Origin of the sequence: Achromobacter xylosoxidans A8 (assembly GCF_000165835.1) — a bacterium.
Classification (GTDB): Bacteria; Pseudomonadota; Gammaproteobacteria; order Burkholderiales; family Burkholderiaceae_B; genus Achromobacter; species Achromobacter xylosoxidans_B.
In genome coordinates, this window is record NC_014640.1 from 6,311,250 (window position 1) to 6,368,129 (window position 56,880).

Genomic DNA, 56,880 nt, shown 5'->3' on the forward strand with positions numbered 1-56,880 from the left:
CTCAAGCCGCCCTTCCTGATCCAGTCCGTGTTCGGCATACGCGGCGGCATCGGCACGCATCCCGAAGACGTGATGATGATGAAGCGCACCGCTGACCGGCTGTTCGGTAACGACTACATCTGGTCGGTACTTGCCGCCGGACGCAAGCAGACGCCGCTGGCGACGATGGCGGCGACCATGGGCGGCAATGTGCGCGTGGGGCTGGAGGATTCGCTGTGGGACGGGCCGGGCGAGCTGGCGCGCTCGAACGCCGATCAGGTGCGACGGATCCGCCGCATCCTGGAAGACCTGTCACTGCAAATCGCCACGCCCGACGAGGCGCGCGAGACGCTGCAACTGAAGGGCCGCGACAACGTCGCGTTCTGACCAAAATCCTATCCAGTGGGGAGAGAGACATGAAAAGAACATTGTGCGCGACGGCGGTGGCTGCGCTGTTGGGAATGGCCGGCGCGGCGCAAGCCGATGACGACGTGATCCGCATCGGCTTCATTACCGATATGTCCGGCCTGTCGGCGGACGCCGACGGCCCCGGCGGCGCCGAGGCGATCAAGATGGCCGTGGCGGACCTGGGCGGCGTGGTGGCAGGCAAGAAGGTCGAGGTCCTGGTGGCGGACCATCAGAACCGCGCTGACATTGCCTCCTCCAGGGCGCGTGAATGGCTGGACCAGAAAGGCGTGAACATGCTGATCGCAGGCGCGAACTCGGCGGCGGCGCTGGCGATGGCGAAGGTGGCCGAAGAAAAGAAGACGCCGTTCTTCGTGGTGAGCGCGGGCGCTTCCGAACTGACGAATTCCCAATGCACGCCCTACACCGTGCACTACGTGTACGACACGGTCTCGCTGGCGCGCGGCACGGCGCGCGCGATGATGAAGGAAGGCGACAAGAACTGGTACTTCCTGACCGTGGACCACGCCTTCGGACATGCGCTGGAGCGCGATGCGTCGGCCGTGGTGCAGGCCGACGGCGGCGCCGTCAAGGGGCGGGTCAGGCATCCGCTGAACGCGGCGGATTTTTCGTCCTTCATCCTGCAGGCGCAGGCATCCGGCGCATCGGTGCTGGGACTGGCGAATTCGGCCAGCGACACCAGCAATGCGGTCAAGGCGGCCAATGAATTCGGCCTGACGCCGAAGATGAAGATCGCCGGCCTGCTGGTGCTGATCACCGACGTCCACGCGCTGGGCCTGCAGGCCGCGCAGAACATGTACCTGACCACGGCCTGGTACTGGGACCAGGACGACGCCTCGCGCAAGTGGGCCTCGCGCTTCGAAGCCACCATGAAGAAGAAACCCTCGATGCTGCAGGCCGGCGACTATTCCGCCGCCACGACATACCTGAAGGCCGTGGCAGCCACCAACAGCACCGATGGCGATACTGTCATGAAATGGCTGAAGGCGAATCCGGTGAATGACTTCTTCGTGAAGGACGGCAAGATCCGCGCCGATGGCCTGATGGTGCACGACATGTTCCTGATGCAGGTAAAGACGCCGGCGGAGTCGAAGGCCCCTTGGGATTACTACAAGCTGGTGGCCAGGGTGCCGGGCGACCAGGTCTATACCACGCCGGCGGAATCGACCTGCCGCTTGATGAAGCCCTGAACCGCAACCACAAGGATCTGGCATGACTGTGAAGAACGCTGTCCCGGCGGACATTTCCGCGCTTCCGGTGGATCTTTCCGGCAAACGCGTCATCGTGACCGCGGGCGCGGCCGGCATCGGCGCGGCGATCGCCGCCGCATTCGCCGAACGCGGCGCCAGGGTGCACGTCTGCGACGTGGACGAACAGGCGCTGGCGGCCTGCCCTTACCCCAGCTCGCGCGCCGACGTGGGCCGGCGCGACGAGATCGACCGCTACATGCAGGAAGCGCTGGCGCAGCTGGGCGGCCTGGACGTGCTGGTCAACAATGCCGGCATAGCCGGCCCGACCGCGGGTATCGCGGACATCAAACCGCAAGAACTGGACGCGACGCTGGACATCAATCTGGCATCGCAGTTCCACACGGTGCGACATGCGTTGCCGGCGCTACGCGCTGCGGGCGGCGGCAGCATCATCAACATCAGCTCGGTGGCAGGCCGCATGGGCATACCCATGCGCACACCCTACGCGGCAACCAAATGGGGCGTGGTGGGGCTGACCCGTTCGCTGGCGGTCGAGCTGGGCGGCCATGGCATCCGCGTCAACGCGCTGCTGCCCGGGCTGGTGGCTGGGCCGCGCATCGACCGCGTGATCGAGGCGCGCGCGAAAAACATGGGTCTGACGGTGGCGGAAGAGACCCGGTTGGAACTGTCCGGCGTCAGCCTGCGGCAGTTCGTGCGGGCAGCGGACATCGCCAATATGGCGCTGTTCCTGGCCAGCCCGTTCGGGGCAATGATCAGCGGGCAGGCGATCAGCATAGACGGCGACCTGCAATCGCTGCCCTGGCAGCCGCCGGCGGACTGAGGCCGCGCCCTACGCCAGCAGTTGGACTGTTTGCGCGTAGACGCCCTGGCGGCGCGCCTGTGCCGTGGCGCGCAAGGCGTCAAGCAATCGCTCGGCCAGGTCCTGGTTGCGCGGCTCCTTGCGGGTAATGAGATAGAAATCGAACCACTGCCGCGAAGCCAGCGGCCGGGCGACCAGATCGGGATAGGCCGCCACGATATCCCACGCGGATAAAGCGTTGACCAAACTGATGCCCTGGACCGCCCGAACCGTGCCGGGCAGCAGCGACATGTGCGCCCGCATGCCGGAACTCAGCAGCAGCGAATCCGCGATGTCGCCCTGTGCGACCACATAGTCGGACCACAAGGGCTTTACGTAGGTGTCTGGCGGGATATCGGCCGCTGCAATGGTGTCGCGCGCCGCCAGGGGATGGTCGCGATGCGCGATGGCCATGACGTCGGCGCGCAAGAACGGCGTGAATGCCAGCCGGGCGCTGTCGCGCTCAACCGCGCCCAGGCCGAAGTCCGCGCGCATGGTCTCGACCGCGCTGATGGCCTGCACGGACGATTCGATATCAATGGAGAAAGGCCGGGTGCCGTTGACGTCCAGATAGCGTCGCACGGCATCGGGCGCGTAGCCCAGCGCCAGCGCGGGCGACGACGCAATGCGCAGGCCGCGCCCGCCGAACTGTTCGATGCTGTGCAGGGCCTCGTCGATGCGGACCAGCTCGTCCAGCACGAACTTCGCTTCGCTGTAGAGGTACTGGCCCGCCTCGGTGGGGCGCAAGGTTTTGTGCGACCGGTCGAACAGTTGCACGCCGGTCGCGCCTTCCAGGCGGGAAATCGCGTGGCTGACCGCCGGCTGCGTCAAATGCATGGACTGCGCGGCCTGGCGGGTCGATCCGGTCATGACTACCGCGTAGAAAATGCGCAGGTCGTGAATATTGAAATTGCGCTTCATGCGGCGCGAGGCTCCCTGTGTGGGCGTCTACCCGACTGCGCCTGCCCGGATGGCGATGACTGGCCTGCGCGAGGCCTTCTTGTAGCCCAGACGGCCTCTAGTGTCGAACCTGGGGCGGGAAAGGCGCCGGGCGCGCCTGGGGCGCCTGCCTGGCGCGTTCGATCTGCGGCGAAGTCCACTTGCCTTCCAGCAGCGCCGGCTTGGGCCAGTAGTACCGCAGCGTGACCATGAAGGGCCCGGCCGGCGCGGGCAGCCAGTTGGCTTCCTTGCCCTTGCCCGGCGACTCCGACTGGAGGTAGATCGTAATGCCGCCGTCGCGGTCGCGCTTGAGCGACGACAGCATCGAGGAATTGATCAGGTAGCGCTTGAGCGGATTGGGCGCCAGCAACTGGTCCGGCAGGCGATACATGGTCATGGACCAGAACGCATTGACGGGCGGCAGGCTGCGCGGGGCGAAGCGCAGGGTGTACTTGTTGCGGCCGTCCAGCGGCTGGCCGGTGCTGTCGTTCTCCAGCACGGGATAGAGCGCTTCCTCGCGGCTGTTGCCGCCGATGCCGACCTGCGTGCCGGTGGCGCGCGCGAGGTAATCATTCTTCAGTGTGTTGCGGTCGCCGAACAGCCCGTCGGTCTTGCCGTTCAGGGCCTCGCGGTTCTTGTCGATGTCGTTCTGGCCGTCGTGCATGCCTTCCTGCAGGGCGCGACGCAATGCGGGGTTCATGCCGTTGAAATCGAATTGCCGGCCGGGTTCCAGGCCGATGCTGGCAAAGCGTTCGCGCAATGACTGCTCGGAAGAATGGGCCGGCGCAAACTGCAGCAGGAAGGCAAGCTGGTTGTAGAACTCCAGCGAGCTGCGCATCTGCGCGGGCGGTTCCGGTGGGATCCAGTCCACGGCCGGCGCCACTGCGGGCGCGCGCTGCTTGCGGAAGGCCGACAAGGTCTGGATCTTGTAGCGCGACTGGATGCGCTTGACGTTGGGCAGGTCGCCGGCGCTGAAGAGCTGGGTGCGCCCGACCAGGTTGACCAGGTCGGTCTCCGACCTGATCACCTTGGTGATGCCGGCAGGCGTCTTGCCCTTCCAGCGCGGGCCCGCGACCAGGAACCGGCCGCCGCCATTGCCGGTGCTGCGGCTGCCGATATAGGCGAAGTTGTAGGTGTACAGGTCCATCAGCTGCAGCACGAAATAGCGGCGCGGCTCCATGGCAGGCACGGAGATGACCACGGGTTCGGCGCGCAGGTCCAGCACCGCGAACGTGTATGGCGTGTCGGCGTTGGGCGTGACGAAGGCGCTGTCTTCGGGCGTGAAGACGCGCGCAACGTTGTTGACGGTGTTGAACGGCCCCTTGTACTGGGGGTTGCTCTTGTCGATGCTGAAGGCATGCATGGTCTGGTAGCTGGCGACCATGGGCGTGCCGTAGAGATAGGCTTCGCGGGCGATGCCGCGCGCCTGTTGCGCCGTGACGCCGTCGATGCCTACCGATTGCGAGCCGCTGGAATCTTGCGAATGGATGGCGCATCCTGCGGCACTGCCGATCAGCAGTGCCGCAAGAAGCAGGCGGGTCGCGCGCAAGAACTCGATGCCAGTCTGACGGTCGCGCATTCATTGCTCCAACACTGCGTGATGTTGGCGGCGCCCGCTGAAGGCAGCGTCGCGTGCGAGGCGGGAATTTCCGGGGAATTCTGGCACATTTCCCCGGATGCGCTCAAGCCGGCTGGGTCTGGCCTTCGAGCCGCTGCAGGGGAATCGCCACGATCGCGCTTTCGCTGGCGGCGGCGTCCGTGGTCAGATGCTGAATCAGGTCCACGGTGGTGGACCGGCGGGTCAGCATCAGGCAGGTGACTTCCTCCTCCGTCACGCGCGTGGCGTGCCAGCAGCCCGGGCGCATGCAGACGCCCTGCCCCTGCGGCACGCGGAATGCCATCAGGCTGGCCAGATCGGGGCTGCCGTCGGCCGCGCTGCGCGCCACCACCTGGATGATCTCGCCGGTCAGCGGCACGATGGCCTGCTGCGTCAGCAGGTGCTTTTCGAGGCTGGAGATCTCGAAGGACTGGCTGCGGTAGTTGACCCACAACAGCTCTGCGTCCCCGCCCGCGCCCGTGTTGAACAGATGCTCTTGCCAGAAGTCGGTGGCCGGGTTGGAAAACAACGGCACGCCGTTGCCGTCCGGCATGGGCTTGCCCAGCATCCAGCCGTAGGCCCGGAAGGCGTCCGGCGTCAGATCGTTGATGTCCAGCTGCTTGTCGCTCGTCATGCGGAACCCTGTTATGGCTTGGTCGCGCCGCCGCGCTTGGGAAACTCGGCGTCGTAGTCGAATTCGCCGCGCGCAATGGCCTCGAGGATGGCGGCCCGGCGGTCGGCGGCGCGCTTGAGGTTGGCGGCGGTGGGCTTGGCCCGGATGCGTTCGACGCAATGCCGGCCTTCATGGAAGAAGCCGATCTCGATGGAAGACTCGGACGCGGGCCTGACCCCATCGAATCCCTGGCGCATCGCCCTCTCCTGTTATAGCCGATGAAGATGCACATGATATCGCTTTACACTGGCCCGACATCCTTCACGCCAGGAAGCGCAACATGACTACCAATCTGTCGTCGCACTATCTCCTGCTGGACGCCTCGGGCGCCTGTACGGCCGTCGAAGGCGGCAACGCCTTCTGGTCGCAGCCGGAAGAGGAACTTGAACGCTACGGCCGCGGTTGGCTCGTATCCGAATACGCCTTCGAAACGGACTGGCCGCAATGGGAAATGCACCCGCAGGCCGACGAGGTCCTGCGCCTGATCGAGGGCGCGGCGGAACTGCGGCTGGAATGGCCGACAGGCGAACAGGCCGTGCGGATGCAGGCAGGCGATGCCTATGTGGTCCCCAAGGGCATCTGGCACACGCTCAAGGTGGCCGGCTCCTGCCGCATGCTGCACATCACCATGGGCGCGGGCACGCAGCACCGGCCGCTGTAAGCCGCCATCAGCTGGGCGCGGCCGCGGCAGGGACCCGCCGGATCTCGCGGTCGTCTATCGGCCAGTGCAGCGCCGCCGACAGCACGCCCAGCGCCATGGCGCCCAGCCAGATCAGGTCATAGGAGCCGGTGGCCTCGAACACCACGCCGCCCAGCCACACCCCCAGGAAGGACCCCAGCTGGTGGCCGAAGAACACGAAACCGAACAGGGTTGTGATGTAGCGCACGCCGAACACCTGGGATATCAAGCCGTTGGTGAGCGGCACCGTGCCCAGCCAGACGAAGCCCATGACCGCCGCGAACACGTACACGGTCCATGACGACAGCGGCAGCAGCACGAACAGCGCGATGGCGGCCGTGCGCAGTAGATAGATGCCGGCCAGCAGGTACTTGCGGCGGTGACGTCCGCCCAGGACGCCGCAGACGTAGGTGCCCATGACGTTGGTCAGCGCGATGATAGCCAGCGCCGCCACCGCGTCGGAGGCGCGCAGGCCCTTGTCCATCAGGTACGCGGGCAGGTGCGTGCCGATGAAGGCAAGCTGGAAGCCGCAGGCCAGGAAGCCCAGGTTCAACAGCCAGAAGCCGGGCTGGGCGAAGGCCTCGCGTATGGCTGCGGACATGGACAGCCCTGCTTCGCCGGACGCCACACCCTGCTCCCGGCCGGGAGACTCGCGCAGCGGCAACGCCAGGGGCAGCAGCACGAGCAACACCAGCGCGAACGACAACAGGGCCGCGACCCAGCCCCAGCCGCTGATCAGCCATTGCGCGGCCGGCACCATGGTGAACTGGCCCAGGCCGCCCACCGCGCCCGCCACGCCCAGCGCCCAGCTGCGGCGTTCAGGCGCCACCAGCCGGCTGAGCGCGCCGTAGATCACGGCGAATGCGGTGCCGGACAGCGCGATGCCTATGCACACGCCCGCTGTCCACAGGAACCCGGCGGGCGTGGCGGCATGCGCCATGCCCGCCAGCCCCAGCGCATAGAACAGCAGTCCGCCCGCAATCACCTTGGCCGAGCCGTAGCGGTCGGCAACCATGCCGGTAAACGGCTGCGCCACGCCCCAGGTCAGGTTCTGCACCGCCAGCGCCATGGCGAAGGTCTCGCGGCTCCAGCCGCGGTCCATCGTGACAGGCAGGAGGAACAGGCCCTGCACATGGCGCACGCCCAGCGCCAGGCCCATAATGACGCCGCCGGCCAGGACCAGCAGCAATAGTTGGGAGGCATCCAGGGAAGACTTGCGCAGGACGGGCATGGCGGACCTCGGCTATGAATAGTCGCCTCCGTGCGGGCAGGCACCGGCGTCCATTACAGGGCCGGCGCGTGTGCGCATCAACCGATTATTTTTTGTCCGCTGCATGCTTTGCAGGAATGTCAGGACTGCGCCCGGAATCGGCGCCATGCAACCTCGGATAGCCGTGTTTTTAACGGTTTGTTTTCGACAGTTACATTTATCGCCTAATTGCCTGCTGCCGCTGGTTACAGTGCTGCCTTCCCATCTTTCTTGGCAGGCATACGACCATGTGGCACGCCCAGCCCGGCCTTTACGCTTGCGCGGTTGCAACCCGCGCTGCTGCACGATGAAGACCCCGCTCGCCCTCAAACCGCTGGCGCTGGCCGTGGCGCTGGCTGCCCTGCCCGCCATCCCCGGCGCGGCCCAGGCCGGCTGGCTGGACCGCTGCGCCCCCGGCCTCAACGAATACAACGGCGCCGACCTGGAATGCCAACTGGCCTTCCACGAGGGCTTGGCGGCCGTACTGACGGGATCGGCCGACGACGACTCGGGACGCTGGGGCTATCTCAACCAGCAAGGCCGCATGGCCATCGCGCCAGCCTTCCAGGAAGTCAAATCCTTCCAGAACGGTCTGGCGGCCGCCAGCCAGGACGGGCTCTGGGGCTATATCGACAAGCAGGGGCAGTGGGCCATCAAGCCGCGCTTTAGTGAAGCGACGGGTTTCAATGCCGAAGGCACCGCGCTGGCCGAAGAGCAAGGACACGACGTGCTGATCGACCGCAGCGGCAAGGTGGTCAAGACCTTCGAGCTGGGCACGCGCTCCTGGGGCTTCCAACGGGGGCAGAAACTGGCATCGATGGAAATGCCCATGCCGCCGCGCCTGTTCAACACCGAGACCGGCAAGGCGGCGACGCTGCCCGCCGGCGTCATGGCGCTGGCCGCGCCCAGCGGCGGCTACCTGCCGGCCCAGTTGCGCGATTCGCGCTACGGCGGCTGGTGGGGACTGCTGGACGAGCAGGCCCGCTGGGCGATCGCGCCGGACGTGCTGCGCGCCCGCCAACCCGCGTTGCGCGATGGGGATGTGCTGGCGGTGAACCGCGAAAAAGGCTGGGAGTTCGTGAATGCCAGCGGCAAGTCCATCCATGGGCAGCGCTACGAGGACGTGCAGTTGGCAGGGCCCGGGCTGTGGTTGGTCAAGCAAAAAGGCGCGGGCAAGGCGCTGCTGCTGAACGCCAAGCTAGGCGTGCAGCATGCCTTCAAGGGCAATTACATCGGCCTGGATGAACGCGATGGCTGGCGCGTCATGATCGATGACGAGGCCGTGCTGCTGATCGATCCCGCCGGCAAGTTCCGCAAGATAGACGCGCGCCATGGCCGGGTGCAGATCAGCAACGGACAGGCTTGGGTGACCGCCGCGCTGGCGCCACGCGCGGAGGACATGGCGGCTGAAGCGGAAGCGGAAGCGGCAGCGGAAGCGGCAGCGGAAGCGGCAGCCGATGCCGCGGCAATGACGGGTGATGCCGCAGCCGCCGGTACTGCCGCAGTCTCCGACGAAGATGGACCAGGAGAGGCAGTCGAGGCCTCGGCCGATGCCGCGATCGCCTCGCAGGACGCGAGCGCGGCAGAAGCAGTCGCGGCGGCAACCGAAGCCTCGGCAGCCGCGACCGTGGCGGTCGACATCGCCACGCCTGCCGCGATGGACGCAGCCACGGCGGCGGTGGACATCACCAGGGCCGCCGCAGCAGAAGCGACGAGCGCCGATGCGTCGCCCGATGCCGGCGGCGGTCTGCTGCAGATCTATACGCGCGAAGGCAAGCCGCTGCTGGACGCCGACACCGTCGCGCGCCTGCAGGACTACGACATCAGAGCCTTTTCCGCCAGCGAGTCGACCCGCGGCCGCGTCACCGCGGACAGCTTGCCGCTGGCCTTGCTGCGGCCTCTGGACTACACGCAGCCTCTCGGCATCCTGACGTCCAAGGGCAAGATCGTGACCAATCCAGATTGGGAGGACATGTCCAGCTACGACGCGTCGATGCCCTTGCCGGTGCGCGCCACCAACGGCAAGTATGGCGCCATCGACGCCGACGGCGGCTGGGCCGTGCCGCCCCGCTACAGCGTCATCCGCCCGTTCCGCGGCGCTTACGCGCTGGCGGGCGGAGCGCGCAGCCGCAACGACGACAGCCTGGTGATCGACGCCCGCGGCAAGGCCGCGCAAGTTCCGGCCGAGGTGCTGGACGGCGCCATGAATTTCGACGGCGAACTTATCCAGTACCGCGCGCCGGACGAAAACCGCGAGAACCGCTGGGGCATCTGGAACGTCGCCCGGGGCGCGCCGGCGGTCAAGCCGGTATACGAAAGCATGGAGAAGTTCGAGGACGACTGGACCAAGGTCCAGCACCAGGACCGCTGGGGCGTGATGAACCGCGAGGGCAAGTGGGTAGTGCCCGCCACACAGGAAAGCTCGTACAAGCTGGAGTACCTGGGCAATGGCCTCATGCTGATCGAGGACAACGCCTCCGGACAGCGCTCCCGCAGCTCTTTCGACACCACCTACCGCCTGGTGAACCTGCGTAGCGGCAAAGCCAGCGAGCTTGTGACCGGCAAGCCAGAGCGATTGAAGGACGGGCGCTACCTGGGCACGCTGGCAGGCGGCGGAACCGTGGTGTTCGACGCCAAGGGCGGCGCCACGCGCGTATCCGACAGCCGGGCCGAGCGCAAGGAGCTGTACCAGCACTGGCTCTACATCGAACACGAAGACGGCGAAGGCGCCATCGATGCCCGCGGCAACCTGAAGGTTCCCGCCATCTACGGCGAGTTCAATCCCTTCTTCGCGCAGCCCGAGGGGCTGGCGCGCGCCTACACCGGGTCCGGCTACCGCTTGATCGACCTGGACGGCAAGACCGTGCTGCCCAAGCGGGGCGACGGCTCGCCGCTGGCCTCCATGCAGCGCATCGTGTTCCATGATTCGGAAAACTCGGTCAGCGTCATGACGGACCTGCAGGGCCGCGAGATCACCCGCATCGATGGCACCTATAGCGTGGAAGACCGCCATGCCAACGAAGGCGTGACGACCTACCGCAACGCCTCGGGCAACGGCAGGAACGGCTTCATCGACGCCAGCGGCAAACGCATCGTGGGACCGCACTTCGACACGCTGGGCCCGCTGAATAACGGCCTGGCCGTGGCGCGCCGCCTGCAGTATTCCGGCAAGCTATTCGGCTACATCGACCTGACGGGACGCTATGCCATCCCGCCCGTCTTTACCTGGGCCGGAAACTTCAGCGAGGAACGCGCGCTGGTCCGCAGCAACCACCAGAGCCGGAACACGCAGTACATCGATACCAAGGGCGTGCCTATTGCCACGTTTACCGTGGTGTGCGACACCGTGACGATCCTGGACGACCAAGGCAGGATCACCTGGCCGCAACAGAAAATGGACTGCCCCGTGGCCGACAAGTTCGAACTCGCCCCCGACAACGCCAAAGCGAAACAACCATGAAGTCACGCGCGATACGCACCACCCGCCTTGCCTGCGCCCTGGCCGCGCTGGGCGCGTCCCTGTCGGCGCATGCGCAGTTCGGCAACTCATACTGCATCGAGGAAAAGCCCTACAGCCTCACGGTCGACGATGATGTCAGCCCCTACGCCAACGGCTGCATCCGCGCGCTGGCGGACCAGCGCGCCGCGGTGCTGCTGCCGTCCGCGCTGGTGAACATCGACCGCGTGCCGCGCGATCAGTCGCTGCGCCGCCATGCCTGGGGCTTCCTGGACCAGAACGGCCGGCTGGCGATTTCGCCCATCTTCGAAGCGGTGGGCGACTTCAGCCACGGCCTGGCCGCGGTGAAATGGAAAGGCAAGTGGGGTTTCATCGATACCAAAGGCCGGATGGCAGTGCCGCCGCGCTACGACGCCGTGCAGGACTATGCCGAGATCGGCCTGACCGTCGCCATACTGGACGGCCGCTACCTACTGATCGACCGCAAGGGCCAGCCGGTGGGCGAACCAATGGACGAAGGCGTGCAATCGCTGCATCTGGGCGCGGGCGTGCCGGCGCTGGCGACGGTGGAGTACAAGCCGGAGTACCGCTCCAGTACCCGCGAGCGCCGCTACAACGACGTCGGCGTCAGCCTCGTCAAGTCCTATGGCAACGGCCTGTACATCGCCATTAATGCGGAAGGCCGGTACGGCCTGGTGGACCGGGACTGGAAGTGGGTGCTGGAACCCGACTACCAGGATATTTCGGTGCCGGGCGAAGACGGTTCGATGGCCGTCGCCTATCGCGAAAGCGAGGCGCTGCTGCTGGACGCGGATGGCAAGACCGTGGGCGCGGACCAGGGCTACCGCAGCATGATGCCCGTGACCCCGGCATTCTGGAGCGCCGAACTCGGCCGCGGCTCCTATGCCGTGCTGGACAGCGACGGCAAGCCCGTCATTACGCTCAAGTCCGCCGAAGCGCAGGGATCGCAGCGCTACGGCGACGCCATCGTCTACCCCTCCGGCGACAAACAGATGGCGCTGGTGCCGGGACGCGCCGAGCCGCTGACGCTGGGCGCGGGCCTGATCGTGGCTGAAGACCAGAAAGGCTATGTGCTGTTCTCGAACGAGGAACGCGTACCCGTGGGCCTCTTGACGCCGATGGGCAACTGGCTGCACGGTGAAACGGCTCCCGCCTGGCTCAAGGACACCGGCAGGATGGTAGTCAGCCAGGGCAAGCTGTGGGTCTTCAAGCAGGAAGGCGAACTGCTCAACGTGCTGGACGACGAGGGCCGCGCGCTGCTCAAGCCCGAAACGGTGGAGGCCGCCAAGAGCCGCTCGCTCCGGGAGCTGCCGCTGGACATACCGGGCAGCGCCCTGGGCCTGCTGGCCCAGGACCACTGCCAATGCGACGAGGGCGGCGCCGGCCTGCTGCTGGCCGACGGCGGCATTGCCTCCGATCCGGCCTGGAGCAACATCGTCCCGCTGGACGGATCCGAGGATGACTATGGCGCGCAAGCCGAGGCAGAAGCCGCGGGACTCAAGGCGGAGCAACTACGCTACGCCGCGCAGACCGACGCAGGCCTGCTGCTGCTGGATGCCATGGGCAAGCCCATGGACCTGCCCGCGCAGCAGCACATCGGACCCTTCCGCCACGGCTATGCGCCGGCGTACGCCGATGGCGTGAGCCGCATGCTGGACCGCGAGGGCAAGACCTATGACCTGCCGCGCGACTTCTTCGAAGCGCAGATCGTCGCCCCCGGCGTGGTCCGCTTCCTCAAGACCGCGGCGGAGGGCTCGCCCTGGGGCTTGTACGACTTCGTCGCCGGCAAGGAGCTCGCCGCGCCCGCGTTCCTGGACATCGGCCTGTTCCAGGACGGCCAGGCGATCGCCTCGCTGGGCCAGGACCGAGTCGGCGTCATCGACCTGCAGGGCAAGTGGATCGTGCCGCCCAGCCACCACAGCGCCGAACGCATCACCGCGCGGATCTGGAAGCTGCGCCAGGCGGGACCCCAGGAAAATGAATATGAACGCCCCGCCGCCGTCTTCAACGCCGAGGGCCGCGCGCTGACCGCCTTCCGGCCCAAGCTCTCGGTCGGCGTGGATAGCGACGGCGCGATCGCGGCCAGCGACGACAAGCACCGCTGGACCATCACCCCGGACGGTTCGGAAGCGGTGGACATGGAGGACGCGAACTACCTGCGCATGGGCGACTGGACGGTGCTGCGGCGCGGACCGCGCATCGGCTATCTGGACAGCCAGGGGCAATGGCAGATCGCGCCTTTGGCCGCCACCGCCGGCTCCTTCCGCGGCGAACCGGCCCGCGCCCTGCTGACGGGCGAAGACGGTCCGCGCCTGATCGACGACCAGGGCAAGACCGTGACCACGCTGCCGGCCGGCGAATGGCGCTGGCCGCTGGGCTCCGACATGCTGCTGCGGCACTATTACGCCGGCAACCGGGAGATGACCGACTACACCGGCCTGGACGGCAAGAAGCGGCTCTCCGTCGAGGGCGTTGCGTCGGCCTACTCCGAAGGACGCGCCGTAGCGCGCGTGTCCAACCGGGGCATGCGCGCGGTGGACGGCAAGGGCGCACTGGCCGGCCCCGCGTTCGACGCGCTGGGCCTGCTGCGCGAAGGCTTGGCGCCGGTCGGCATCGACAGCGGCTACGGTTATGTGGACGCCCAGGGCAAGCTGGTGATCGCCGCCGACTACCGGGCGGTCGCGCCGTTCCACAATGGCCGCGCGGTGGTGTCCACGCTGGAGAAGTCGATGATCATCGATCCCGCCGGCAAGCAGGTGGCGCGCGTGGAAATCGAATGCGGCGTGCGTATGCTGTACGGCTCGCACGACCAGCGGCTGTGGCCGCTGAGCCTGCCCAGCCGCTGCGCCCGCTAGCGCCGCGCGCCTACTGCGCGTCCAGCGCCAGATAACGGCGCGTCTGCACGATCTCTTCCCGCTCCTTGAAGCTGGTGAGCTGATCGGCCAGCGCGCTGCTGTCGCCGGTCTGCTTGATCGCCGCGAGCGTGGCCTGCATGGCGTGGATGGCGGCGCGTTGCAGGTCCGACGGAATGATCGCCAGGCGGTAGCCCATGGCCGCCAGGTCGGCCAGCGGCGTGAGCGGCGTCTTGCCGCCGTAAAACATATTGATGAGCTTCAGGCCGGGCAGGCGCTCGGCGATGGCGCGGATCTGCTCCAGCGTCTCGGGCGCTTCCACGAAGATCATGTCCGCCCCCGCCTTCAGGTAGCGCTCGGCACGCGATAGCGCGGCCTCGAAACCCTCGACCGCGATGGCGTCGGTACGCGCGATCACCAGCGCGTCGGGGTCGCTCAGGGTCTGGCGCGCGATGTGCACTTTGCGGCACATTTCCTCGGCATCCACCAGGCTCTTGTCGTCCAGATGGCCGCAGCGCTTGGGAAAGGACTGGTCTTCGATGTGGAAGGCCGCCACGCCCGCGCGTTCCATGATGCGCACCGTGCGCTCCACATTGGCCGAACCGCCGAAGCCGGTGTCGGCGTCGGCCACCACCGGCAGGCCGCTGGCGTCCACGATCTTCTCCACGCGGTCCATGACCTCGGTAAAGCTGAGCAGGCCGATGTCCGGATAGCCGGCCGCGCGCGCGATGGCGCCGCCGCTGGCGTAGACGGCGGAAAAGCCCGCGGCCGCCACCAGCCGCGCCGACATGCCGTCATAGGCGCCGGGCGCCACGACGATGTCGTGGGCCAGGTGCTGGCGCAACAGGGTGCTGGGTTTGATGAGGGCAGTCATGTGGATTCCTTTGCGGATGTCGTCGATGTACGCATGATCGGCGCGTCGCAATAGAATGTCCAATATATGGAAAATTGATAATCAATACTTTTAGAGTACAGATATGGAACTGCGCCATCTGCGTTACTTCGTCGCCACCGCCGAGGCCCAGCACTTCACGCGCGCGGCGGAACAGCTGGGCATGGCGCAGCCGCCGCTGTCGCAGCAGATCCGCCAGCTGGAGCAGGAAGTCGGCACGCCGCTATTCGACCGTATGGGGCGCGGCGTCGCGCTGAACGACGCCGGCCGCGCCTTCCTGGTTTGCGCGCAGGACATCCTGCAACGCGCCCAGGCCGCCGTGCTGACCGCGCAGCGCGCCGCGCGCGGCGAAGTCGGCGAGCTCACCTTGGGGTTCACGGAATCCGCGTCCTTCAGCGGCGTGGTGACGGAACTGATACGACAGTACCGGCAGCAGTATCCGGACGTGGAGATGACGCTGTCGCAAGGCGACAGCGAAACGCTGGTGGCGCAGCTGCGCAGCGGCGCCATCGACGCGGCCTTTGTGCGTCCACCCTTTGCGCTGGATGGCGGCCTGGCATTCACGCAACTGGCGGAAGAACCGCTGGTGGTGGCCTTGCCGCTAGGCCACCCGCTGGCGCGGCGCAAGCGGCTCGCGCCCGCCGATCTGGAGCAGGAGCGCTTCATCCTGTATTCGCGCAAGTCCGGCTATGGGCTCAGCGCCGACATCATGGCGGCCTGCCGCCAACATGGGCTGAATCCGCAGATCGGCCAGCGCGCGCCGCAACTGTCGTCAGCGGTGAACCTGGTCGCCGCCGGCATGGGCGTGGCCATCGTGCCGGAATCGCTGCGCCATCTGCGGCCCGACGGCGTGGTGTACCGCCCCTTCGCGCTGGACTGGCCGCGCGCGGTGCTGGGCCTGGCCGTGCGCGAGCAGGGCGCGGGTGGACGCGTGCGCAATCTGCTGGCCTTGGCCGGCGACTGAGGACCTTGCCCCCGCGCCCGCCGACGAATCGAGACCGGACTCAGCCTTCGTGCGACTCGTGCACGGCGACCGCTCCGCGCTTCCAGTAGCTGGCGGCGCGGATGCGGCTCTTGTCGATGCCGTGCTGCGCCACCATGATTTCCCGCAAGGCCTTGGCGGCGGCGGATTCCGCGGCGACCCAGGCATAGCCTTCGCCCGGCGGCAGTTTCAGTTCGCGCGCCGCTTCCAGCAGCAGAGTGCTGTAGCCCGGCGCGGTGCCGTTGCGATGCAGCCAGCGCACGGAAGCCTGGGCCTGGGTAGGCAGCGAAATCTCGTTGGAGGCCTGCGGCACTTCGATCAGCACCAGCGCCTGCGCGGTGGCCGGCAATTCTTCCAGGCGGCGGGCAATGGCGGGCAAGGCGGTTTCGTCGCCGATCAGCACGTGCCAGTCAAAGCCCTTGGGCACGACGAAAGAACCGCGCGGGCCGCCTATGCCCAGTTGCTGGCCGGGTTCGGCCTGTTCCGCCCAGGTGGACGCGGGACCGTCGCCATGCAGCACGAAATCGATGTCCAGCTCCCTGCGCGCCGTGTCGAAACGGCGCGGCGTGTAATCGCGCGCGGCGGGCTTGGGCGCGTCCTCGGGGAACTTGATGCCGTCCGAGGTTACGACCGGCAGCGCCGGCGGCAAGGACGGATCGGCGGGAAAGAACAGCTTCACGTGGTCGTCGAACGAGGCGGACACGAAGTCCTGCAGGTCGTCGCCGGTGAAAGTGACGCGGGCCAGCAGGCCGGCAATGCGCTCGACGCTGGCCACGGTCAGCGTGCGCATCTTCAGGTCGTGGCGGACGCGTTCGACATTCAGGTCGTTGCGGGTCATGGATACTCCAGGAAAAGAATCGGAATCAGGAACAGCTCGGGTCCGTGATTTCCGCGGTGGCGCGGGCCAGGATGGCCGCGATGCGCCGTTGTTCTTGGGGCGAGGCGTCGGTGCGGTCCAGCAGCGCGCGCTTGAGCGCCTGGCGCGCGGCCACGAATTCCGGCAGCCAACCCGTAGCGGTGTCTTCGCCTTCCGGGCCGACGGTGCGCGGCTGGCCGCTCCAGGCCTGGCGCATCCAGTCCATCTTGCGCGCCACGTGCTTGAGCTTGTTGAACATCAGCGCAAGGCGCTCGCGGTTGCCGTCCAGGTGCGCGCGGCCCGGCTCGGCCAAGTGATAGCGCTTCTTCGCGCCCTCTTGCTCGACGGTGGCGTAGCCCAACTCTTCCAGATAGGTCAGCGCGGGATAGACCATGCCGGGGCTGGGCGTGTAGAAGCCGTTGCTGAGCGCGCCCAGCGCCTTGATCAGTTCGTAGCCATGGCTGGGATTTTTTTCCAGCAGGCCCAGCAGCATCAGCTGCAGGTCGTCGGCGCTGACTTTGCGGCTGCGGGTCCAGCCGCGCCCGTCGTCGCCGAAACCGCCGCCGAAGCCGCCACCCTCGCCGCGCTCGTCGGCCGGACCGGAGAACCAGTCGCCGCCCGCGCCAGCGTGGCGCTGATGGTGGCCATGGCCCTCACCGTGGTGGCGATGGTGCGCATGGGAATGATGGGGATGGGAATGATCGTGGCGGCCCTCCGGCTTCTGGCGGGCACGGCGCACGAATGCGGTAAGGAATTGGGCATCACGCATGGTTTACCTCCGGTGTCTATCGCAAGATCTATATCTTACGACATATATCTTACGATATACCTGCGATAGTCCGGCCGTCAAGCGCGACGTTCGATCACCCCTGCAGCGATGCCTCCCACGATGAGGGCCATGCCCGCCAGCAGCGAGGCGCTGACCGGCTCATGCAGGAGCACGGCCGAGCACAGCAGGCCGAACACGGGCACTCCCAACAGTCCGATCGAAGTCACGCCCGCCGGCAATGCACGATTTACATTTACGGCAGCCCAGTGCGCCACCGCGATGCCGAACACGCCGGCATAACCCAGCAGCCACGCCAGGTCCGCGCTCCACGCCGCTTGCGGCGGACCTTCGGCGCCATAGGCCACGGCCGACAGCAGGACCGAAGCCAACAGGGCCTGCCACAGCGCGAGTTCGAACGGCGGCGTGACCCAGCGGTGGGCGCGCACGTAGACGATGTTGGCCGCCCAGCACAGCGCCGCCAGCAGGATCAGGCCGTTGCCCAACAAGGCATCGCGATTCGTCCAGTCGAAGGCCAGCGGATTGAAGATCACGACCAAACCCAGCAGGCCCAGGGCCAGTCCCGCGCGCCGCGCGCGGCCCACGGACTCTCCCAGGAACAGCCAGGCTCCCGGGATCACCCACAACGGCGTGGTGTAGGCCAGCACGGCCGAGCGGCCCGCCGGCACGTACTGCATGCCCAGGCTGACCAGCGCGGCGAAGGCGCCCATATGCAGCAGCCCCACGCTGAGGATCACGGGAAGGTCGGCCTTGACCGGGCAGGCCACGCGGCGCAGCGCCAGGCCCAGCACTAGCAACGCGACCGTGCCCACCATCGTGCGCGCGGCAGCCGCCCAGATGGGCGTCATGTAGTGCAGCAGCTGCTTGTTGACGATCCAGGTGAGGCCCCAGGCCAGCACCACCACGCCCAAAAGCAGCAAGGCGTGGCGGCGGGAAAGCGTGGCGGTGGACATGAGCGGCGGAGACGTCCGCGAGGACGTGGCAATAGGAAGCAGATCCGACTATAGGAGCCGCCCGCCGCGGCGCCGTAGACCCACGCCGCGCCTATTCCCTGGTGCCACGGGCGGGCCTGGATCTGGCGCTTGCGCGGCCCCCAAGCCAGCGCTCGAAATCCGCCGCCTTCGGTTCGTCCGGCGCCGGCGCATAGACCACCAGCCGCAGATGCCGGCTCTCGTCCACCGACAAGGTGGAATGCTCGAACGCCAACTCGCCCAGGGACGGCAAACAAAGGCTGCGCAGGCCCGTGCAGGCTCCATGCACATCGTGTTCGCGCCACCAGGCTTTGAAGTCCGGCGACACGCATTCCAGCTCGTCGACCAGTTCGGCTACATCCGGCGCCTGGCCCGCGCTGGCGAAATCGCGGCGGAAGGTAGACAGCATGGCGGGCGCTTGCGCCGGCCAGTCCACGAACAGTTCGCGCATCGCCGGGTCGGCGAACAGCATCCACAGCAGGTTCCTGCGGCCCTCCGCCTGCGCCGAAAAATTGAACACGCGGTCCGCGGCCGCGTTCCACACCACCACGTCCCAGCGCAGGTTGAGGATATAGGCGGGACGCGCCGGCAGATCGTCCATCAGGCGGCGGACCTGCGCAGGTACTGTGCACCAGGTGCGGCCCGGTTCCGATGGCGGACGCTGGTGCGCCAGCAGGTACAAGTGGCGACGCTCGGCGGCGTCCAGCTGCAACACGCGCGCCAGGTTTTCCAGGAACCCGGCCGACACGCTGATGTTGCGGCCTTGTTCGAACCAGGTGTACCAGGCCAAGCCCACGCCGGCCAGCGCGGCGACTTCCTCGCGACGCAATCCCGGTGTGCGCCGGCGGCCTCCCGCAGGCAGCCCGACTGCGGCGGGACTGAGCCGTTCGCGGCGCAGCCGCAGGAACTCGGACAGATCCGCGCGGGTGCGCGCCAGGCGCTTCGGGGCTTCGGTAGCGGTCATGAGTCTATTGCACCCAGTAATAGCATAAGTAGCTAAATTGTATAAGGCTAAAAGCCTCTCCAGAATAGCGCCCAATCTTGTTTCGATGGCGCTTTCCATGACTTCCTCCACACTCCCCTGCCCCGGCCTGCAAGCTGCTCCGCAACCCGCCATGGGCCGCCTGGGCCTGGCCGTGCTGCTGTCGGGCGGCTTCATCACGATCTTCGATCTGTTCGTGGTGAACGTCGCCATCCCCAGCATGCAGTCCACCCTGTCCGCCAGCTTCGCGCAGATCAGCTTCATCATCGCCGCCTACGAACTGGCCTACGGCGTGCTGCTGATCGCCGGCAGCCGGCTGGGCGACCGCCACGGCCGGCGGCGCCTGTTCATGCTGGGCATGGCGGGGTTCGCGCTGGCCTCGGCGCTGTGCGGCGTTGCCCCCACGGCCGACACACTGATCGCCGCGCGCGTCCTGCAAGGCATGGCGGCGGCCATGCTGTTTCCGCAGGTCTACGCGCTGATCCGCGTCAGCTATCAGGGCCACGAGCGGCGGCGCGCCTTCGGCCTGCTGGGCATGACGCTGGGACTGGCGGCCATCGCGGGACAAGTGCTGGGCGGCTGGATCGTGCACGCCGACCTGTTCGGCCTGGCCTGGCGCAGCATCTTCCTGCTCAACGTGCCGCTGGGCCTGCTGGCATGGCGGCTGGCCCGCCACATTCCGGAATCGCGCGAGCCTTCGGGCGCGCACATGGACTGGCCTGGCGCGGCGCTGGTGGGCACGGGACTGGCCCTGCTGTTGCTGGCGCTGATCGAAGGTCCGACGCGGCACTGGCCCGCGTGGACGCTGGCTTGCGGCGTGGCGGCGGTCGCCGCGCTGGCGCTGTTCGTGCGCATGCAGCGCCGCATCGCGGCCCGCGGCGGCGCGCCGCTGGTCGACATGGCCTTGCTGGCGCAGCCGCGCTTCGCGGCGGGCTGCCTGCTGGTGATGTTGGTGTATTCCACCACCAGCGCGATGTTTCTTTGCTACGCGTTGCTGGTGCAGACAGGCTTCGGGCTGGACGCGCTGACGGCGGGCCTGATCTTCGCGCCCGCCAGCTTGGGCTTCGTGGCGGGATCGATGTGGGCGCCGCGGCTGGTCGCACGTTTCGGCACGCGCGCCATCGCCTTGGCCGCTTTGCTGTATGGCGGCGCCACGGCGACCTTGATGCTGCAGGTCGGCGCGGCCGGCGCCAGCCTCGCGCCGTGGTCGCTATTGCCGGCGCTGGTGTGGTTGGGCGCGGCGCAAGGCGCCGTCAACACGCCGTTGGTGAACCTGGCATTGGGCCTGGTGGAAGACCGCCATGCCGGCATGGCGGCGGGCGTCGTATCGACCTTGCAGCAGGTGGGCGCGGCGCTGGGCGTGTCGGCGGCGGGGATGCTGTTTGTCGGCACGCTGGACGCCTATGCCGATGCCGGCGAGGCCGAAAGCCATGCGCGGGCCTTCGCCAGCGCCCTGCAGTTCAACGTCGCGGCGATACTGATCGCGGTGGCCCTGCTGTGGTGGCTAGGGCGCCCCGCACGCGACGCTGGATCAGGCCAGTATCCCCGCTGAACTCAGACCGCCGAAGCCAGCGGCACGCCCGGCTGGCTGGCCGAGCGCGTGCCCGGCAGCGGATGACAGGACTGCGGATGATAGGTGTGCACCAGCGACAGCTTCACACGGTCGCTGCTGTTGCCCTGGGCCGCGTGCAGGGTGCGGCAATGGAAGAACACCACATCGCCTGCCTGCAATTCCGGACAGACCGCGCGCGCGATCCATTCGGCGTTCTGGGGCGCGTCGTCCCGGAAGAACTTCTGCGGGTCGAACTGTTCAGGCGCGAAGGCGGCAGCGTGCGAACCTGGGATGAACGACAGGCCGCCGTTGGCACGGGTTTCCGGGCCCAGCGCCAGCCAGGTGGAAACCAGATCCGTATCGGAAAACGACCAGTAGCGGATGTCCTGATGCCACCCCGTCAGGCTGCCGTAGGCCGGGCGCTTGGTCATCACGCAGTTGTGGTGCACGGTGGACAGCACCGGCGTTTCACCGAAGTAGCGTCCCAGCCACTGGCCGATGCGGGCATCGGTGGCCCATTGCGCGAACAAGGGATCGCGGGCGTAGGCGCTCAGCAGGCGGCGCACGGTCTGCCCGCCTTCGGCGGCGCGCGACTCGGGCGCGCCGGGATAGCGCAGGTCGGCTTCGTATTCGATGGGCGCGATGTGTTCGCGCAAATGGCGTTCGGCGACGGCGCGCAGCGCCGCCACCTGTTCCGGGCTGGCGAACTGGCGCGCCACCACGAAGCCCTGCTCGCGCAGGACGGCTATCTGATCATCAGGCAACAACATGGCATTCAGGTTGCAGGGGGTTGGGCGGGAGGATTGATGCGGGCGGCATCGCGTTCCTGTACCTCATGGTGCACCCATTCGCGCCACACCGCCACCAGCAGGGCCATCAGCACGGGACCTACGAACAGCCCGACGATGCCCATGGTTTTCACGCCACCCACCAAGCCGAAGAAGGTCGGCAGGAAAGGCAGCTTGACCGGCCCGCCCACCAGCCGCGGGCGCAAGGTCTTGTCGACGATGAAGAGTTCCACGCTGCCCCAGACCATCAGGGCGATGCCCGCCACCAAGTGGCCCGAGCCCACCAGATACAGCGACACCAAGGTGAACGACAGCGGCGCGCCGCCGGGTATCAGCGCCATGAAGCCCGTGACCACGCCCAGCAGCACCGGCGACGGCACGCCCGCCACCCAGTAGGCGATGCCCAGCACCAGGCCTTCGCCCAAGGCAATCAGGCCCATGCCGGTGACGGTGGAGTTGATGGTGGCCGGCACCACGCGCGAAAAACGCTGCCAGCGCGCAGGCAGGATACGTTCGCCCAGCACGTCCAGCTGGGCCACCATGCGGATGCCGTCCTTGTAGACGAAGAACAGCGTGATCAGCATGAACAGCACGGTCAGCAGCAGCTGGAACACATTGCCCGTGGCCGCCAGCACCATGCGGTAGATATTGCCCAGATGCTCGCCGCTGACGGCCTCGACCAGGGCGCCCAGCGCATGCGGCTGGCCGATGTAGGCTTCCCAGTACTGGCCCAGGCGCTCGCCCACTACCGGCATGGAGGTGATCCAGTTGGGCACGTCCACGCCATGACGGTTGGCCGCGATGGCCCAGGCGAAGAAGGTGCTGGCTTCCTTGATGGCGTAGGACAGCGCCAGCGACATCGGCACGATCAGCACCACGATCACCACCAGCAGCGCCAGCGAGGCGGCCAGCGCGGTGCGGCCGCCACAGCGGGCGACCAGGCGTTGATACAGGGGCCAGCTGGCCAGGCCGATGATGAGTGCGGCGAGCGCGGGGACCAGGAAACCGCTAAGGAAGTACACCCCCGCCAGCAGCACGAGCAACAAAAGCCAACGGGCGATCAGGTAAGCGGGTAGTACAGGCTGCATGGAGCGGATCGACAGTAAGGGCGTTGTAGGCTTTGACTGTCGGACTATACAGACGTTTCATGCAAATCGAGGGACACAAGGCCTGTATTTACTACGGGGTTTCCCGTGTCGCCCTGGGCGGAGGGCGGATCCGCCCTCCGTGCCAGACGCTTACAGGGCGTATTCGGCAGCCTCTTCGCGCGCGCTGCGGCGGCGCGGCGGCAGGTATTCCTCCAGCGCCGGCCTGGGCGCGGTGGACGCCAGGGTGTTCGCCTGGCTGACCTGGCGCGCGTAGACGCCGCAGCTGGCGGCAGCCGGATCGGTCTCGTCGCGGCCGCTCAAGAGCGGGCAGCTGGCGAACAATTCGGCGGTCCAGTCGGCAAAGGCGCGCACCTTGGGCGACAACTGGCGGCTTTGCGGGTACAGCACCGAGATCGCCGTGGGGCTGGGCTTCCACTGCGGCAGCACTTCGATGAGCTCGCCCGTTTGCAGGTGCGGCAGGGCCATATAGCGGGCGGTCTGGATCAGGCCAAAGCCCTTCAGCCCGCAATCCAGGTAGGCGCCGGCCTCGTTCACCGACACCACGCCCTTCATTTCCACTTCCTGGTGCTTGCCGTCGACCCTGAAGTCCCAGGCGCAATTGCGGCCGGTACGGCTGGAAAAATAGTGCACGGCGTGATGGTCGCGCAGCTCGTCGATGGTCTGCGGCAGGCCGTGGCGCGCCACATAGGTGGGGGATGCGCAGGTCACGGTCTGCAGCGTGCCGATACGGCGCGCGACCAGGCTGGAATCTTCCAGGTCGCCGGCGCGGATCACGCAATCCACGGCCTCCTGCACCATGTCGACCGGACGGTCGCCCAAGCCCAGCACCAGCTCCACGTCAGGGTATTTGTCGTGGAAATCACACAATGAGGGAATCAGGATCAGCCGTCCGATGCAGGTCGGCACGTCGATGCGCAGCCTGCCCTTCAGACGCAGGGCCGCTTCCTGGAAGCAGGCCTCGGTTTCCTCGACGTCCGCCAGGATGCGCACGCAGTGCTGGTAATAGCCGGCGCCGTCGGGCGTCAGGCCGATACGGCGCGTGGTTCGGTTGAGCAGACGCACGCCCAAAAGGCGTTCGAGGTTCTGGATGATGGTGGTGACGGTGGTGCGCGGCAGCGAGAGGCTGTCGGCCGCCCGCGTGAAGCTGTTGGCGTCGACGACGCGCACAAACACCTGCATAGCCTGAAAACGGTCCATGGCGACGGTGTCCTTTTGGGAAATAGTCGGTGTGGACGGAGCATAACCCGTTTTCGGCGTTGATTAGTCGACCTTGACGACTAGTGTTGCCGAAACATACGGGTTTATCCGCCCCCCTAAACCGCTCAGAATGCAAACCATCTTGAAGTGCCCTTGCCGCCAGGCGCCGTCAAAGGGCATGCCTACCCTCAGATTCCGGTAACCGCAAAGACCCGCCCAACCAGGCGCCTTTGCCTGAAATGCGCAGCCGCATTACATGTTGCATCGCAGCATTTTCACCGGATCCTGAGGACAGGCCTGTCCAGACCGCCACAGCCGCCCCCCGCCCCAGGCTCACCCAGGCAAGCGCGCTTTCGCCCCATCATCTCTCAAGGAAACACCATGGTTTCGCGCAATCGTATTGCTGTGCTCGCCGTCTTTGCAGCCGTCATCGCCGCCGGCGGCGGTTACGCCCTGTTCCGTGCTCCCGCCGGCGCCAACGCCGCCCAGGCGCAGACCGCCCCCGCCGCGCCCCCGGTCGAGGTAGCCGAGGTGCTGAACAAGACCATCGTGGATTGGCAGCGCTACTCCGGCCGCCTGGAAGCCATCGACCGCGTCGACATCCGTCCCCTGGTGTCGGGCACCCTCACCGCCGTGCATTTCCAGGACGGCAGCATCGTCAAGAAGGGCGACGTACTCTTCACCATCGATCCGCGCCCCTATGCCGCCGAAGTGGACCGCGCCGCCGCCGCGCTGACCGCCGCGAAGGCCCGCGCCTCGTACACCGCCACCGAACTGGCCCGCGGCCAGCGCCTGCTGACCGATAACGCCATCGCCCGCCGCGATTTCGAGGAAAAGCAGAACGCCGCGCGCGAAGCCGCCGCCAATCTCCAGGGCGCGCAAGCCGCGCTGGACTATGCCAAGCTGAACCTCGGCTACACCCGCATCGAAGCCCCCGTGGCCGGCCGCGTGTCGCGCGCCGAGGTCACCGTGGGCAACGTGGTGGCAGCCGGCGCCGCGTCGGTGCCGCTGACCCGGCTGGTGTCGGTCTCCAAGATGTACGCCTCGTTCGACGTGGACGAGCAGACCTTCCTGCGCTACGTGAACCCCGCGCGCGGCGGCCGCAGCGGCGCCGTGCCGGTGGAACTCGGCCTGGCCAACGAGGAAGGCTATTCGCGCACCGGCGTCGTGCAGTCCGTGGACAACCGCCTGGACACCACCTCCGGCACGATCCGCGTACGGGCCGAATTCGACAACGCCGACGGCATGCTGCTGCCCGGCCTGTATGCCCGCGTCCGCCTGGGCGGCAGCGACCCGCGCCAGGCCGTGCTGATCGACGAAAAAGCCATCGGCACCGACCAGGACAAGCGCTACGTGCTGGTGCTGGACGACAAGAACCACGCCGTCTACCGCCAGATCAAGCTGGGCGCCAACCAGGAAGGCCTGCGCGTGGTCGATTCGGGCCTTGCCGCCGGCGAACGCATCGTCGTCAACGGTCTGCAGCGCATCCGTCCCGGCGATGCCGTGACCCCCACCGTCGTCCCCATGGTTGCGGCCCAACGCAACCCGGTCAAGACCGCCTCGGCCACGCTGAACTGAGCCGGCGCGTCTAACGAGAACGTTCATGAATATCTCGAAATTCTTCATCGACCGGCCGATCTTCGCCGGCGTGCTGTCGGTCCTGGTGCTGCTGGCAGGCCTTCTGGCCATGTTCCAGCTGCCCATCTCCGAATACCCGGAAGTGGTGCCGCCGTCCGTGGTCGTGCGCGCGCAGTACCCGGGCGCCAACCCCAAGGTCATCGCCGAAACCGTGGCCTCGCCGCTGGAGGAATCCATCAACGGCGTCGAGGACATGCTGTACATGCAGTCGCAAGCCAATAGCGACGGCAACCTGACGCTGACGGTGAACTTCAAGCTGGGCGTGGATCCGGACAAGGCCCAGCAGCTGGTGCAGAACCGCGTGTCGCAGGCGCTGCCGCGCCTGCCGCCGGACGTGCAGCGCCTGGGCGTGACCACGGCCAAGAGCTCGCCCACGCTGACGCTGGTGGTGCACCTGATCTCGCCCAATGACCGCTACGACATCACCTATCTGCGCAACTACGCCATCCTGAACGTCAAGGACCGGCTGGCCCGCATCACGGGCGTGGGCGAAGTGACGGTGTGGGGCTCGGGCAACTATTCCATGCGCGTCTGGCTGGACCCGCAAAAGGTCGCCCAGCGCGGCCTGACCGCCACCGAGGTCGTCAACGCCATCCGCGAGCAGAACGTGCAGGTCGCCGCCGGCGTCATCGGCGCGTCCCCGACGCTGGGCGACGTGCCGCTGCAGCTGAACGTCAATGCGCGCGGCCGCCTGCAAAGCGAAGAGGAATTCCGCGACATCATCCTGAAGACCTCGCCCGACGGCGCCGTGACCTATCTGTCGGACGTGGCCCGCGTGGAACTGGACGCGCAGGAATACGGCTTGCGCTCGCTGCTGGACAACAAGCAGGCCGTCGGCATGGGCATCATGCAGTCGCCCGGCGCCAACGCGCTGGACGTGTCCAGCCAGGTGCGCGCCGCCATGGCCGAACTGGAGCAGGACTTCCCGCCCGGCGTGGAATACCGCATCGAATACGACCCCACGCAATTCGTGCGCGCCAGCATCGAAGCCGTGGTGACCACGCTGCTGGAAGCAATCGCTCTGGTGGTGTTGGTGGTGATCCTGTTCCTGCAGACCTGGCGCGCGTCGATCATCCCGCTGCTGGCGGTGCCGGTGTCCATCGTGGGTACCTTCGCGCTGCTGCTGATGTTCGGCTATTCCATCAACGCGCTCTCGCTGTTCGGCATGGTGCTGGCCATCGGCATCGTGGTGGACGACGCCATCGTGGTGGTGGAAAACGTGGAGCGCAACATCGCGGCGGGCTTGAGTCCGCGCGACGCGACCTACCGCGCCATGCGCGAAGTCAGCGGCCCCATCATCGCCATCGCGCTGACCCTGTGCGCGGTGTTCGTGCCGCTGGCCTTCATGACGGGCCTGACCGGCCAGTTCTACAAGCAGTTCGCCATGACCATCGCCATCTCGACGGTGATCTCGGCCTTCAACTCGCTGACCCTGTCGCCCGCGCTGTCGGCCATCCTGCTCAAGAGCCATCACGACAAGCCTGACTGGCTGACCCGTGGCATGAACCGCGTCTTCGGCCGCTTCTTCAACTGGTTCAACAATATGTTCGGCCGCGCGTCCGAGTCCTACGGCACGGGCGTGGCCAGCGTGATCCGCCGCAAGGCCGGCGCCATGGGCGTGTACGCCGTGCTGGTGGCCGCCACCATCGGCGTCTCCTACCTGGTGCCTGGCGGCTTCGTGCCCGCGCAGGACAAGCAGTACCTGATCGCCTTCACGCAGCTGCCCAACGGCGCCTCGCTGGACCGCACCGAAGCGGTGATCCGCCGCATGAGCGACATCGCCCTGAAGGAACCCGGCGTGCAGAGCACCATCGCCTTCCCCGGCCTGTCGATCAACGGCTTCACCAACAGCTCCAGCGCCGGCATCGTGTTCGTCACGCTCAAGCCTTTCAAGGAACGCAAAGGCGCGGCGCTGTCGGGCGACGCCATCGCGGGCTCGCTCAACCAGAAGTTCGCGGCCATCCAGGACTCGTTCATCGCCGTGTTCCCGCCCCCGCCCGTGATGGGCCTGGGCACGCTGGGCGGTTTCAAGTTCCAGATCGAGGACCGTGGCGCCGCCGGCTACGCCGAACTGGACAAGGCCAAGCAAGCCTTCCTGGAAAAGGCGCGCCAGACGCCGGAGCTGGGCCCCGCCTTCTCCAGCTACGAGATCAACGTGCCGCAGCTGGACGTGGACCTGGACCGCGTCAAGGCCAAGCAGCTGGGCGTGCCGGTGACGGAAGTGTTCGACACCATGCAGATCTACCTGGGCTCGATGTACGTCAACGACTTCAACCGTTTCGGCCGCGTCTTCCAGGTGCGGGCGCAAGCCGACGCGCAATTCCGCGCGCACGCCGACGACATCCTGCAACTGAAAACCCGCAACGCCGCCGGCGAAATGGTGCCGCTGTCCTCGCTGGTCACGGTCAACCAGACCTTCGGTCCGGAAATGGTGGTGCGCTACAACGGCTACACCGCCGCCGACATCAACGGCGGTCCGGCGCCCGGCTATTCGTCCGACCAGGCCCAGGCCGCGGCCGAGCGCGTGGCCGCCGAGACCCTGCCGCGCGGCATGAAGATGGAATGGACCGACCTGACCTACCAGCAGATCCTGGCGGGCAACGCCGGCCTGTGGGTGTTCCCGATCAGCGTGCTGCTGGTGTTCCTGGTGCTGGCCGCCCTGTACGAAAGCCTGACCCTGCCGCTGGCCGTGATCCTGATCGTGCCGATGAGCATCCTGGCCGCGTTGACGGGCGTCTACCTGACCGGCAACGACAACAACATCTTCACGCAGATCGGCTTGATGGTGCTGGTGGGGCTGTCGGCGAAGAACGCGATCCTGATCGTGGAATTCGCCCGCGAACTGGAAATGAACGGCCGCAGCCCGCTGGAAGCCGCCATCGAGGCCAGCCGCCTGCGCCTGCGCCCCATCCTGATGACGTCCATCGCGTTCATCATGGGCGTGGTACCGCTGGTGCTGTCCTCGGGCGCAGGCTCTGAAATGCGCCAGGCCATGGGTATCGCCGTGTTCTTCGGCATGCTGGGCGTGACCCTGTTCGGCCTGTTCCTGACCCCGGTGTTCTACGTGCTGCTGCGCACGCTGGGCGGCAAGAAGCTGCACTCCGCCGCGCAGCACGAAGCCCCGGTCTGCGTGCCGCACCTGGACCCGAACGCACCGCCCTCCACGCAGCACCAGACCTGAGCCGGCAGACCAGAAGAAGCATAGTCAGCGCCTCCCGCCCCCGCGGCGGGAGGCGCCCACAAGAGAATAGTCATCATGATCAAAAGACTGACCCGCGGTTCCGCCCTGCTTGCCGTCCTGCTCGTGCTAGCCGGCTGCGCGGTGGGCCCGACCTACGAACGGCCCTCGGCCGCGGTGCCCGCGGCCTTCAAGGAAGCCGCCCTGCCCGCCTCCGAAGCCGGCACCTGGAAGACCGCCGAGCCGTCGGAAGACGCGCTGCGCGGCGCCTGGTGGAAGGTATTCGGCGACGAAGGCCTGAACCAGTTGCAGGAAGAAGCCCAGCAGGCCAACCAGAACCTGCAGGCCGCCGCCGCCCGCCTGACCCAGTCGCGCGCGCTGCAACGCGAAGCCCGCGCCGGCTTCTTCCCCAACCTGGACGCCGCCTTCGGCCCCAACCGCCAGCGCCCCTCGGCCGTGTCGCAAGGCTTGCCGGACGGCACCTCGACCAGCCCGGTCACCACCTGGCGGGCACAAGGCGCCGTGTCCTACGAAGCCGACCTGTTCGGCCGCGTCGCCTCCACCTACGACGCCGCCAGCGCCGACGCCCAGCAAAGCGAAGCGCTCTACCGCTCCGTGCTGCTGGCCCTGCAGGCCGACGTCGCCACCACCTACTTCCTGGTGCGCGAACAGGACGCCGAATCGCAGCTCTACCGCCAGACGGTCAAGCTGCGCACCGACACCCTGCAACTGATCCAGCGCCGCTACGACGCCGGCGACATCAGCGAACTCGACCTGGCCCGCGCCAAGGCCGAACTCGCCAGCGCACAATCTGAAGCCCTGGGCATCGACCGCCGCCGCGCCGCCTCCGAACACGCCCTGGCCGTGCTGCTGGGCCGCGCCCCCGCGGACTTCGCCATGCCCCCGCAGCCGATCCAGAAGGTCGCGCTATCGATCCCGGCCGGCCTGCCGTCCACCCTGCTGGAACGCCGCCCCGACATCGCCGCCGCCGAACGCGCCATGGCCGCCGCCAACGCCCGCGTGGGCGCGGCCAAGTCCGCCTTCTTCCCGCGCCTGGACATCACCGGCGCCTTCGGCTACGAGTCCTCGGACCTGGGCAACCTGTTCCAGTGGTCCAGCCGCACCTTCCTGCTAGGCCCGCTGGTCGGCGCCGCGCTCTCCATGCCCATCTTCGACGGCGGCCGCCGCCAGGCCGGCCTGGACCGCGCCCGCGCCGTCTACGAAGAGGACGTCGCCGTCTACCGCCAGACCGTGCTGAACGCGTTCCGCGAAGTGGAAGACAACCTGGCCAACCTGCGCATCCTGGCCGACCAGACCAAAGCGCAAGACGCCGCCGTCGACGCCGCCGCCCGCGCCGCAAAACTCTCGCACACGCAATACCGCGAAGGCTCCATCAGCTTCCTCGACGTGATCGAAGCCGACCGCAGCGTGCTGCTGCAACAGCGCGTCTCGGTACAACTGAACGGCGAGCAAGCCCGCTCCGCCGTAGGCCTGATCCGCGCCATCGGCGGCGGCTGGGAGAACCCGGTGCCGCCGGAGACGGTGGCGGCCAAGTAAAGAGCAAGGCCCGCAAGGGCAAGGGCAAAACAAAAGCGACGGCAACGGCAACCGCAGACAACCACAACCGCGAAAGCAAGCCAAAGCGTATGCCCCAAAAGGCCGCCCGCGCGGCCTTTTGGGGCGGGCCCCGCAAGACACGCCAACACCCACTATCCTTGGCCAGAACGCCAAGCACACTGACCGGCCCAGCACCCGTGAAGATTCAACCAGCAGAGCCTGTCGCGTCGGTGGCCTGCGGGGCGCGGGGCGTCGATAAGCCCAACGGAATCCGAAGGAGCCGCCGCAGGCGGTGACGAGGATGAGGCAGGGGCAGTCCGGAGCGAACGCTCCGGACCGCAATCGTTGCCCCGCGCCCCGCAGGCCGCCGACGCGACAGGCGTCATAAGAACTCGACAGGCGTCATAAGAACTCGACAGGCGTCACAAGAACTCGACAGGCGCCATAGAAACGCAACAGGCGCCACAAGAACGCAACGAACGCTTCAAGAGCCCACACGCCCCCACAACCCCCTCACCCCCCACGCTCCATATACCGACGAGCCATCTGATACCCAGCAAACACATAAAACCCATTGCTATTAAGCACCAGCCAAGCCCCCAACCCCGCCAGCAAAGCCACCACAGGCCCGACAGCCCGCACATCCCCCTGCGTCCAGGCAATCACCCCCAGAAACCCAACAGCGATCAACCCCAAGGCCAGCCGCTTCAGCACCACCAGCCCGAACGCGTGCCCGCCCATGAACGCCACCACGCCGATAGCCAACGCCAAAGCCGTCGCCGCGCAAACCAGCACCAGCGCAAACGCCGCCAGCGCCGGCCCAGCCACGCGCAGCAACAGACTCAGCACGCCTATCCCCACGCCCAACCCGCCCGTCATCACCAGCACCGCCAACACCAGCGGCGACCACATCCCCGGCGGCGCGCGACGCGCATCCATATCCGCCACGAAGCGATGCATCGCCGCCGATATGGCTGGCCCGTCCTGCTGCGGCAACGCCGCCTCCAGCTTGCGGCACTGCGCGATCAACGCATTCAGCCCCGCTCGCGGCGCGTCCATCAAGACCTCGCCGCGCCAGGCGCATGTTCCGCCACCGTGTTCCGCAACGCCGCCATCGCCTCCTCCACCGCAATCGGCCTGAACGCGTCCTCGCGCCAGTACATCGCCACCGACCCGAAACCCGACAGCCGCACCGGAATGATCCGCATCGCCCGCATCTGCGAAAACCGCAGCGCCGCCCGATGCGAAGCCACGCCGATCATGTCGCTGTTGTTGATCAGCGTGAGATTGATGGTCACCGAATTGGATTCGACATGGTCTGGCGGCGGCGCCTGCCCCGCCGCAGCCAGCGCCGCGTCCACCGCGTTGCGGATAGGCGTGCCCTTGGGCCACAGGATCCAGCGGTAGGACAGGAGATCCGGCCAGGACGGCTGCTCGATCGCGAATAGAGGATGGCGCGGCCGCGCCACCAGGTGTATGGGTTCCAGGTACAAGGCCTCGAACCGGATGGCCGGGTCGTGATGCTCAGGCGCGGAACGCCCCACCACAATGTCCAGGTCGCCCTGCGCCAACTGCGCCAGCAGCAGATCGGTCGTACCCTCCACCAGTTTCACCCGCGCCTGCGGCATGCGTTCCAGCAGCTTCATCACCGCCAGCGGCACCGTGTCCGACGCCGACGCGCCCGATGCGCCTATCACCACCCGGCCGCCGCCGCCCTCGCGCAGCGCCGCCATGTCCGCGCTGGCGCGGTCCAGCTGCGCTTCCACCCGCTGGGCATGCGTGATCAGCACGTCGCCATGCGGCGTGGGCCGCAAGCCGCGCGCGTGCCGTTCGAACAGCGGCAGCCCGATATCGTCTTCCAGATCCTTCAGCCACTTGGACAAACCCGGCTGCGTCGTGTTGAGCATCGCAGCCGAATGGCTGATGTTGCGGGTCTGGGCCAGGCTCAGCAGCATTTTCAGATTGCGCAGGCGCAATCGGTGGGTCCAGTCCATGCAGGCCCTCGTCTCGTCTATGTATATTCTTATTGATATGGATAATAAGATAATTTCATTTCAAAACACATAGCTCCTTACGCATAATCGTCTCCACATCAGGACCAGCCGCGAACCTAGCGGCGGCCACGCGAAGCCGGCGCCAGCCGGACATTCCGGAGACAAGCATGCCCGACGGCCACACCCCCGGCGCCGACCGCGCCGCCTATTACGCACGCATCGCCAGAAAGCACATGGCCCCCCTCTGGGAGTCGTTGCACAACCTGGTGCCGCGCGAGCCCGCGCCGCGTTGCGTCCCCGCCATCTGGAAGTACGAGGACGTGCGCGACGACGTCATGGCGTCCGGCTCGTTGATCACGGCGGAAGAAGCCGTGCGGCGCGTGCTCATCCTGGAGAATCCCGGCCTGCCCGGCCAGGCCAGCATCACCCAGAGCCTGTATGCCGGCCTGCAGCTGATCCTGCCTGGCGAGATCGCACCCAGCCACCGCCACACGCAGTCAGCGCTGCGCTTCATCGTCGAAGGCCGCGGCGCCTATACCGCGGTCAACGGCGAGCGCACCACCATGCACCCCGGCGACTTCATCATCACGCCGTCCTGGACCTGGCATGACCATGGCAACGCCGAGACCGCCGAAGGCGGCGAACCCGTCGTGTGGCTGGACGGCCTGGACATCCCGCTGCTGCGTTTCCTGGATGCGGGCTTCGCCGAAAACTATCCCTCGGCCACGCAGCCCGTGACCCGCCCCGAGGGCGACAGCATGGCGCGCTACGGCCACAACATGGCGCCCGTGCGCCATCAGACCGCCAGCGGCACCTCGCCCATCTTCAACTACCCCTACGAGCGCAGCCGCGAAGCGCTGGACCAGCTCTACCGCCATGGCGAACTGGACCCCTGGGACGGCGTGAAGCTGCGCTACCTGAATCCGGCCACCGGCGGCTATCCCATGCCGACCATGGCGACCTTCATGCAATTCCTGCCGGCCGGCTTCCAGGGCAAGACGTACCGCAGCACCGACTCCACCGTCTACAGCGTGGTCGAGGGCCGCGGCACCGCCCGCATCGGCGACCAGGAATTCCATTTCGGCCCACGCGACGTCTTCGTTGCCCCATCCTGGCAGCCCGTGCAGCTGGCCGCGCTGGACGACGCCACCCTGTTCAGCTATTCCGACCGCCCGGTGCAGGACGCGCTGGGCGTGTGGCGCGAAGCGCGCGTCGGCTGAAGCCGGCGCTCTCCTTCTTCTTCCGTTTCAGGCCGGGGCCATGCCAGGCTCCGCCCCGCATTCATCAAAGGTGACCCATGTCTTTCGTCTTCGATCCCGCCGCCCCCGTCGCCGTGCCTGTCGCTGGCAGCCAGGACAGCTTCCCCGTGCGCCGCGTCTATTGCGTCGGCCGCAACTATGCCGCCCACGCCCGCGAAATGGGCTTCGACCCGGACCGCGAACCGCCGTTCTTCTTCTGCAAGCCGGCCGATGCCGTGGTGCCGGTGGCCGAAGGCAGCACGCTGTCGCTGCCCTATCCTTCCGAGACCGCCAATCTGCACTATGAGATCGAACTGGTCGCCGCCATCGGCAAGGGCGGCGCCAACATCCCCGTTGAACAAGCGCTGCAACACGTATGGGGCTATGCCGTGGGCCTGGACATGACCCGTCGCGACCTGCAGATGAAGATGCGCGAAGCCGGCAGGCCCTGGGAACTGGGCAAGGCCTTTGACCTGAGCGCCCCCATCGGACCCTTGTATCCCGCCGCTACGGTCAATGGCATCGACCAGGCCGCCATCTGGTTGCAGGTCAATGGCACCGACAAGCAGCGTAGCGACATCGGCAAGCTGATCTGGTCCGTCGCCGAGACCGTCGCCTACCTGTCCAAGTACTTCCGCCTGGAAGCCGGCGACCTGATCTACACCGGCACGCCCGAAGGCGTGGGTCCGGTGGTGCGCGGCGACAAGATGGTCGGCGGCGTGGACGGCCTGGGCACGCTCAGCGTGCAGATGGTGTGAACCTGCCAGGAAACCGCATGCAACTGCACAGCTTTTTCAACAGCTCCACCTCCTACCGCGTGCGCATCGCGCTGGCGCTCAAGGGCCTGCCCTACGAGTACCTGCCCGTGAACCTGCGCAAGCAGGAACAGCGCGCCCCGGACTATGTGGCGAAGAACCCTTCCGCGGGCGTGCCCCTGCTGATCGACGGCGACACCCAACTGTCGCAGTCGCTGGCCATCATCGACTACCTGGACGCCACCCATCCGGAACCGCGCCTGATCCCGGCCGGCACGCTGGAGCGCGCCCGCGTGCTGGAGCTGTCCGACGCCATTTCCTGCGATATCCATCCAGTCAACAACATGCGCATCCTGCGCTATCTGCAGGACGTGCTGGGCGCCAGCGAGGAACAGAAGAACGCCTGGTACCACCACTGGATACGCGAAGGCATGACGGCCGTGGAAGCGCTGTTGGTGCGCCACGGCCACGGCGCCTACTGCTACGGCGACGCGCCCACGCTGGCGGACTGCTGCCTGGTGCCGCAGGTGGCGAATGCCCAGCGCATGGGCTGCGATCTGTCTGCCTACCCACGCGCACTCCGCGTGTACGAACACTGCAATGCGCAGCCCGCCTTCCAGCAGGCCGCTCCCACCCAGCAACCGGACTACGCCAAGTGAGCCACCAGGAACCCGACACCCAGGGCGCGCCGCTGCGCGAATACACCGATCCGTCCTACCGCCCCCTATGCGCCAACCTGGCGGACGTGCGCGCCAACATCGACCGGCTGGACGACGAGATCGTGCGCCTGATCGCCGAACGCGCCATGTACGTAAAGGACGCCGCGCGCTTCAAGCGCGACGCCTTCCAGGTGAGCGCCCCCGCCCGCCAGGCGCAGGTCTTCGAAAAATCGCGGCTGCTGGCCGAGCGCCACAACCAGGGCTTCGCCAACCTGGACCAGGTGGTGGACGCCACCTACCGCGCCATGGTCGCGGCCTTCATCGCCAACGAACAAAACTACTTCAACACCATGAAGGATGTCGGAGACACCCATGCATAAGCCCTGCGCGCGCCGTATCGCTGTCCATGCACTGATCCTGGGACTGGCCGCTCTGACGCCGCTCGCAGCCGCGCAAGCCCAGGCCTGGCCGGCCCAGCCGCTCAAGGCCATCGTGCCCTTCGGCCCTGGCTCCAGCCCCGACCAGGTGGCGCGCATCGTCGGCGAAAAGGCCGGCGCCATCCTGGGCCAGACCATCGTCATCGAGAACAAGCCGGGCGCCAGCGGCAATATCGGCACCTATGCCATCGCCAATGCCAAGCCCGACGGCTACACCTTCGGCGTGTCCATCACCGGCCCGCTGGTCAACAACACGTTGCTGTTCGACAAGCTGCCCTATGCGCCCGCGACCGACCTGTCGCCGCTGACGCTGGCCGTGCACCAGCCCAACGTGCTGGTCGTGCCCGCTTCCGCCGGCATAGCCAACATCGGCCAATTGCTGGACGCGCTGAAGAAGAACTCGGACAAGTACAACTTCCCGTCCACCGGCGCCGGCACGGTGTCGCACCTGGCCGTGGAACTGATGCTGCAGCAGACCGGCGCGCGCGCCACCCACGTGCCCTATCCCTCGTCGCCCGCCGCCCTGACCTCGCTGCTGTCCGGCGACACGCAGTTCGCCGCGCTGCCGCCCATCGCCGTCATGCCCATGGTCAAGGACGGACGCCTGAAGGCGCTGGCCGTCACCTCGTCCAAGCGCTCCGCGTTGCTGCCCGAGATCCCGACGCTGGCCGAAGTCGGCGTGCAAGGCATCGAAGGCTCGGCGTGGATCGGCTTCGTGATCTCGTCCAAGGTCCCGGCCGACATCCAGAAGAAGCTGTCCGATGCGCTGATCCAGGCCATCCGCGACCCCGAGGTCACCAAGCGCCTGCAAGCGCAGTTCATGGATCCCGCCGCCACCACGCCCGCCGAGTTCCGCGCCTACATGGACGACGAGCTCAAGCGCTGGGAGCCGCTGATCAAGAAGCTGGGCATCAAGGGCCAGTAACCCACAGCCCGCCTCGCGGCGCAATCCAAGCAAGGAGAACATCGGATGCTCATCACCGAACCCGCCCGCCAGGTCCCGCTCTATGGCGAGTATGACGTCGTCGTGCTCGGCGGCGGCCCCGCCGGCCTGTTGGCCGCCGCCAGCGCCGCGCGCAACGGCGCCAGCGTATTGCTGGTGGAACGCTACGGCTTCCTGGGAGGGATGGGCACGGCGGCCGGCGTATCCAACTTCTGCGGCTTGCACGCGAACATCCGCGGCAACATCCGGCAAGTCGTCCACGGCATGACGGACGAATTGCTGGACCGCATGCGCGCCCTGGACGGGCTGAACGATCCGCATCTGATCCTGGGCAAGATCCACGCCCAGGCCTACGACATCTCGGCTTTCAAGTGCGCCGCCGACGGACTGGTCCAGGCCAGCGGCGCCCAGGTACTGTTCCATGCCCTGGCTACCGGCGTCGCAAGCGGCGCGGGCGGCAGCGTCGACGCGCTGTTCCTGGAAACCAAATCCGGCCGCTGCGCGGTGCGCGCCCGGATCTTCATCGATTGCTCGGGCGACGCCGACATCGCGCAGTGGGGCGGCCTGCCCTTCGAGAAGGGCGACGAGCACGGCGGCATGCTCTATCCCACGCTGATGTTCAAGGTCGGCAACGTCGACGGCGCCCGCGCCCAGGAAGCCTGGAAGACCATCCCGCAGCTGATGGACCAGGCCGCGGCCAGCGGCGAATTCACCTTCCCGCGCCGCGGCGCCATCGTGCGCCCGCAAAAGCACGACTACGAATGGCGGGTCAACGTGACCCAGCTGGCCAACGCCGACGGCAGCGCGGCCGACGGCACCGACGCCAATTCCCTGTCCGCCGGCGAACTCGAAGGCCGCCGACAGATCGTGCAGTACCTGGCCTTCCTGCGCGCCAAGGTGCCGGGCTTCGAGCACGCCTACGTGCTGGATATCGCGCCGCAGCTGGGCATCCGCGAAACCCGTCGCATTGTGGGCGAGGCCGTCCTCAGCAAGGACGACGTGCTGGGCTGTGCCGACTTTCCGGATAGCATCGGCGTCAACGGCTGGCCACTGGAAATGCACACGGCCGGCGACGTGCAATGGCTCTGGCCGCCGATCCCTGAATCGCGCGGCTACAACCAGCTGCCATTCCGCATGATGGTGCCGAAGCGCGCTCCGGGCGTGGCCGGCAACGTGCTGGTGGCCGGACGCTGCGCTTCCATGACGCATGAAGGCCAGTCGGCCGCGCGCGTCAGCGGCAGCTGCTTCGTCATGGGCGAGGCGGCGGGCACGGCGGCCGCGATGGCGCTGCGCGCCGGCATCGCGCCGGGCGACGTGCCTATCCCCGCCTTGCAGGCGCAACTGGTGAAGCAAGGCGTGTTCCTGGGCGGCCAGGACTGAATGGCGCGGAGGCCACACATGAACGCAACGCAGACAGGAAAATCGGTGATCGTGGTGGGAGGCGGCATAGGCGGCCTGGCCGCCGCACTTGCGCTGACCCGGCAAGGCATCGCGGTGCAGCTGCTGGAACAGGCTGCCCACATAGGCGAGATCGGCGCCGGCATCCAGCTCGGCCCCAATGCCTTCGCGGCATTGGACGCCCTGGGCGTGGGCCAGACCGCGCGCAGCCGCTCCGTGTTCACCGACCACATCATCATGATGGACGCGGTGGACGCCAAGGAGGTGGTGCGCATCGATACCGGCGAGGCTTTCCGCGAGCGCTTCGGCGGCCCCTATGCCGTGATCCATCGCGCCGACATCCACCTGTCCATCCTGGAGGCCGTGCAGCAGAATCCGCTGATCAGCTTTCGCACCTCTACCCAGATCGCCTCCATGTCGCAGGACGACAAGGGCGTGGAAGTGGTCGACACGCAGGGCAACCGCTACCGCGCCGACGCGGTGGTGGGCGCGGACGGTGTGAAATCCGTGATCCGCGAACGCATGGTGGGCGACCCCGCGCGCGTGACCGGCCACGTGGTCTACCGCGCCGTGGTCGAACGCGAGAACATGCCCGAGGAACTGCGCATCAACGCCCCCGTGCTGTGGGCCGGCCCGCACTGCCATCTGGTGCACTACCCCTTGCGCGGCGGCCAGCAATACAACCTGGTGGTGACCTTCCATAGCCGCGAACAGGAAGAATGGGGCGTGCGCGAGGGCAGCAAGGAAGAGGTGCTGTCCTACTTCCAGGGCATCCACCCGCGTCCGCACCAGATGCTGGACCGCCCCACGTCCTGGAAGCGCTGGGCCACCGCCGACCGCGAGCCCGTGGAGCACTGGGGTCAGGGCCGGGTCACCATCCTGGGTGACGCCGCGCATCCCATGACGCAGTACATGGCCCAGGGCGCCTGCATGGCGCTGGAAGACGCGGTGACGCTGGGCGAGGCCGTGAAGCATTGCGGGCACGACCTGGAGGCCGCATTCCGCCTGTACGAATCCGTCCGCATCCCGCGCAGCGCGCGCGTAGTGTGGTCCACGCGGGAGATGGGCAGGCTGTATCACGCGCGGGGCGTCGAACGCACCGTGCGCAACATGCTGTGGACCGGCCGCAGCCAGTCCCAGTTCTACGACGCGTTGCAGTGGCTGTACGGCTGGAAGGTGGAAAACTGCCTCGCGGGGCAATCCTCTCAATAGAAAAAATGCAGGCACCCAAGGAGACAACCATGAGAAAAACCGCAATCCGCGGCAGCGCCGCCCTCGTGCTTGCGCTGACCGCGTTCGCAGCCGGCGCGCAGCAGAAGCCGGTGGACATCGGCTTCATCGGCACCCTGTCCACGCCCGCCGGCTACATCGGCGAAGACGAGCGCGACGCCTTCATGCTGGCCGTAAAGGAAGGCGGCGGCAAGCTGGGCGGCGTGCCAGTCAATGTGCGCGTGGAGGACGACGCGCTCAAACCCGCCAACGCCAAGCAGATCGCCGACAAGATGGTGCAGGGCGGCGTGCGGCTGTTCACCGGCATCAACTTCTCCAACGTCATGGCGGCCGTCGGCCCGACCGTGCTGAACGCAGGCGCCTTCTACGTCAGCCTGAACGCAGGCCCCTCCAACTACGCCGGCAAGGCCTGCAACCCGAACTACTTCTCGGTGGCGTTCCAGAACGACTCCTACGCCGACACCGCTGGCCTGGCGGCCAATGAGCTGGGCGCCAAGCGCGTCGTCATCATGGCGCCCAACTACCAGGCCGGACGCGATGCCGTCGCCGGCTTCAAGCGCACCTACAAGGGCGAGATCGCCGACGAGATCTACACCAAGCTGGAGCAGGCCGACTTTTCGGTGGAGCTGGCGCGCATCCGCTCGCTCAATCCCGACGCCATCTTCCAGTTCCATCCGGGCGGCGCCGGCATCAATCTGACCAAGCAATTCGCCAACTCAGGCCTGGCCGACAAGATCCGCATGATCACGCCCATCTATTCGATGGATGACCGCATGCTGGCCGCGACCGGCAACGCAGGCAAAGGCTTCTACCTGAGCTCGCTGTGGAGCGCGGACCTGGACAATCCGCAAAGCAAGCACTTCGTCGACGCCTTCACCAAAGCCTATAACCGCGCGCCCACCGCCTATGCGGCGCAGGCCTACGACACCGCCAACCTGATCGGCTCGGCGCTGAAAGCCGTGAATGGCGACATCACTGGCCGCGCCGACGACTTCCGCAACGCGCTGCGCCGCGCCGACTTCCCCAGCGTGCGCGGCAAGTTCAAGTTCGGCCCCAACCAGCACCCGATCCAGGACTGGTACCTGCTGCACATCGAAGCCGGCCCCGACGGCAAGCTGGTCTACAAGAACCTGAAGGTCATCGCCCGCGACCACACCGACGTGCACGCCGTCGACTGCAAGATGTAAGTCCGCGCCGCGCCGGGCGGATTGCGCGCAGTCCGCCGGCTGCCGGCTCACTCCACAAGGAGTCCCCATGCTGATGTTCCTGGAGCAGGTCCTCAACGGCCTGCAGTACAGCGCTTTGCTGTTCCTGTTGTCGGCCGGCCTGACGCTGGTGTTCGGCATCATGAACGTCATCAACCTGACGCACGGCTCGTTCTACATGGTCGGCGCGTTCTGCGCCGCCAGCGCGGCCGCCGCTACCGGGTCCTTCGCTGCCGCGTTGCTGGCGGCGTTGGCTGGCGCGGCGCTTTATGGCCTGGTGGTGGAACTGCTGGTGATCCGCCACCTGTACCGCCGCGACCACCTGGACCAGGTGCTGGCCACGCTGGGCCTGACATTGTTCACGAATGAGATGGTCACGGTGCTGTTCGGCCGCAGCCCGCCCTTCATGGACATCCCGCCGTTCCTGTCGGGTTCCGTGGAGATCCTGCCAGGCCTGAACTATCCCCTGATGCGGCTGGCCTTCATCGGCGCCGGCGTGCTGGTGGCGTTGGGGCTGTGGCTGCTGATCTCCCGCACGCGCGTCGGCATGCTGGTGCGCGCCGGCGCCGACGACGGCGAAATGGTCGACGCGCTGGGCGTGAACATCCAGCGTCTGTTCACCTTGATCTTCACGCTGGGCGCCCTGCTCTGCGGCTTTGCGGGCGTGATGGCGGCGCCGCTGCTGGCGGTTGAAATCGGCATGGGCGAACGCATCCTCATCACCACCTTCGTGGTCATCGTGGTGGGCGGCGTGGGATCGGTGCGCGGCGCGCTGGTCGGTTCGCTGATGATAGGCATGACCGATGCGCTGGGCCGCGCCTACATTCCGTTCTGGATGTCGCGGCTGCTGCCGCCCGAGCTGTCGGATTCGGCAAGTTCCAGCCTGGTCTCGGCCAGCATCTACATCCTGATGGCCATCGTGCTGCTGTTCAAGCCGCGCGGCCTGGTGCCGGCGCAGCGATAGGAACGATATCCATGACCAGAAAAATCATCGTCAACACGATCGGGCTGCTGCTGTTCGTCCTGGTGCCGGCCATCGCCTCGGCCACGGGCGAGAGCTTCCTGATCAACCTGATGACCCGCTTCCTCATCTACGCCATCGCCGCCATCAGCCTGGACCTGATCCTGGGCTACGGCGCCATGGTCAGCTTCGGCCATGCGGCCTTCTTCGGACTGGGCGGCTACGTCATAGGCATCGCGGGCTTTCACCTGGCCCAGGGCGACACGCTGTTCGGCTGGAGCGGCAGCAACGCCGCGCTGGTGATGTGGCCCCTGGCTGTCGCCAGCGCCGCGCTGGCGGGCCTGGTAGTCGGCTTCCTGTCGCTGCGCACCTCGGGCGTGCAGTTCATCATGATCACGCTGGCCTTCGGGCAGATGCTGTACTTCATCCTGGTCGGCCTGATGGTCTATGGCGGCGACGACGGCCTGTCCATCGACGCGCGCAATACCCTGCCCGGCCTGGACATGAACAGTCCCACCACTTTCTACTACGTCTGCCTGGCGCTCATGACAGCCTGGGTGCTGGCATGCCGCCGCATCGTCAACTCGCCCTTCGGCATGGCGCTGCAGAGCATCAAGCAGAACCCGCGGCGCAGCATCGGGTTGGGCCTCGCGCCGCTGCGCTACCGACTCACCGCCTTCGTGCTGTCGGCCGCGGGTACCGGCCTGGCGGGTGCGCTGTGGGCCAACTACGCCCTCTTCGTCAGCCCCGATATGTCGGCCTGGCAGAAGTCCGGCGAACTCATGGCCATGGTGATCCTGGGCGGCATGGGCTCGATCTTCGGCCCTGTGCTGGGCGTGGCCGTGTACCTGGGCCTGGAACAGGTCGCCACCGCCTGGACCGAACACTGGATGCTGATCCTGGGCCCCGTGCTGGTGCTGGTGGTGCTGTTCGGCAAGCGCGGCGTCTATGGCTGGCTGGTGGGAGGCAAGCATCATGACTGATCACCCCAAGCTGGAAATCCGCGAGCTGCAGAAATCCTTCGGCGCCGTACGCGCGACGCAGGGCGTCAATCTGCAGGTCCGCCCCGGCGAACTGCACGCGCTCATCGGCCCCAACGGCGCGGGCAAGACCACGCTGCTGTCGCAGATCAGCGGCGAAATCCTGCCCGACGCGGGCGCCATCCTGCTGGACGGCCACGACATCACCCGCATGCCCGCCCACAAGCGGCCCGCGGCCGGGCTGGCGCGCTCGTTCCAGATCAGCCAGCTCTATCCCGCCTTCACCGCCGAGGACAATGTCGCCATGGCAGTGCAGGCGCACAGCCCAGGCGGCTTCAATCTGTGGAAAAACGCCCGCCGCCAGCCCCAGCTGCGGCAGCCCGCCAGAGAGGCGCTGGAACGCGTCGGCCTGGGCGGTCGCGCCAACGTGCGGGTATCGGAACTGGCGCACGGCGAAAAGCGCCAGCTGGAACTGGCGATGGCGCTATCGCTCGATGCCTCGTTGCTGTTGCTGGACGAACCCATGGCCGGCATGGGCGCCGAAGAATCGCAACGCATGACCGCGCTGCTGCAAGAGCTGAAAGGACGCTACGCCATCCTGCTGGTCGAACACGACATGGACGCCGTCTTCGCCCTGGCCGACCGCATCACCGTGCTGGTCTACGGCAAAACGATCTTCACTGGCACGCCCGACGAGGTGCGCCATCACCCCGACGTACGCGCCGCCTATCTGGGCGAGGAGGACTGATGCTGCAAGTCAAACAACTGCAGGGCGGCTACGGCGCCAGCAAAGTGCTGTTCGGTGTGGACCTGGACATCGCCACACGGCAGGTCGTATCCCTGATCGGGCGCAACGGCATGGGCAAGACCACTACCGTGAAAACCATCATGGGCATGCTGGCCACACAGGGCGGCAGCATCCTGCTCGACGGCCAGCCCATAGAAGGCCACGCCCCGCACCGCATCGCCCAATTGGGCATAGGCCTGGTACCCGAGGGCCGCCGCGTCTTTGGCTCGCTGTCGGTGGAAGAAAACCTGATCGCCACCGCCCGCAACACCCGCGCCGGCTGGCACGTCGGCCGTGTCTTCGACCTGTTCCCCCGCCTGAAGGAACGCCGCGCCCAATCCGCCCGCACCCTGTCCGGCGGCGAACAGCAAATGCTGGCCGTCGGCCGCGCCCTGCTCATCAACCCGCGCCTGCTCATCCTGGACGAAGCCACCGAGGGCCTCGCGCCGCTCATCCGTCAGGAAATCTGGAACTGCCTGCGCCGCCTGAAGGAAGAAGGCCAGACCATCCTGGTGATAGACAAGAACCTGAAGGAAATGGCCACGCTCGTCGACCGCCACCACGTCCTCGAAAAAGGCCGCGTCGTCTGGCAAGGCAGCCCCGCGGAACTCGCCGCGCAGCCGGAACTGGCGCAGCGCTACCTGGGCGTCTAGGGCGTCTGGTCGGACGATTCGCAGAAGCTCAACCGATTCCCGAACGGGTCGATGACCGCCATCACCCGCCCCCACGGCATCTCTTCCACGCCGGGCCGCATATAGCCATAGCCCTTGGCGTTCACCTCGGCATGAAACTCATCCACGCCCCGCATCCGCACGAACACCGCGGACCCGGGCGTGGCATCGCCGTGGTGTTCGCTCAGGTGCAGCGTCAGGTCACCGCGATGCACTTGCGCATACAGCGGCATGCCCGGCTCGAAGCGATGCTCCCAATCCCACTCGAACCCCAGGAAATCCAGATAGAACTCGCGCGCCTTCTCCACGGAGAAAATGCGCAGGATGGGAATGGCGGCTTGTAGATGCATGACGGCCCTCGGCGATAGGTGGAGGACCATCAGCATAGCAACATCACGACGCAAGACATCGCGTAAGCCCCAAAAGGCCGCCCGCGCGGCCGGCCTGGGGCGGGCCCCGCAAGACCCGCCATCACCAAACAATGACGGCAAGAACCCTAAGCACGCCGGCCGCCCCAGCGGACGTCATGATCCAAACACCAGAGCCCGTCGCGTCGGCGGCCCGCGGTGTGCGGGGCGTCGATAAGCCCGAGGGAATCTGAAGGAACCGCCGCAGGCGGTGACGAAGATGACGAAGGGGAAGTCCGGAGCGAACGCTCCGGACCGCAATCGCAGCCCCGCACACCGCGGGCCGCCGACGCGACGGGCGTCTCAAGAACTCAATACTGCAAGCAACTCAAGACGCCCATCAAAACAGACAAGGAAACTCAATTCAAACTAGCACCCGAGATCTTCACAATCTCCTGATACTTCGCCTTCTCGCCCTTCACAAATTCAGCAAACGCCTCAGGCGTCATCGGCGCAGCCTCAGACCCCATCGTCAGCAAGCGCTGCTTCACATCCGCCTGCTGCATCGCATCCGCATAAGCCTTGTTCAGCTTAGCCACCACCGGCGCCGGCGTGCCGCCCGTCGTGAACACCCCGAACCAGGTCCCCAGGTCAAAACCCTTGATCCCCGACTCTTCCACCGTAGGCACATCCGCCAGCAGCGACGAACGCTTGGCAGTCGTCACGGCCAACGCCTTCACCTTGCCGTCCTTGATCAAGGGAGCCGAAGCCGCCAGGTTGTCGAACATGAAATCCGACTGCCCCGACAGCAGCGCCAATTGCGCAGGCGCCGCGCCCTGGTAAGGAATGTGCTCGACATTGATCCCCGCGCGCGCCTTCAACAGCTCGCCCGACAGATGGCCCGCGCTGCCGTTACCGCCCGAACCGTAATTCAGCTTGCCCGGATTCTTCTTCGCGTAGTCGATCAAATCGGCCAGCTTCTCGATCTTGTTCTTCTCGGCGAACTCGACGTTCATCACCAGCACATTGGGCACCGAAGCCACGATGGTCACCGGCGCGAAATCCTTCACCGGGTCATACGGCAGATTGGCGAACAACCAGGGATTGATGGCGTGGGTCGCGACCGCGCCCATCACCAGCGTGTAGCCGTCGGCCGGCGCCTTGGCCACCAGATCGGCGCCGATATTGCCGCCCGCGCCCGAACGGTTCTCCACGATGACCGGTTGCCCCAGGGAACCGCGCACCTTCTCGGCCAGCATGCGGGCCATGGTGTCTAGCGGACCGCCAGGCGGATAAGGCACGACGAAGCGCAGCGGCTTGGTCGGGAAATCGGTGGCCTGGGCCAGCGCCGGGGCGCCGAAAGGCAGGGTGGCGGCCAGCGCCACGGCGCCTTGCAACAGGGCGCGGCGCACAGCGCTGCGGGGGGTCTGCGTCATGATTTGTTCTCCTCGCTTCGGATTGATCGCGGTCCGTAGCATACCGCAGCCGGGCAAGTAAGTAACAAGGCGCTACCACCCACTAGCCGGCAGGCGGCACCGCGTCCCAGTCCGGGCGCCGCCTGGCCTTTGCCGCCGCAACGCCCTCGACCGCCTCGGTACGCAATTGCCTGGCGAAGTGCTGCGACGCCGAGTCCAGATAGGCGCCCAGTTCCTCTTCGTGCCAGCGCTGCTGGCCGAACAGGCCCCGCAGCATGCGCTTGGTCTGGCCGGCGGCGCGCGGAGCGGCGTCCACGCAACGCCGCAGCACCTGCGCGATGCCTTCGTCCCAGCTCTGCCCGGCGTCGAACACATAGTCCAGCAAGCCGATCGAACGCGCCGCATCGGCGTCTATGCGGTCCCCGGTCAACATCATCCTGCGGGCCGCCTGCAGGCCGACGCGGGCTGCAACGAAAGGCAGGATCTGCGCCGGCACCAGGCCGATCGATACTTCCGGAAAGCCGAAACGCGCATCGCGCATGCCGACCGCCAGGTCGGCGGCGCAGACCAGGCCGGCGCCGCCTCCCATGGCGGCTCCCTGCGCCAGGGCCACGGTGATTTTGGAACTGCCCGCGAACCGCTCCAGGAAACGCCCGTAACGGCGATTGCCTGCGGCGATCGGGTCCCGGCCATCAGCGTCGGGGCTGGCCGCGATCCGATCCGCGATATTGCCCAGGTTGCCCCCGGCACTGAATGCCGGGCCTGCGGCGCTAACCGCCACGACCCTGACCGCCGAGTCGTCTTCGGCCTGACTCAACGCGTCCTCCAGCCGTTCGACCATTTCGGCCCCCAGCGGATTGCGGGCCTCGGGCCGATTGAGAACCATGTGGAAAATGGCCCCGTCCCGCCGGGTCAACAGCGGCGAGCCAGCCGCTACGCCAGATTGCGCCAGATTCATGTTTGCCGCTCCTTCAATACGTCGCGACGGCCGGAGCCGCCGCCTGTTGAATGATTCCGTCCTGCGCCAGGGCCGCGATATCCGCGGCCGAGTATTCCAGCTCCCGCAGCACCGCGTGCGTATCCTCGCCCACCGCCGGCACGCGATCATCGGCCGCGCCAACGCCCGGACGCACACCCGGCAGGCCGACAAATGGCACGCCGCCCAGTCCCGGCTGGCAAAGCGTCTGGACCAGGCCCAGATGGCGCACCTGTTCATCGTCCTGGAACTGGTCGTAGTCCTTGACCTCGCCATACAGAATGTCGTTTTCGCGGAAGCTTTGCGTCCAGTGGGCGGTAGAACGCAGGCGCAAGGCCTGCGCCACGCCGGCGTTTATCTCGTCCCCCACCTGAATGCGGTGCTGCGGCGTGTCCATGCGCGGGTCCTTCAGCCAATCATCCCGCCCGATCACCCGGCAAATCGCGGCGAACATCGCGTTGTTCATCGCAAACACCAGCACATAGCCGTCTGCCGTACTGAAAATCCCTTGCGGATATGTCACGCTGGTGACCGGCTCCCCGCCACGCAAGGCATGGTCGATCAATGAACTGTTCTGCAATGCCGCCATGGTCGCCAGCAGACTGACGTCGATATGCGTCCCCCCCTGCCCACGCTCTCGCGCGAACAGGGCGCCGCCGATCGCATTGGCGGTATAGACGCCGCAGGACAGATCGCCGACAAATGGCTTGACCCGTTGAGGCAGCCCCGCGCCGTCGCAATTCGCGGTGGTCAGCCCCGTGAGCGCCTGTACGACGGAATCCGTGCCGGGACGATCGACGTAAGGACCGGATAGGCCGAAGCCCGAGATCGACGCGTAGATCAGCCGCGGATTGATGTCGCGCAGCGTCGCGTAGCCCACGCCCAGGCGATCCGCCACGCCGGGACGGAAGCTCTGCACCACCACGTCGGCGCGCGCCGCCAGCCGGTGCAGCACATCCCGCCCAGCGTCGGTCTGCGCGTCCAGGGCAACACTGCGCTTGCCGCGGTTGAAAGCCAGCGCGATGGCGCTGAAGCCTGCGCGCGGCACGCCCATGCTGCGCCCCCAGTCGCCATGGAATGGCTCGACCTTCGTCACTCGCGCGCCCATCTGGCCCAGTATCTGCGCGCAATAAGGCCCCGCGATGCCCTGCGACAGATCGAGCACGCGCAGGCCTTCATACACTTTGTGCAATGGGTTCTGATCGATGACGGAATTCACGACAATCTCCATGGACTTGGGGAAAGGTTGGACTTGTGCCCGGCACCCGCACGCCCGGATAATCGCCGGAGTACGCTGGCACACAAGGAAACTTCATGGTGGTGCGCGATCTGGACATAGGCTTGCTCAGGACCTTTCTTGCGGTGGCCGACCGCGAGAACTTCGCGGGCGCGGCCGATCAGGTCTTCCGCACCCAGGCCGCGGTCTCGCAACAGATGCAGCGGCTCGAGCGGCTGCTGGACTGCAAATTGCTGGTGCGGGTAGGGCGGCACAAGCGCCTCACCGAAGAGGGCGTGCGCCTGCGCGAGTACGCGCGCCGCATGTTGGCGCTCAATGACGAAACCTGCCGCGCCATGAATCAAAGCGTCTTCGCGGCCCCCACCCGCATCGGCGTCTGCGCGGATGCCGTCGATACCATCCTGCCCGATTATCTGGCGCTGTGTGCGCGTACCTATCCCGGCATGCGTATCGAGATTCAGGTCAATCGCAGCCGCTGGCTGGCTTCGGCGCTGCGGCGCGGCGACATCGACCTGCTGCTCGAACTCGAACAGTTCGACGAGTTCCCCCGCATCACGTTCCGAACCTCGCCTGTGGTGTGGATATCCGGCACACATTTTCATCATCAACAGAATCACCCCTTGCCTCTGGTGCTGGTGGACTCGCCCTGCGTCTTCCGGCGCATGGCGCTGAATCGCCTTGAGCAGGAAAATCGCCCTTGGCGCAACGCGTTCCAGACGCCCACGCTGGCCGGCGTGCGCGCCGCCTTGCGGGCCGGCCTGGGCATCACGCCTCGCACCATCGAAATGCTCACGCCCGGCCTCAAGGTCGTCGGCGAAGAACTTGGCCTGCCCGTGCTGCCCTCCGCCAGCTACCATCTCTACATGCGCGCCGGCGACTGCCCGGATGGCGCCCGCAAGCTCAGCGAACTCTTCATCCCGCCCTGATCGCCGCTTGCCTGCATACGCTATGGCTGCCGCATACCCGCCGCCACGATCACCTTGCCCCATTCCACCGTGTCGCGACGCTGGATCGCGCGCAGGATCTCGGGTGAGCCGGGCTGCGGCAACAAACCCCGGTCCGTGAGGAACTGCCGTCCCTCCGGATTGTCGAGCGCCCCGTTGATCCATTCCGCCAGCCGCCTGGCAACCTCCGGCGGCGTAGAGGCCGCAGCCCAGATCGCAATCCACGACGACACGTCAAAGCCGGCGTAGCCAAGTTCCGCCACGGTCGGCACATCCGAGAAGGCGGGCACCCGCGCGGCGGTGGACACCGCCAGGGCGCGGATCTTGCCGGCGCGCATCTGCGGCGACGCGGTCACCGCATCACAGAAATAAAAGTCGTACTGGCCGCCCAACAGATCCGTCATGGCTTGCGTGCTGGCGCGATACGGAATGTTCACCGCCTTGATGCCGGACATCGCGCGAAAGCGCTCGCCCGCGATGCGTCCGCCCACGTTCGCGCTGGCGAAGCTCAGGCTCGATTGGGCGTCGCGCGCGGCGGCGACGAACGCCTGCAGGGTTTCGGCTCGCACCCGCTGCGGATTGACCACCAGGAAGTACGGCGCGGTCGCCAGCGTCGTGAGCGGAGTGAAGTCACGTTCCGGATCGTAGGACAGCGACTTGTAGATGCTGGCGTTGGCCGCATGCGTGGACGGTCCGGACACCAGCAGGTTGTAGCCGTCGCCGGATTGCCGCAGCACGTACTCGGCTGCAATATTGCCGTCGGCGCCCGGGCGGTTTTCGATGATGATCGGGCTCCCTACCTTGTCCCGGATCCGGTCCGCCACATAGCGGATGATGGTGTCGGTCGCGCCGCCCGCGCCATACGCCGCGGTCATGTGGACGGTCTTGTCCAGCGGTTGCGCGCGGCCCGCGCCGCACACCGCCAGCAAAGCGCCGGCCCCGGCCAATTGCATGAATGCCCTGCGGGTCTGTTCCATTTGTAGTCTCCTCCCATCCTTTCACTCCCGCTATCGCAGGATTTCGCCGGGACAAGGAATTTCCAGGTCCAGCAGCATCTGGGCGTACGACTTGCCCAAGGGGTCCGAGCGCAGGCTGGACGAACCTCCACCGCCCAGCGCGCGCCGCAGCACGAAATTGACTGCCCCCGTTCCCGGCAGCTCGAAACGCAGCACCTCGCCCTGCACCAGATGGCTGAAATACTCGCGCACCCGCTCGGGGGTCAGCTCGCGCAACAACACCGGCCAGTAAGTCTCGGAACGCGCGATCACGCCTATGTTCGAATCGTCCCCCTTGTCGCCGCTGCGGGCGTAGGCCAGCCTCGCCAACGGCACCCGCAAGACGCCCTCCGGGCTTGCGACGGCAGCGGGTACAGGGTGGGAAAGGCCAGGCTGCGGGAATGGGCCGTCCTCGCCGTTCTCGGGCACGGCGACCTCGGCATTGACGTCGCCGCAATGAAGCCAGATCGGCACGCACTGCTTGGCGATATAGAACGATCCCGTCTTGATGATGGCCTGGATATCGGAACGGCCGCCGAAGTGGCTGCGCGTGCCCGGCCCCATCGACGTTCCGGCCGAAGCAGACTCCTTCTGCAGGAACTCCAGACCCTTGCGTTCGGCGTGCGCGGCAGCGATGCGCAGAATCACCTCGCGGCTGTCGCTCGCGCGCGCATTGCCGCCATACATGGCCTCGGCCCCGAGCAGCTCAACCACGGTGGAGGCGTAATCGGGCAAGCCGTGCAACGCCAGCAGTTTGCGCGTGCGCCGCAGCAATTCCTCCGCGGTGCGCAAGGCCTTTGCGCGCGCCCGCGGCCCCCGGATCGCCATCATGATGCCGATCTGATAGCCGGCGTGTCCGGTGGCAGTGATTTTGTAGCGCGTGGACGGCGCGCGTCCGCGTGCGCCCTCCACGCGCACCCGGTCCGGTCCCGTCTCGCGGATGGACACCTGCCGCAAGTCGCAGACCACGTCTGGAAGCTCGTACGCCGCGGGATCGCCGATCTCGTACAGCAGCTGTTCGGCCACCGTGGCACGGCTGACCAGGCCTCCGGTCGCCGGCGGCTTGGTCAGGTCGAACCCGCCCCCCGAATCCAGCGCCACGATCGGATAGCCTATGTTCGCCCAATCCGGCACCGACTCCCAGTCCGTGAAGAGGCCGCCGGTCGCCTGCGGACCGCATTCGATCAGGTGGCCGGCCAGGCTGGCCTGTGCCAGGCGGTCATAGTCCGAGTAGGTCCAATCGAACTCATGTATCGCTATGCCGAGCACGCTGGCGCTGTCCACCGCGCGCCCCGTAATCACGATATCGGCGTCCTGCGCCAGCGCCTGAACGATGGGATAGGCGCCGAGATAGGCATTGGCCGACAACAGCGGCCCGAAGCCGTCCAGACCAGGCAGGGGCCGGCCCTGGGCGTCGGTGAACTCCGCCTGCAACTCGGCCACGTCGTCGCCAGTGACCACGGCGATGCGCGGCGCCAGGCCCTGTTCGCGGGCGAAAGCCAGGATGGCGTCGCGGCAAGCCTGCGGGTTCAAGCCGCCGGCATTCGACACCAGCCGCACGCCGCGCGCCAGCAAGGTCTGCAAATGCGGGCGCAGTACGCTGACGAAGTCGGTGGCGTAGCCCAGCTCTGGACTGCGCATGCGTGCCCGTTGCAGGATCGACATCGTCGTTTCCGCCAGATAATCGAAAACGATGTAATCCAGCTTGCCGGCCGTCAGCAGCTGCGGAATCGCGATCTGGGAATCCCCCCAGAATCCCGATGCGCATCCGATATGCACGGGCTCCTTGCGCCGCCGCGTCCGGCTCTCGCTGTCGTTCGCGCTCATGGCTGCACCTCCATCAATGCCTGTCCAGTACTGACCTGATCTCCGGCAGCGACCGCAAGCTTTGCCACCACGCCCGCGCCGCCTGCCGCGATAGACATTTCCATCTTCATGGACTCCAGCACCAGTACCGTTTGCTGCGCCGTCACGCTGTCTCCGTCACGGACGTCGACACTGATCACCCTGCCGCTCATCGGCGCGCGCAACAGCCGGACGTGCCCGTCCCTCTGGCCCTCGCGGTCGGCAAAGCGCGTGGCGCGCACGAAGCGCCAAACGCTGGCGCCGTCCTGCACCCACACGGCGGCCGCCGCATCCTTGGCCACCCGCAGGCTCCGCCGCAGGCCGTCCAGGACCAACGCCATTTCGCCGTCGTGGCGATGCAAAGCGTCAATCCTGATCTCTCTGCATTCGCCCTCGGCAACATGCCCTTCCCAAGCCCGGACCGACAGGCCGCCATCCGCCTGTTGCACAATGTGCAGCAACCGCGAGTTGCCGTCCGAGGTATCGTCCAAGGCCACGTCACCGGCCGCGGCCAGGCCCGGCCGGGCACCTCCCGCGGGCCAATCCGCCAGTGCGAGCGCCGCGGCGGCCAACGCATGCGCCGAAGGCTCCGCCCGCCAATACGCCGACGCCATGTCCTGGCCGCCCACGAAGGTCGTCGCCACGCCGCCGTCGCGAAAATCCGGATGGTTGATCGCCCGCGCCAGGAAATGCAGGTTCGAACGGACCCCTAGCAAGCCCCCGGCTTCGCAGGCCCGCGTCAGCTTACCGATGCACTCGTCCCGCGTTGCGCCCCACACCAGGTACTTGGCCAACATGGAGTCGTAGTACGGCGTGACCTCCAGACCGTCCTCGAGCGCGGTGTCGACGCGCAGGCCGGGGGGCTCGATCCACCTGAGCACCGAACCGACCTGCGGCATGAAGCCGGCGGCCGGATCCTCCGCGCAGACCCTCAACTCCATCGCATGGCCGTGGCTGCGCACATCCTCCTGCCGGAAATCCAGCATTTCGCCCTGCGCCACCCTCAGTTGCCACTGCACCAGATCGATGCCAGTAACCAGCTCGGTCACGCCGTGCTCGACCTGCAGCCGGGTATTCATTTCCATGAAGTAGAAATTGCCCTGTTCGTCCAGCAGGAACTCCAGCGTGCCTGCGCCGACGTAGCCGATCGCCTGGCAGGCACGCACCGCCACGGCGCCCATGCGTGCGCGCAGCGCCGGCGACACCGCGGGCGATGGGCTTTCCTCGACCAGCTTCTGATAGCGCCGTTGCAGCGAACAGTCGCGCTCGCCCAGATGCACGACGCTGCCGTGTTCATCGCACAGCACCTGGATCTCGACGTGGCGCGCCGCCTGAATCGCCTTTTCGAGGATCAGTTCATCCGAGCCGAAGGCGCCCAGCGCTTCCGAGCGAGCCAGCGGCAGCGCTTGCGCCAGATCGGTGTCGTCCTGCGCCAGGCGCATGCCGCGCCCGCCCCCGCCGGCCGCGGCCTTCAGCAAGACCGGGTAGCCTATGGCGCGCGCCCGCGCCGACAGTTCACGGTCATCCGCGATGCCTTGCGCACCCGGCACCGTCGGCACGTCGGCGTGCCGCAGCGCTTCCTTGGCGCGAGCCTTGTTGCCCATCAAGGCGATCATCTCGGCCGACGGCCCTACGAAAGTCAGCCCTGCTTGCGTCACCGCGCGGGCAAAGTCGGCGTTCTCTGAAAGAAACCCGTAACCGGGATGCACCGCCTGCGCGCCGCTGGCGGCGCAGGCGCGCAGAATGGCGTCCACATTGCGATAGCTCGCCTGAGCCGGCGCCGCGCCTATGTGCACCGCCATGTCGGCTTCACGCACATGGCGTGATTCCGCGTCGGCATCCGAGTACACCGCGACCGTGCGCAGGCCCAAGGCGCGCGCCGCGCGGATCACTCGCAACGCGATCTCGCCGCGGTTGGCCACCAGCAAGGTATCGAATCTCATCATGTCCACCTTTGCGGCGTCACGCCGCGCGTGCGGGCAAGATGCCCATGTGCTTGCAGATGATGGTGAGCATGATCTCGTCAGCGCCGCCGCCGATGGAAATCAGGCGCAGGTCGCGCCAGGCGCGCGACACTGCGTTTTCCCAGGTAAAGCCCATGCCTCCCCAGTACTGCAGGCACGAATCCGTGACCTCGCGGCACAGGCGCCCCGCCTTGAGTTTGGCCATTGATGCCAGCTCCGTCATGTCGCCGCCGTCCATATGCACGCGGGCCGCGCGATAGACCATGGCGCGCAGCATCTCGACTTCCGTCTTCAGCTCCGCCAGCCGGAAATGCACCGCCTGGTTGTCCAGCAGCGGTTTACCGAAGACCAGGCGCTGGCGCGTGTAGTCGATGGTGTCGTTGATCACATCGCCCAGGGCCGTGACGCGCCGGGTCGCGCCGCTGAGGCGCTCTTCCTGGAATTGGCGCATCTGGTAGGTAAAGCCCATGCCTTCCTCCCCGATGCGGTAGCGCTGCGGCACGCGCACTTCATCGAAGAAAACCTGCGCGGTGTCCGAGGACCACATGCCCACTTTCTTGATCTTGTTCATCGTGACGCCAGGCACCGGCTTGCCGTTTTCCTGCTTCAGCGGAAGACAGATCAGCGACTTGTTGCGGTGCGGCTTGTCGTCGCTGGTGTTGGCCAGCAAACACATCCAGTCGGCCTGGGTAGCATTGGTTATCCACATCTTGGAACCACTGATCACGTAGTCGTCGCCATCCTTGCGGGCGGTCGTCTTCAGCGAAGCCACGTCCGACCCTGCCCCGGTTTCGGATACGCCCAGGCAGGCCACGTAATCCCCGGCGATGGAGGGCCGCAGGAACTGTTCACGCACGGCGTCGTTGCCGAAGCGCGCCAGGGCCGGCGTGGCCATGTCGGTCTGCACCGCGATGGCCATGCCCACGCCGCCGGCACGCACCGAGCCGATAGCCTCGCAGAACGCGATTTCATAGGAATAATCCAGCCCCATGCCGCCGAACTCCGTGGGCTTGTTCACTCCCAGAAAGCCCGCCCGGCCCAGCTTCTTGAAGACCTCATGGGCAGGGAATATCTGCTCTTCCTCCCATTGATCCAGGTAGGGATTGATCTCCCGCCCGATCAACTGGCGTACGCCATCCTGCAGCGCGATGTGCTCATGGGTAAACATGGAATCTCCTCGTTAGAATCTTGCGACGCCGAACTGGATCGGATGAAGGTCGCGTTTTGCCGACCGCGTGCATGCGGCCAGCGCTACTTCCAGCACTTCCCGGGTGGTGCGCGGGTCTATCACGCCGTCATCCAGCAGCAGGCTGCTGGTATGCACGGCGGAAGACTGCAACTCGAATGTCCGCACGATTTCCTGGCTTTCCGCCTCCAGGCCGGCGTGATCTGGTTCGGTACCCGCCCGCCTGGCGCTGTTTTCCGCAACGCGCCGCATGGTCATGGCGGCCTGCTCGCCCCCCATCACGGCGGTCCTGGCGTTCGGCCATGAAAACAGGAAGTCCGGCTTGAACGCGCGGCCGCACATGCCGTAGTTGCCGGCGCCGAAGGACGCGCCGCACAGGATGGTCAGGCGCGGCACGTCAGCGTTGGACAGCGCCTGGATGAGCTTGGCGCCATGCTTGATCATCCCGGCCTCCTCGTGCGCCCGGCCCACCACGAAGCCCGTGATGTTTTGCAGGAACACGATGGGCCGCCCCAGTTGCGAACAGAGCTGGATGAACTGCGCGGCCTTGGTCGAGCCTGCGGTATCGAGAGGGCCATTGTTGGTGAGCAAGCCTATTGGCGTGCCGCACAGCGCCGCATAGCCGCAAACCGTGGCCACGCCGTAGTCACGCTTGAATTCGTGGAACTCGGATCCATCGACCAGCCGCGCAATGACCTCCCGCATGTCCACCGGCATCCGGTAGTCGGCTGGCATGATGCCCAGCAGATCCTGGATGTCGTGCAGCGGCGGCGCGCCGGCTTCCGTGCTTTCTCGCTCGGCCCAACCGAAGGCGCTCACGATGTCGCGCACCTGCAGGATGGCCTCGCGGTCGTTTTCGGCAACGTAATCGGCAAGCCCCGATACCGCCGCATGCATCGCCGCCCCGCCCAGTTCCTCTTCGGTCGCGATCTCTCCCGTGGCGGCTTGCAACAGGGCCGGACCGGCAAGGAAGGCATGCGCCTGATTGCGCACCATCACGACGTAGTCGGAAAGACCCGGCAGATACGCCCCGCCCGCGGTGGACGATCCATGCACCAGGGAGACCACTGGGATTCCCGCCGCGGATAGTTTCGCCAGGTTGTAGAACATGCCGCCGCCATGGACGAAGCGTTCCGCCCGGTACTTTTTCAGATTCCCGCCCGCGCTCTCCACCAGCTGGATGAAAGGCAGGCGATTGGCCAGCGCGATCTCCTGGCAGCGCATGACCTTCTGGGCCGTCATGGCCTGCATGGCGCCCGCGCTGATGCCGGCGTCATTGATAACGATCATGCAGCGCACGCCGCACACTACCCCCACGCCCGCGATGATGGCGGCGCCGGGCACGCTGGTGGCGGGATCCGGATCCTCGATGCCGCAATAGCCGGCCAGCTTCATCAATTCCAGGAACGGGCTGCCAGGGTCGATCAACGCCGCCAGGCGCTCCCGCGGCAGCAGCTTGCCGCGCTTGCGGAATGCGGGCGCCGCCTGGGCCGACCGGTCCGCCGCCCGCTGCTCCAGCTGCGCCAACTCCGAAAGCAGCGCCAGCATCTGTTCGCGGTTGCGCTGATAGGCGGGAGATTGCCTGTCGAGGCGGGATTCCAGATCGGCCATGGTTGCGAGCGCCTTATGTCGGGTTCCGGGGAGCGTCCGGCAAACCCGACGCGTGAACCTATGATGGGGTACCCGACGCGCCCGCACAATCAAGAACTCGTCCGCGGACACATTAGAATCATTTAAGTATCGGCGCCCGCGACGGCGCAAAAAAAACCCGCCACATCGGTGGCGGGTTCTCGGAAAATCAAGCGGCAGTCAGTGCAGGATCTGGCTCAGGAACAGCTTGGTCCGCTCGTTCTGCGGATGGTCGAAGAACTCGTCCGGGCTGTTCTGCTCGATGATCTCGCCGCGGTCCATGAAGATGACGCGATTGGCGACCTTGCGCGCGAAGCCCATTTCGTGGGTCACGCAGATCATGGTCATGCCGCTTTCCTGGGCCAGCGTGACCATCACGTCCAGCACTTCCTTGACCATTTCCGGGTCCAGCGCGGAAGTCGGCTCATCGAACAGCATGATCTTGGGGCTCATGCACAGCGAACGCGCGATCGCCACGCGCTGCTGCTGGCCGCCCGACAACTGGCCGGGAAATTTCTTGGCCTGGTCCGGGATGCGCACCCGCTCCAGGTACTTCATGGCCGTGGCCTCGGCTTCGGCGCGCGGCTTCTTCAGCACCCACATGGGGCCCAGCGTCAGGTTCTCCAGCACCGTCAGGTGCGGGAACAGGTTGAAGTGCTGGAACACCATGCCGA

At 66.8% G+C, this 56,880-nt stretch carries 49 protein-coding genes (2 of these 49 running past the window's edge); 24 read left to right on the plus strand and 25 right to left on the minus strand.

Annotation, left to right across the window (positions count from 1 at the left end):
• The 3 genes in view from AXYL_RS29035 to AXYL_RS29045 are tightly spaced (at most 29 nt apart) and all read left to right on the plus strand, a layout consistent with a single transcriptional unit that may run on beyond the window.
• Positions 1–366: the 3' end of a 3-keto-5-aminohexanoate cleavage protein gene (locus AXYL_RS29035; RefSeq protein ID WP_013396458.1), read on the plus strand. It extends 570 nt beyond the left edge of the window; only the last 366 of its 936 coding nucleotides appear in the window; the start codon falls outside the window, past its left edge; it ends in the stop codon at positions 364–366.
• A 29-nt stretch (positions 367–395) separates the two neighbouring features.
• The gene (locus AXYL_RS29040) at positions 396–1,595 is read left to right on the plus strand and encodes an ABC transporter substrate-binding protein (RefSeq protein WP_013396459.1); all 1,200 of its coding nucleotides are present in this window, start codon (positions 396–398) and stop codon (positions 1,593–1,595) included.
• A gap of 22 nt (positions 1,596–1,617) precedes the next feature.
• On the plus strand, positions 1,618–2,436 hold the full coding sequence (locus AXYL_RS29045; RefSeq protein WP_013396460.1) for an SDR family oxidoreductase: 819 nt from the start codon (positions 1,618–1,620) through the stop codon (positions 2,434–2,436).
• Positions 2,437–2,445: 9 nt separating this feature from the next.
• Here AXYL_RS29045 and AXYL_RS29050 read toward each other — a convergent pair whose 3' ends face one another.
• The 4 genes from AXYL_RS29050 to AXYL_RS29065 form a co-directional block, all read right to left on the minus strand.
• Positions 2,446–3,375, minus strand: coding sequence for a LysR family transcriptional regulator (locus tag AXYL_RS29050; RefSeq protein WP_013396461.1), 930 nt, complete (start codon positions 3,373–3,375; stop codon positions 2,446–2,448).
• 97 nt (positions 3,376–3,472) lie between these two features.
• On the minus strand, positions 3,473–4,972 hold the full coding sequence (locus AXYL_RS29055; RefSeq protein WP_013396462.1) for a DUF1254 domain-containing protein: 1,500 nt from the start codon (positions 4,970–4,972) through the stop codon (positions 3,473–3,475).
• Between the two features lie 103 nt (positions 4,973–5,075).
• A complete protein-coding gene (locus AXYL_RS29060; RefSeq protein WP_013396463.1) occupies positions 5,076–5,624 on the minus strand; it encodes an ureidoglycolate lyase in 549 nt (182 codons plus the stop codon).
• 11 nt (positions 5,625–5,635) lie between these two features.
• Positions 5,636–5,860, minus strand: a complete 225-nt coding sequence (locus AXYL_RS29065; protein ID WP_013396464.1) for an Arm DNA-binding domain-containing protein — start codon at positions 5,858–5,860, stop codon at positions 5,636–5,638.
• Positions 5,861–5,943: 83 nt separating this feature from the next.
• On the opposite strand from AXYL_RS29065, the gene AXYL_RS29070 reads away from it, so the two are divergent.
• Positions 5,944–6,324, plus strand: coding sequence for a cupin domain-containing protein (locus tag AXYL_RS29070; RefSeq protein WP_013396465.1), 381 nt, complete (start codon positions 5,944–5,946; stop codon positions 6,322–6,324).
• A gap of 7 nt (positions 6,325–6,331) precedes the next feature.
• On the opposite strand, the gene AXYL_RS29075 is transcribed toward AXYL_RS29070, so the two are convergent.
• A complete protein-coding gene (locus AXYL_RS29075) occupies positions 6,332–7,573 on the minus strand; it encodes an MFS transporter (RefSeq protein WP_013396466.1) in 1,242 nt (413 codons plus the stop codon).
• A gap of 325 nt (positions 7,574–7,898) precedes the next feature.
• Here AXYL_RS29075 and AXYL_RS29080 point away from each other — a divergent pair, with 325 nt between their 5' ends.
• Positions 7,899–11,051, plus strand: a complete 3,153-nt coding sequence (locus AXYL_RS29080; RefSeq protein WP_013396467.1) for a WG repeat-containing protein — start codon at positions 7,899–7,901, stop codon at positions 11,049–11,051.
• The gene (locus AXYL_RS29085; RefSeq protein WP_013396468.1) at positions 11,048–13,924 is read left to right on the plus strand and encodes a WG repeat-containing protein; all 2,877 of its coding nucleotides are present in this window, start codon (positions 11,048–11,050) and stop codon (positions 13,922–13,924) included. The genes AXYL_RS29080 and AXYL_RS29085 overlap by 4 nt, the downstream gene beginning before the upstream one ends.
• A 10-nt stretch (positions 13,925–13,934) precedes the next feature.
• Here AXYL_RS29085 and AXYL_RS29090 read toward each other — a convergent pair whose 3' ends face one another.
• The gene (locus AXYL_RS29090) at positions 13,935–14,795 is read right to left on the minus strand and encodes an isocitrate lyase/PEP mutase family protein (RefSeq protein WP_013396469.1); all 861 of its coding nucleotides are present in this window, start codon (positions 14,793–14,795) and stop codon (positions 13,935–13,937) included.
• A gap of 103 nt (positions 14,796–14,898) precedes the next feature.
• Here AXYL_RS29090 and AXYL_RS29095 point away from each other — a divergent pair, with 103 nt between their 5' ends.
• Complete coding sequence (locus tag AXYL_RS29095) at positions 14,899–15,777, plus strand: LysR family transcriptional regulator (RefSeq protein ID WP_013396470.1); 879 nt, start codon at positions 14,899–14,901, stop codon at positions 15,775–15,777.
• A gap of 40 nt (positions 15,778–15,817) precedes the next feature.
• On the opposite strand, the gene AXYL_RS29100 is transcribed toward AXYL_RS29095, so the two are convergent.
• The 4 genes from AXYL_RS29100 to AXYL_RS29115 form a co-directional block, all read right to left on the minus strand.
• Positions 15,818–16,633 carry a siderophore-interacting protein gene (locus AXYL_RS29100; protein ID WP_013396471.1) on the minus strand — a complete coding sequence of 272 codons (816 nt, stop codon included), beginning with the start codon at positions 16,631–16,633 and terminating at the stop codon, positions 15,818–15,820.
• Positions 16,634–16,658: 25 nt separating this feature from the next.
• On the minus strand, positions 16,659–17,420 hold the full coding sequence (locus AXYL_RS34490; protein ID WP_013396472.1) for a PadR family transcriptional regulator: 762 nt from the start codon (positions 17,418–17,420) through the stop codon (positions 16,659–16,661).
• A 77-nt stretch (positions 17,421–17,497) separates the two neighbouring features.
• Positions 17,498–18,391, minus strand: a complete 894-nt coding sequence (locus tag AXYL_RS29110; RefSeq protein WP_013396473.1) for a DMT family transporter — start codon at positions 18,389–18,391, stop codon at positions 17,498–17,500.
• Positions 18,392–18,482: 91 nt separating this feature from the next.
• A complete protein-coding gene (locus AXYL_RS29115; RefSeq protein ID WP_013396474.1) occupies positions 18,483–19,373 on the minus strand; it encodes a helix-turn-helix transcriptional regulator in 891 nt (296 codons plus the stop codon).
• Positions 19,374–19,470: 97 nt separating this feature from the next.
• On the opposite strand from AXYL_RS29115, the gene AXYL_RS29120 reads away from it, so the two are divergent.
• On the plus strand, positions 19,471–20,943 hold the full coding sequence (locus AXYL_RS29120; RefSeq protein ID WP_049797873.1) for an MFS transporter: 1,473 nt from the start codon (positions 19,471–19,473) through the stop codon (positions 20,941–20,943).
• Positions 20,944–20,945: 2 nt separating this feature from the next.
• Here the strand turns inward: AXYL_RS29120 and AXYL_RS29125 are convergent, their stop codons facing one another.
• The 3 genes from AXYL_RS29125 to AXYL_RS29135 form a co-directional block, all read right to left on the minus strand.
• Positions 20,946–21,713 carry a phytanoyl-CoA dioxygenase family protein gene (locus AXYL_RS29125; protein WP_013396476.1) on the minus strand — a complete coding sequence of 256 codons (768 nt, stop codon included), beginning with the start codon at positions 21,711–21,713 and terminating at the stop codon, positions 20,946–20,948.
• Positions 21,714–21,718: 5 nt separating this feature from the next.
• Positions 21,719–22,819, minus strand: coding sequence for an AI-2E family transporter (locus AXYL_RS29130; RefSeq protein WP_013396477.1), 1,101 nt, complete (start codon positions 22,817–22,819; stop codon positions 21,719–21,721).
• Positions 22,820–22,969: 150 nt separating this feature from the next.
• Entirely contained in the window at positions 22,970–24,037 is a 1,068-nt protein-coding gene (locus tag AXYL_RS29135) for a LysR family transcriptional regulator (protein WP_013396478.1), read from the minus strand.
• A 381-nt stretch (positions 24,038–24,418) separates the two neighbouring features.
• Between AXYL_RS29135 and AXYL_RS29140 the strand changes: the two genes are divergently transcribed.
• The 3 genes from AXYL_RS29140 (at position 24,419) to AXYL_RS29150 (ending at position 30,410) form a co-directional block, all read left to right on the plus strand.
• The gene (locus tag AXYL_RS29140) at positions 24,419–25,615 is read left to right on the plus strand and encodes an efflux RND transporter periplasmic adaptor subunit (protein ID WP_013396479.1); all 1,197 of its coding nucleotides are present in this window, start codon (positions 24,419–24,421) and stop codon (positions 25,613–25,615) included.
• 25 nt (positions 25,616–25,640) lie between these two features.
• A complete protein-coding gene (locus AXYL_RS29145) occupies positions 25,641–28,856 on the plus strand; it encodes an efflux RND transporter permease subunit (protein ID WP_013396480.1) in 3,216 nt (1,071 codons plus the stop codon).
• Positions 28,857–28,931: 75 nt separating this feature from the next.
• The gene (locus AXYL_RS29150) at positions 28,932–30,410 is read left to right on the plus strand and encodes an efflux transporter outer membrane subunit (RefSeq protein ID WP_013396481.1); all 1,479 of its coding nucleotides are present in this window, start codon (positions 28,932–28,934) and stop codon (positions 30,408–30,410) included.
• Positions 30,411–30,923: 513 nt separating this feature from the next.
• Here the strand turns inward: AXYL_RS29150 and AXYL_RS29155 are convergent.
• Both AXYL_RS29155 and AXYL_RS29160 read right to left on the minus strand, forming a co-directional pair.
• On the minus strand, positions 30,924–31,469 hold the full coding sequence (locus tag AXYL_RS29155) for a hypothetical protein (protein WP_013396482.1): 546 nt from the start codon (positions 31,467–31,469) through the stop codon (positions 30,924–30,926).
• Positions 31,469–32,404, minus strand: coding sequence for a LysR substrate-binding domain-containing protein (locus tag AXYL_RS29160; protein WP_013396483.1), 936 nt, complete (start codon positions 32,402–32,404; stop codon positions 31,469–31,471). The genes AXYL_RS29155 and AXYL_RS29160 overlap by 1 nt, the downstream gene beginning before the upstream one ends.
• A 167-nt stretch (positions 32,405–32,571) precedes the next feature.
• Here AXYL_RS29160 and gtdA point away from each other — a divergent pair, with 167 nt between their 5' ends.
• The 12 genes from gtdA to AXYL_RS29220 all read left to right on the plus strand — a co-directional run bounded on the left by gtdA (position 32,572) and on the right by AXYL_RS29220 (position 43,650).
• Positions 32,572–33,624, plus strand: coding sequence for a gentisate 1,2-dioxygenase (gtdA, locus tag AXYL_RS29165; protein WP_013396484.1), 1,053 nt, complete (start codon positions 32,572–32,574; stop codon positions 33,622–33,624).
• A gap of 77 nt (positions 33,625–33,701) precedes the next feature.
• Positions 33,702–34,400, plus strand: coding sequence for a fumarylacetoacetate hydrolase family protein (locus tag AXYL_RS29170; protein WP_013396485.1), 699 nt, complete (start codon positions 33,702–33,704; stop codon positions 34,398–34,400).
• Positions 34,401–34,417: 17 nt separating this feature from the next.
• Complete coding sequence (gene maiA, locus AXYL_RS29175; protein ID WP_013396486.1) at positions 34,418–35,056, plus strand: maleylacetoacetate isomerase; 639 nt, start codon at positions 34,418–34,420, stop codon at positions 35,054–35,056.
• Entirely contained in the window at positions 35,053–35,436 is a 384-nt protein-coding gene (locus AXYL_RS29180) for a chorismate mutase (RefSeq protein WP_013396487.1), read from the plus strand. The genes maiA and AXYL_RS29180 overlap by 4 nt, the downstream gene beginning before the upstream one ends.
• Positions 35,429–36,418, plus strand: coding sequence for a Bug family tripartite tricarboxylate transporter substrate binding protein (locus tag AXYL_RS29185; protein ID WP_013396488.1), 990 nt, complete (start codon positions 35,429–35,431; stop codon positions 36,416–36,418). Before AXYL_RS29180 ends, AXYL_RS29185 begins: the two co-directional genes overlap by 8 nt.
• A 45-nt stretch (positions 36,419–36,463) precedes the next feature.
• The gene (locus AXYL_RS29190; protein WP_013396489.1) at positions 36,464–37,816 is read left to right on the plus strand and encodes an FAD-dependent oxidoreductase; all 1,353 of its coding nucleotides are present in this window, start codon (positions 36,464–36,466) and stop codon (positions 37,814–37,816) included.
• Positions 37,817–37,834: 18 nt separating this feature from the next.
• A complete protein-coding gene (locus AXYL_RS29195) occupies positions 37,835–39,046 on the plus strand; it encodes a 3-hydroxybenzoate 6-monooxygenase (protein WP_013396490.1) in 1,212 nt (403 codons plus the stop codon).
• A 29-nt stretch (positions 39,047–39,075) separates the two neighbouring features.
• Positions 39,076–40,251: an ABC transporter substrate-binding protein gene (locus AXYL_RS29200; protein ID WP_013396491.1), complete on the plus strand. Its 1,176-nt coding sequence runs from the start codon at positions 39,076–39,078 to the stop codon at positions 40,249–40,251.
• Between the two features lie 67 nt (positions 40,252–40,318).
• Positions 40,319–41,233 carry a branched-chain amino acid ABC transporter permease gene (locus AXYL_RS29205; protein WP_013396492.1) on the plus strand — a complete coding sequence of 305 codons (915 nt, stop codon included), beginning with the start codon at positions 40,319–40,321 and terminating at the stop codon, positions 41,231–41,233.
• 11 nt (positions 41,234–41,244) lie between these two features.
• On the plus strand, positions 41,245–42,213 hold the full coding sequence (locus AXYL_RS29210; RefSeq protein ID WP_013396493.1) for a branched-chain amino acid ABC transporter permease: 969 nt from the start codon (positions 41,245–41,247) through the stop codon (positions 42,211–42,213).
• Complete coding sequence (locus tag AXYL_RS29215; RefSeq protein WP_013396494.1) at positions 42,206–42,958, plus strand: ABC transporter ATP-binding protein; 753 nt, start codon at positions 42,206–42,208, stop codon at positions 42,956–42,958. Before AXYL_RS29210 ends, AXYL_RS29215 begins: the two co-directional genes overlap by 8 nt.
• Positions 42,958–43,650 carry an ABC transporter ATP-binding protein gene (locus tag AXYL_RS29220; RefSeq protein ID WP_013396495.1) on the plus strand — a complete coding sequence of 231 codons (693 nt, stop codon included), beginning with the start codon at positions 42,958–42,960 and terminating at the stop codon, positions 43,648–43,650. The genes AXYL_RS29215 and AXYL_RS29220 overlap by 1 nt, the downstream gene beginning before the upstream one ends.
• Here AXYL_RS29220 and AXYL_RS29225 read toward each other — a convergent pair.
• From AXYL_RS29225 to AXYL_RS29240, 4 genes are all read right to left on the minus strand, one after another.
• Positions 43,647–44,018 (minus strand): glyoxalase superfamily protein, encoded by a 372-nt coding sequence (locus tag AXYL_RS29225; RefSeq protein ID WP_041654407.1) that lies wholly within the window; start codon positions 44,016–44,018, stop codon positions 43,647–43,649. The two genes, AXYL_RS29220 and AXYL_RS29225, sit on opposite strands and share 4 nt — an antisense overlap.
• A 416-nt stretch (positions 44,019–44,434) precedes the next feature.
• Positions 44,435–45,451, minus strand: coding sequence for a Bug family tripartite tricarboxylate transporter substrate binding protein (locus tag AXYL_RS29230; RefSeq protein ID WP_013396497.1), 1,017 nt, complete (start codon positions 45,449–45,451; stop codon positions 44,435–44,437).
• An 82-nt stretch (positions 45,452–45,533) separates the two neighbouring features.
• On the minus strand, positions 45,534–46,388 hold the full coding sequence (locus AXYL_RS29235) for an enoyl-CoA hydratase/isomerase family protein (RefSeq protein WP_013396498.1): 855 nt from the start codon (positions 46,386–46,388) through the stop codon (positions 45,534–45,536).
• A gap of 13 nt (positions 46,389–46,401) precedes the next feature.
• A complete protein-coding gene (locus tag AXYL_RS29240; protein ID WP_013396499.1) occupies positions 46,402–47,625 on the minus strand; it encodes a CaiB/BaiF CoA transferase family protein in 1,224 nt (407 codons plus the stop codon).
• A 95-nt stretch (positions 47,626–47,720) separates the two neighbouring features.
• Between AXYL_RS29240 and AXYL_RS29245 the strand changes: the two genes are divergently transcribed.
• Complete coding sequence (locus tag AXYL_RS29245) at positions 47,721–48,569, plus strand: LysR family transcriptional regulator (protein WP_013396500.1); 849 nt, start codon at positions 47,721–47,723, stop codon at positions 48,567–48,569.
• Positions 48,570–48,589: 20 nt separating this feature from the next.
• On the opposite strand, the gene AXYL_RS29250 is transcribed toward AXYL_RS29245, so the two are convergent.
• From AXYL_RS29250 to AXYL_RS29275, 6 genes are all read right to left on the minus strand, one after another.
• Complete coding sequence (locus tag AXYL_RS29250) at positions 48,590–49,564, minus strand: Bug family tripartite tricarboxylate transporter substrate binding protein (RefSeq protein WP_013396501.1); 975 nt, start codon at positions 49,562–49,564, stop codon at positions 48,590–48,592.
• A 30-nt stretch (positions 49,565–49,594) separates the two neighbouring features.
• Positions 49,595–51,409, minus strand: a complete 1,815-nt coding sequence (locus AXYL_RS29255; RefSeq protein ID WP_013396502.1) for an acyclic terpene utilization AtuA family protein — start codon at positions 51,407–51,409, stop codon at positions 49,595–49,597.
• The gene (locus AXYL_RS29260; RefSeq protein WP_013396503.1) at positions 51,406–53,373 is read right to left on the minus strand and encodes an acetyl/propionyl/methylcrotonyl-CoA carboxylase subunit alpha; all 1,968 of its coding nucleotides are present in this window, start codon (positions 53,371–53,373) and stop codon (positions 51,406–51,408) included. The genes AXYL_RS29255 and AXYL_RS29260 overlap by 4 nt, the downstream gene beginning before the upstream one ends.
• A gap of 16 nt (positions 53,374–53,389) precedes the next feature.
• Positions 53,390–54,559 (minus strand): acyl-CoA dehydrogenase family protein, encoded by a 1,170-nt coding sequence (locus tag AXYL_RS29265; RefSeq protein ID WP_013396504.1) that lies wholly within the window; start codon positions 54,557–54,559, stop codon positions 53,390–53,392.
• A 12-nt stretch (positions 54,560–54,571) separates the two neighbouring features.
• Positions 54,572–56,188, minus strand: a complete 1,617-nt coding sequence (locus tag AXYL_RS29270) for an acyl-CoA carboxylase subunit beta (RefSeq protein ID WP_013396505.1) — start codon at positions 56,186–56,188, stop codon at positions 54,572–54,574.
• A 198-nt stretch (positions 56,189–56,386) separates the two neighbouring features.
• Positions 56,387–56,880 carry the 3' portion of an amino acid ABC transporter ATP-binding protein gene (locus tag AXYL_RS29275; RefSeq protein WP_013396506.1) on the minus strand. It continues 247 nt past the right edge of the window, so the window shows 494 of its 741 coding nt (coding positions 248–741); its start codon lies off the right edge, out of view — the gene reads right to left on this strand; the stop codon is at positions 56,387–56,389.

Coding starts and splice junctions, on each gene's coding strand:
- AXYL_RS29055 (WP_013396462.1), bottom strand. CDS start 4,972: ATGCGCGACCGTCAGACTGGCATCGAGTTCTTGCGCGCGACCCGCCTG.
- AXYL_RS29145 (WP_013396480.1), top strand. CDS start 25,641: ATGAATATCTCGAAATTCTTCATCGACCGGCCGATCTTCGCCGGCGTG.
- AXYL_RS29235 (WP_013396498.1), bottom strand. CDS start 46,388: ATGAATCTGGCGCAATCTGGCGTAGCGGCTGGCTCGCCGCTGTTGACC.
- AXYL_RS29090 (WP_013396469.1), bottom strand. CDS start 14,795: ATGACTGCCCTCATCAAACCCAGCACCCTGTTGCGCCAGCACCTGGCC.
- AXYL_RS29085 (WP_013396468.1), top strand. CDS start 11,048: ATGAAGTCACGCGCGATACGCACCACCCGCCTTGCCTGCGCCCTGGCC.
- maiA (WP_013396486.1), top strand. CDS start 34,418: ATGCAACTGCACAGCTTTTTCAACAGCTCCACCTCCTACCGCGTGCGC.
- AXYL_RS29095 (WP_013396470.1), top strand. CDS start 14,899: ATGGAACTGCGCCATCTGCGTTACTTCGTCGCCACCGCCGAGGCCCAG.
- AXYL_RS29265 (WP_013396504.1), bottom strand. CDS start 54,559: ATGTTTACCCATGAGCACATCGCGCTGCAGGATGGCGTACGCCAGTTG.
- AXYL_RS29220 (WP_013396495.1), top strand. CDS start 42,958: ATGCTGCAAGTCAAACAACTGCAGGGCGGCTACGGCGCCAGCAAAGTG.
- AXYL_RS29120 (WP_049797873.1), top strand. CDS start 19,471: ATGACTTCCTCCACACTCCCCTGCCCCGGCCTGCAAGCTGCTCCGCAA.
- AXYL_RS29205 (WP_013396492.1), top strand. CDS start 40,319: ATGCTGATGTTCCTGGAGCAGGTCCTCAACGGCCTGCAGTACAGCGCT.
- gtdA (WP_013396484.1), top strand. CDS start 32,572: ATGCCCGACGGCCACACCCCCGGCGCCGACCGCGCCGCCTATTACGCA.
- AXYL_RS29230 (WP_013396497.1), bottom strand. CDS start 45,451: ATGACGCAGACCCCCCGCAGCGCTGTGCGCCGCGCCCTGTTGCAAGGC.
- AXYL_RS34490 (WP_013396472.1), bottom strand. CDS start 17,420: ATGCGTGATGCCCAATTCCTTACCGCATTCGTGCGCCGTGCCCGCCAG.
- AXYL_RS29065 (WP_013396464.1), bottom strand. CDS start 5,860: ATGCGCCAGGGATTCGATGGGGTCAGGCCCGCGTCCGAGTCTTCCATC.
- AXYL_RS29130 (WP_013396477.1), bottom strand. CDS start 22,819: ATGCAGCCTGTACTACCCGCTTACCTGATCGCCCGTTGGCTTTTGTTG.
- AXYL_RS29255 (WP_013396502.1), bottom strand. CDS start 51,409: ATGAGCGCGAACGACAGCGAGAGCCGGACGCGGCGGCGCAAGGAGCCC.
- AXYL_RS29190 (WP_013396489.1), top strand. CDS start 36,464: ATGCTCATCACCGAACCCGCCCGCCAGGTCCCGCTCTATGGCGAGTAT.
- AXYL_RS29160 (WP_013396483.1), bottom strand. CDS start 32,404: ATGGACTGGACCCACCGATTGCGCCTGCGCAATCTGAAAATGCTGCTG.
- AXYL_RS29215 (WP_013396494.1), top strand. CDS start 42,206: ATGACTGATCACCCCAAGCTGGAAATCCGCGAGCTGCAGAAATCCTTC.
- AXYL_RS29060 (WP_013396463.1), bottom strand. CDS start 5,624: ATGACGAGCGACAAGCAGCTGGACATCAACGATCTGACGCCGGACGCC.
- AXYL_RS29075 (WP_013396466.1), bottom strand. CDS start 7,573: ATGCCCGTCCTGCGCAAGTCTTCCCTGGATGCCTCCCAACTATTGCTG.
- AXYL_RS29140 (WP_013396479.1), top strand. CDS start 24,419: ATGGTTTCGCGCAATCGTATTGCTGTGCTCGCCGTCTTTGCAGCCGTC.
- AXYL_RS29200 (WP_013396491.1), top strand. CDS start 39,076: ATGAGAAAAACCGCAATCCGCGGCAGCGCCGCCCTCGTGCTTGCGCTG.
- AXYL_RS29100 (WP_013396471.1), bottom strand. CDS start 16,633: ATGACCCGCAACGACCTGAATGTCGAACGCGTCCGCCACGACCTGAAG.
- AXYL_RS29080 (WP_013396467.1), top strand. CDS start 7,899: ATGAAGACCCCGCTCGCCCTCAAACCGCTGGCGCTGGCCGTGGCGCTG.
- AXYL_RS29270 (WP_013396505.1), bottom strand. CDS start 56,188: ATGGCCGATCTGGAATCCCGCCTCGACAGGCAATCTCCCGCCTATCAG.
- AXYL_RS29115 (WP_013396474.1), bottom strand. CDS start 19,373: ATGACCGCTACCGAAGCCCCGAAGCGCCTGGCGCGCACCCGCGCGGAT.
- AXYL_RS29070 (WP_013396465.1), top strand. CDS start 5,944: ATGACTACCAATCTGTCGTCGCACTATCTCCTGCTGGACGCCTCGGGC.
- AXYL_RS29110 (WP_013396473.1), bottom strand. CDS start 18,391: ATGTCCACCGCCACGCTTTCCCGCCGCCACGCCTTGCTGCTTTTGGGC.
- AXYL_RS29040 (WP_013396459.1), top strand. CDS start 396: ATGAAAAGAACATTGTGCGCGACGGCGGTGGCTGCGCTGTTGGGAATG.
- AXYL_RS29185 (WP_013396488.1), top strand. CDS start 35,429: ATGCATAAGCCCTGCGCGCGCCGTATCGCTGTCCATGCACTGATCCTG.
- AXYL_RS29170 (WP_013396485.1), top strand. CDS start 33,702: ATGTCTTTCGTCTTCGATCCCGCCGCCCCCGTCGCCGTGCCTGTCGCT.
- AXYL_RS29050 (WP_013396461.1), bottom strand. CDS start 3,375: ATGAAGCGCAATTTCAATATTCACGACCTGCGCATTTTCTACGCGGTA.
- AXYL_RS29150 (WP_013396481.1), top strand. CDS start 28,932: ATGATCAAAAGACTGACCCGCGGTTCCGCCCTGCTTGCCGTCCTGCTC.
- AXYL_RS29250 (WP_013396501.1), bottom strand. CDS start 49,564: ATGGAACAGACCCGCAGGGCATTCATGCAATTGGCCGGGGCCGGCGCT.
- AXYL_RS29210 (WP_013396493.1), top strand. CDS start 41,245: ATGACCAGAAAAATCATCGTCAACACGATCGGGCTGCTGCTGTTCGTC.
- AXYL_RS29260 (WP_013396503.1), bottom strand. CDS start 53,373: ATGATGAGATTCGATACCTTGCTGGTGGCCAACCGCGGCGAGATCGCG.
- AXYL_RS29135 (WP_013396478.1), bottom strand. CDS start 24,037: ATGGACCGTTTTCAGGCTATGCAGGTGTTTGTGCGCGTCGTCGACGCC.
- AXYL_RS29045 (WP_013396460.1), top strand. CDS start 1,618: ATGACTGTGAAGAACGCTGTCCCGGCGGACATTTCCGCGCTTCCGGTG.
- AXYL_RS29225 (WP_041654407.1), bottom strand. CDS start 44,018: ATGCATCTACAAGCCGCCATTCCCATCCTGCGCATTTTCTCCGTGGAG.
- AXYL_RS29155 (WP_013396482.1), bottom strand. CDS start 31,469: ATGGACGCGCCGCGAGCGGGGCTGAATGCGTTGATCGCGCAGTGCCGC.
- AXYL_RS29125 (WP_013396476.1), bottom strand. CDS start 21,713: ATGTTGTTGCCTGATGATCAGATAGCCGTCCTGCGCGAGCAGGGCTTC.
- AXYL_RS29195 (WP_013396490.1), top strand. CDS start 37,835: ATGAACGCAACGCAGACAGGAAAATCGGTGATCGTGGTGGGAGGCGGC.
- AXYL_RS29245 (WP_013396500.1), top strand. CDS start 47,721: ATGGTGGTGCGCGATCTGGACATAGGCTTGCTCAGGACCTTTCTTGCG.